69 protein-coding genes and 1 pseudogene (1 of these 70 cut by a window edge) are annotated in these 54785 nt (G+C 45.9%); 45 read left to right on the top strand and 25 right to left on the bottom strand.

Annotation, left to right across the window (positions count from 1 at the left end):
- Nucleotides 1-29: 29 nt before the first annotated feature.
- On the bottom strand, nucleotides 30-617 hold the full coding sequence (locus HMPREF9065_RS03230; protein ID WP_021616432.1) for an aminotransferase class IV family protein: 588 nt from the start codon (nucleotides 615-617) through the stop codon (nucleotides 30-32).
- A gap of 2 nt (nucleotides 618-619) precedes the next feature.
- On the bottom strand, nucleotides 620-1597 hold the full coding sequence (locus HMPREF9065_RS03225) for an aminodeoxychorismate synthase component I (protein WP_021616433.1): 978 nt from the start codon (nucleotides 1595-1597) through the stop codon (nucleotides 620-622).
- 94 nt (nucleotides 1598-1691) lie between these two features.
- Between HMPREF9065_RS03225 and HMPREF9065_RS03220 the strand changes: the two genes are divergently transcribed.
- Both HMPREF9065_RS03220 and HMPREF9065_RS03215 read left to right on the top strand, forming a co-directional pair.
- Nucleotides 1692-2258 carry an anthranilate synthase component II gene (locus HMPREF9065_RS03220; RefSeq protein WP_021616434.1) on the top strand — a complete coding sequence of 189 codons (567 nt, stop codon included), beginning with the start codon at nucleotides 1692-1694 and terminating at the stop codon, nucleotides 2256-2258.
- 151 nt (nucleotides 2259-2409) lie between these two features.
- On the top strand, nucleotides 2410-3354 hold the full coding sequence (locus HMPREF9065_RS03215) for a 2-hydroxyacid dehydrogenase (RefSeq protein ID WP_021616436.1): 945 nt from the start codon (nucleotides 2410-2412) through the stop codon (nucleotides 3352-3354).
- Nucleotides 3355-3618: 264 nt separating this feature from the next.
- Here HMPREF9065_RS03215 and HMPREF9065_RS09725 read toward each other — a convergent pair.
- The 16 genes and pseudogenes from HMPREF9065_RS09725 to HMPREF9065_RS03145 form a co-directional block, all read right to left on the bottom strand.
- Nucleotides 3619-3968: pseudogene (locus HMPREF9065_RS09725) on the bottom strand (Mor transcription activator family protein).
- A gap of 3 nt (nucleotides 3969-3971) precedes the next feature.
- Nucleotides 3972-4442 carry a gp16 family protein gene (locus tag HMPREF9065_RS03210; protein ID WP_021616438.1) on the bottom strand — a complete coding sequence of 157 codons (471 nt, stop codon included), beginning with the start codon at nucleotides 4440-4442 and terminating at the stop codon, nucleotides 3972-3974.
- Nucleotides 4443-4518: 76 nt separating this feature from the next.
- Complete coding sequence (locus tag HMPREF9065_RS03205; RefSeq protein ID WP_021616439.1) at nucleotides 4519-4749, bottom strand: DUF551 domain-containing protein; 231 nt, start codon at nucleotides 4747-4749, stop codon at nucleotides 4519-4521.
- Complete coding sequence (locus HMPREF9065_RS03200) at nucleotides 4746-5450, bottom strand: DUF2786 domain-containing protein (RefSeq protein ID WP_033002615.1); 705 nt, start codon at nucleotides 5448-5450, stop codon at nucleotides 4746-4748. Before HMPREF9065_RS03200 ends, HMPREF9065_RS03205 begins: the two co-directional genes overlap by 4 nt.
- 4 nt (nucleotides 5451-5454) lie before the next feature.
- Nucleotides 5455-6003, bottom strand: coding sequence for a hypothetical protein (locus tag HMPREF9065_RS03195; RefSeq protein ID WP_021616441.1), 549 nt, complete (start codon nucleotides 6001-6003; stop codon nucleotides 5455-5457).
- Nucleotides 6004-6014: 11 nt separating this feature from the next.
- On the bottom strand, nucleotides 6015-6191 hold the full coding sequence (locus tag HMPREF9065_RS03190) for a hypothetical protein (protein ID WP_021616442.1): 177 nt from the start codon (nucleotides 6189-6191) through the stop codon (nucleotides 6015-6017).
- 2 nt (nucleotides 6192-6193) lie between these two features.
- Nucleotides 6194-6388 carry a hypothetical protein gene (locus HMPREF9065_RS03185; protein ID WP_021616443.1) on the bottom strand — a complete coding sequence of 65 codons (195 nt, stop codon included), beginning with the start codon at nucleotides 6386-6388 and terminating at the stop codon, nucleotides 6194-6196.
- A 1-nt stretch (nucleotide 6389) separates the two neighbouring features.
- The gene (locus HMPREF9065_RS10225) at nucleotides 6390-6554 is read right to left on the bottom strand and encodes a hypothetical protein (protein ID WP_021616444.1); all 165 of its coding nucleotides are present in this window, start codon (nucleotides 6552-6554) and stop codon (nucleotides 6390-6392) included.
- 9 nt (nucleotides 6555-6563) lie between these two features.
- On the bottom strand, nucleotides 6564-6752 hold the full coding sequence (locus tag HMPREF9065_RS03180; protein ID WP_021616445.1) for an ANR family transcriptional regulator: 189 nt from the start codon (nucleotides 6750-6752) through the stop codon (nucleotides 6564-6566).
- A 135-nt stretch (nucleotides 6753-6887) separates the two neighbouring features.
- Nucleotides 6888-7409, bottom strand: coding sequence for a host-nuclease inhibitor Gam family protein (locus tag HMPREF9065_RS03175; RefSeq protein WP_021616446.1), 522 nt, complete (start codon nucleotides 7407-7409; stop codon nucleotides 6888-6890).
- Between the two features lie 12 nt (nucleotides 7410-7421).
- Nucleotides 7422-7763 (bottom strand): hypothetical protein, encoded by a 342-nt coding sequence (locus HMPREF9065_RS03170; RefSeq protein ID WP_021616447.1) that lies wholly within the window; start codon nucleotides 7761-7763, stop codon nucleotides 7422-7424.
- Between the two features lie 2 nt (nucleotides 7764-7765).
- A complete protein-coding gene (locus tag HMPREF9065_RS03165; RefSeq protein WP_021616448.1) occupies nucleotides 7766-8944 on the bottom strand; it encodes an AAA family ATPase in 1179 nt (392 codons plus the stop codon).
- A gap of 12 nt (nucleotides 8945-8956) precedes the next feature.
- Nucleotides 8957-10729, bottom strand: a complete 1773-nt coding sequence (locus HMPREF9065_RS03160; protein ID WP_021616449.1) for a DDE-type integrase/transposase/recombinase — start codon at nucleotides 10727-10729, stop codon at nucleotides 8957-8959.
- A gap of 11 nt (nucleotides 10730-10740) precedes the next feature.
- Nucleotides 10741-11685, bottom strand: coding sequence for a hypothetical protein (locus tag HMPREF9065_RS03155; RefSeq protein ID WP_021616450.1), 945 nt, complete (start codon nucleotides 11683-11685; stop codon nucleotides 10741-10743).
- Nucleotides 11686-11694: 9 nt separating this feature from the next.
- Nucleotides 11695-11994 (bottom strand): helix-turn-helix domain-containing protein, encoded by a 300-nt coding sequence (locus HMPREF9065_RS03150; RefSeq protein ID WP_021616451.1) that lies wholly within the window; start codon nucleotides 11992-11994, stop codon nucleotides 11695-11697.
- Between the two features lie 158 nt (nucleotides 11995-12152).
- Nucleotides 12153-12392 carry a DNA-binding protein gene (locus HMPREF9065_RS03145; protein ID WP_021616453.1) on the bottom strand — a complete coding sequence of 80 codons (240 nt, stop codon included), beginning with the start codon at nucleotides 12390-12392 and terminating at the stop codon, nucleotides 12153-12155.
- A 256-nt stretch (nucleotides 12393-12648) separates the two neighbouring features.
- Between HMPREF9065_RS03145 and HMPREF9065_RS03140 the strand changes: the two genes are divergently transcribed.
- The 3 genes from HMPREF9065_RS03140 to HMPREF9065_RS03130 are packed head-to-tail and all read left to right on the top strand — an operon-like array spanning nucleotide 12649 to nucleotide 14010.
- Nucleotides 12649-13014 carry a helix-turn-helix transcriptional regulator gene (locus HMPREF9065_RS03140; protein ID WP_021616454.1) on the top strand — a complete coding sequence of 122 codons (366 nt, stop codon included), beginning with the start codon at nucleotides 12649-12651 and terminating at the stop codon, nucleotides 13012-13014.
- Nucleotides 13015-13040: 26 nt separating this feature from the next.
- Nucleotides 13041-13739, top strand: coding sequence for a hypothetical protein (locus HMPREF9065_RS03135; protein ID WP_021616455.1), 699 nt, complete (start codon nucleotides 13041-13043; stop codon nucleotides 13737-13739).
- Between the two features lie 22 nt (nucleotides 13740-13761).
- Entirely contained in the window at nucleotides 13762-14010 is a 249-nt protein-coding gene (locus HMPREF9065_RS03130) for a hypothetical protein (protein WP_021616456.1), read from the top strand.
- A gap of 1 nt (nucleotide 14011) precedes the next feature.
- Here HMPREF9065_RS03130 and HMPREF9065_RS03125 read toward each other — a convergent pair whose 3' ends face one another.
- Together HMPREF9065_RS03125 and HMPREF9065_RS0109505 are read right to left on the bottom strand one after the other, a co-directional pair.
- Nucleotides 14012-14389: a hypothetical protein gene (locus tag HMPREF9065_RS03125; protein WP_021616457.1), complete on the bottom strand. Its 378-nt coding sequence runs from the start codon at nucleotides 14387-14389 to the stop codon at nucleotides 14012-14014.
- A 1-nt stretch (nucleotide 14390) separates the two neighbouring features.
- Nucleotides 14391-14741 (bottom strand): Gp49 family protein, encoded by a 351-nt coding sequence (locus HMPREF9065_RS0109505; RefSeq protein ID WP_021616458.1) that lies wholly within the window; start codon nucleotides 14739-14741, stop codon nucleotides 14391-14393.
- 156 nt (nucleotides 14742-14897) lie between these two features.
- Between HMPREF9065_RS0109505 and HMPREF9065_RS03120 the strand changes: the two genes are divergently transcribed.
- The 19 genes from HMPREF9065_RS03120 to HMPREF9065_RS09940 all read left to right on the top strand — a co-directional run bounded on the left by HMPREF9065_RS03120 (nucleotide 14898) and on the right by HMPREF9065_RS09940 (nucleotide 27866).
- Complete coding sequence (locus HMPREF9065_RS03120; protein WP_021616459.1) at nucleotides 14898-15266, top strand: putative holin; 369 nt, start codon at nucleotides 14898-14900, stop codon at nucleotides 15264-15266.
- Nucleotides 15267-15268: 2 nt separating this feature from the next.
- Complete coding sequence (locus HMPREF9065_RS03115) at nucleotides 15269-15910, top strand: transglycosylase SLT domain-containing protein (RefSeq protein WP_051264484.1); 642 nt, start codon at nucleotides 15269-15271, stop codon at nucleotides 15908-15910.
- A complete protein-coding gene (locus HMPREF9065_RS03110; RefSeq protein ID WP_021616461.1) occupies nucleotides 15901-16347 on the top strand; it encodes a hypothetical protein in 447 nt (148 codons plus the stop codon). The genes HMPREF9065_RS03115 and HMPREF9065_RS03110 overlap by 10 nt, the downstream gene beginning before the upstream one ends.
- Before the next feature lie 99 nt (nucleotides 16348-16446).
- On the top strand, nucleotides 16447-16797 hold the full coding sequence (locus tag HMPREF9065_RS03105; RefSeq protein WP_021616462.1) for a hypothetical protein: 351 nt from the start codon (nucleotides 16447-16449) through the stop codon (nucleotides 16795-16797).
- 1 nt (nucleotide 16798) lies between these two features.
- Nucleotides 16799-17104 (top strand): hypothetical protein, encoded by a 306-nt coding sequence (locus HMPREF9065_RS03100; protein ID WP_033002616.1) that lies wholly within the window; start codon nucleotides 16799-16801, stop codon nucleotides 17102-17104.
- A gap of 8 nt (nucleotides 17105-17112) precedes the next feature.
- A complete protein-coding gene (locus HMPREF9065_RS03095) occupies nucleotides 17113-17652 on the top strand; it encodes a DUF3486 family protein (protein WP_021616464.1) in 540 nt (179 codons plus the stop codon).
- Nucleotides 17652-19262: a terminase large subunit domain-containing protein gene (locus tag HMPREF9065_RS03090; protein ID WP_033002617.1), complete on the top strand. Its 1611-nt coding sequence runs from the start codon at nucleotides 17652-17654 to the stop codon at nucleotides 19260-19262. Before HMPREF9065_RS03095 ends, HMPREF9065_RS03090 begins: the two co-directional genes overlap by 1 nt.
- A 2-nt stretch (nucleotides 19263-19264) precedes the next feature.
- Nucleotides 19265-20767, top strand: coding sequence for a DUF935 domain-containing protein (locus HMPREF9065_RS03085; protein WP_021616466.1), 1503 nt, complete (start codon nucleotides 19265-19267; stop codon nucleotides 20765-20767).
- Nucleotides 20760-22013 carry a PBECR2 nuclease fold domain-containing protein gene (locus HMPREF9065_RS03080; protein ID WP_021616467.1) on the top strand — a complete coding sequence of 418 codons (1254 nt, stop codon included), beginning with the start codon at nucleotides 20760-20762 and terminating at the stop codon, nucleotides 22011-22013. Before HMPREF9065_RS03085 ends, HMPREF9065_RS03080 begins: the two co-directional genes overlap by 8 nt.
- A 101-nt stretch (nucleotides 22014-22114) precedes the next feature.
- Nucleotides 22115-22606 (top strand): phage virion morphogenesis protein, encoded by a 492-nt coding sequence (locus tag HMPREF9065_RS03075; RefSeq protein WP_021616468.1) that lies wholly within the window; start codon nucleotides 22115-22117, stop codon nucleotides 22604-22606.
- Between the two features lie 226 nt (nucleotides 22607-22832).
- Nucleotides 22833-23861, top strand: coding sequence for a peptidase (locus HMPREF9065_RS03070; protein WP_033002619.1), 1029 nt, complete (start codon nucleotides 22833-22835; stop codon nucleotides 23859-23861).
- A complete protein-coding gene (locus HMPREF9065_RS03065) occupies nucleotides 23858-24223 on the top strand; it encodes a capsid cement protein (RefSeq protein ID WP_021616470.1) in 366 nt (121 codons plus the stop codon). The genes HMPREF9065_RS03070 and HMPREF9065_RS03065 overlap by 4 nt, the downstream gene beginning before the upstream one ends.
- A 62-nt stretch (nucleotides 24224-24285) precedes the next feature.
- Nucleotides 24286-25212 (top strand): major capsid protein, encoded by a 927-nt coding sequence (locus HMPREF9065_RS03060; protein ID WP_021616471.1) that lies wholly within the window; start codon nucleotides 24286-24288, stop codon nucleotides 25210-25212.
- 9 nt (nucleotides 25213-25221) lie between these two features.
- Nucleotides 25222-25734 (top strand): gp436 family protein, encoded by a 513-nt coding sequence (locus HMPREF9065_RS03055; RefSeq protein ID WP_021616472.1) that lies wholly within the window; start codon nucleotides 25222-25224, stop codon nucleotides 25732-25734.
- Nucleotides 25734-26180 carry a phage tail terminator protein gene (locus HMPREF9065_RS03050; RefSeq protein ID WP_021616473.1) on the top strand — a complete coding sequence of 149 codons (447 nt, stop codon included), beginning with the start codon at nucleotides 25734-25736 and terminating at the stop codon, nucleotides 26178-26180. Before HMPREF9065_RS03055 ends, HMPREF9065_RS03050 begins: the two co-directional genes overlap by 1 nt.
- The gene (locus tag HMPREF9065_RS03045; protein WP_021616474.1) at nucleotides 26177-26455 is read left to right on the top strand and encodes a DUF7210 family protein; all 279 of its coding nucleotides are present in this window, start codon (nucleotides 26177-26179) and stop codon (nucleotides 26453-26455) included. Before HMPREF9065_RS03050 ends, HMPREF9065_RS03045 begins: the two co-directional genes overlap by 4 nt.
- A gap of 2 nt (nucleotides 26456-26457) precedes the next feature.
- On the top strand, nucleotides 26458-27204 hold the full coding sequence (locus tag HMPREF9065_RS03040; protein WP_021616475.1) for a phage tail tube protein: 747 nt from the start codon (nucleotides 26458-26460) through the stop codon (nucleotides 27202-27204).
- 51 nt (nucleotides 27205-27255) lie between these two features.
- On the top strand, nucleotides 27256-27672 hold the full coding sequence (locus HMPREF9065_RS03035; RefSeq protein ID WP_021616476.1) for a DUF6631 family protein: 417 nt from the start codon (nucleotides 27256-27258) through the stop codon (nucleotides 27670-27672).
- Nucleotides 27651-27866 carry a hypothetical protein gene (locus tag HMPREF9065_RS09940; protein ID WP_021616477.1) on the top strand — a complete coding sequence of 72 codons (216 nt, stop codon included), beginning with the start codon at nucleotides 27651-27653 and terminating at the stop codon, nucleotides 27864-27866. Before HMPREF9065_RS03035 ends, HMPREF9065_RS09940 begins: the two co-directional genes overlap by 22 nt.
- A 17-nt stretch (nucleotides 27867-27883) precedes the next feature.
- Here the strand turns inward: HMPREF9065_RS09940 and HMPREF9065_RS03030 are convergent, their stop codons facing one another.
- Nucleotides 27884-28099: a hypothetical protein gene (locus tag HMPREF9065_RS03030; protein ID WP_021616478.1), complete on the bottom strand. Its 216-nt coding sequence runs from the start codon at nucleotides 28097-28099 to the stop codon at nucleotides 27884-27886.
- 14 nt (nucleotides 28100-28113) lie between these two features.
- Between HMPREF9065_RS03030 and HMPREF9065_RS03025 the strand changes: the two genes are divergently transcribed.
- The 18 genes from HMPREF9065_RS03025 to HMPREF9065_RS02950 all read left to right on the top strand — a co-directional run bounded on the left by HMPREF9065_RS03025 (nucleotide 28114) and on the right by HMPREF9065_RS02950 (nucleotide 48050).
- Entirely contained in the window at nucleotides 28114-31431 is a 3318-nt protein-coding gene (locus tag HMPREF9065_RS03025) for a tape measure protein (protein ID WP_021616479.1), read from the top strand.
- Between the two features lie 11 nt (nucleotides 31432-31442).
- Complete coding sequence (locus HMPREF9065_RS03020; RefSeq protein ID WP_021616480.1) at nucleotides 31443-32441, top strand: hypothetical protein; 999 nt, start codon at nucleotides 31443-31445, stop codon at nucleotides 32439-32441.
- 1 nt (nucleotide 32442) lies between these two features.
- Entirely contained in the window at nucleotides 32443-33393 is a 951-nt protein-coding gene (locus tag HMPREF9065_RS03015) for a hypothetical protein (RefSeq protein WP_021616481.1), read from the top strand.
- Nucleotides 33394-33398: 5 nt separating this feature from the next.
- Nucleotides 33399-35087, top strand: coding sequence for a hypothetical protein (locus HMPREF9065_RS03010; RefSeq protein WP_021616482.1), 1689 nt, complete (start codon nucleotides 33399-33401; stop codon nucleotides 35085-35087).
- Between the two features lie 54 nt (nucleotides 35088-35141).
- A complete protein-coding gene (locus HMPREF9065_RS03005) occupies nucleotides 35142-35951 on the top strand; it encodes a phage BR0599 family protein (protein WP_021616483.1) in 810 nt (269 codons plus the stop codon).
- Nucleotides 35952-35963: 12 nt separating this feature from the next.
- Nucleotides 35964-36212 (top strand): hypothetical protein, encoded by a 249-nt coding sequence (locus tag HMPREF9065_RS03000; protein ID WP_021616484.1) that lies wholly within the window; start codon nucleotides 35964-35966, stop codon nucleotides 36210-36212.
- Nucleotides 36213-36215: 3 nt separating this feature from the next.
- A complete protein-coding gene (locus HMPREF9065_RS02995; protein WP_021616485.1) occupies nucleotides 36216-36422 on the top strand; it encodes a hypothetical protein in 207 nt (68 codons plus the stop codon).
- Complete coding sequence (locus HMPREF9065_RS02990) at nucleotides 36422-39208, top strand: phage tail protein (protein WP_021616486.1); 2787 nt, start codon at nucleotides 36422-36424, stop codon at nucleotides 39206-39208. The genes HMPREF9065_RS02995 and HMPREF9065_RS02990 overlap by 1 nt, the downstream gene beginning before the upstream one ends.
- Nucleotides 39209-39281: 73 nt before the next feature.
- Nucleotides 39282-39422, top strand: a complete 141-nt coding sequence (locus HMPREF9065_RS10230) for a hypothetical protein (RefSeq protein ID WP_021616487.1) — start codon at nucleotides 39282-39284, stop codon at nucleotides 39420-39422.
- Between the two features lie 90 nt (nucleotides 39423-39512).
- Nucleotides 39513-40343: a hypothetical protein gene (locus HMPREF9065_RS02985; RefSeq protein WP_021616488.1), complete on the top strand. Its 831-nt coding sequence runs from the start codon at nucleotides 39513-39515 to the stop codon at nucleotides 40341-40343.
- 173 nt (nucleotides 40344-40516) lie between these two features.
- On the top strand, nucleotides 40517-42445 hold the full coding sequence (locus HMPREF9065_RS02980; RefSeq protein ID WP_021616489.1) for a TonB-dependent receptor plug domain-containing protein: 1929 nt from the start codon (nucleotides 40517-40519) through the stop codon (nucleotides 42443-42445).
- A gap of 66 nt (nucleotides 42446-42511) precedes the next feature.
- On the top strand, nucleotides 42512-43318 hold the full coding sequence (locus tag HMPREF9065_RS02975; protein WP_021616490.1) for a hypothetical protein: 807 nt from the start codon (nucleotides 42512-42514) through the stop codon (nucleotides 43316-43318).
- A gap of 475 nt (nucleotides 43319-43793) precedes the next feature.
- On the top strand, nucleotides 43794-44771 hold the full coding sequence (locus HMPREF9065_RS02970; protein WP_033002621.1) for a FecCD family ABC transporter permease: 978 nt from the start codon (nucleotides 43794-43796) through the stop codon (nucleotides 44769-44771).
- A gap of 4 nt (nucleotides 44772-44775) precedes the next feature.
- Nucleotides 44776-45510, top strand: a complete 735-nt coding sequence (locus HMPREF9065_RS02965; RefSeq protein ID WP_021616492.1) for an ABC transporter ATP-binding protein — start codon at nucleotides 44776-44778, stop codon at nucleotides 45508-45510.
- Nucleotides 45511-45537: 27 nt separating this feature from the next.
- Nucleotides 45538-46548: a hypothetical protein gene (locus tag HMPREF9065_RS02960; protein WP_021616493.1), complete on the top strand. Its 1011-nt coding sequence runs from the start codon at nucleotides 45538-45540 to the stop codon at nucleotides 46546-46548.
- A 14-nt stretch (nucleotides 46549-46562) separates the two neighbouring features.
- Nucleotides 46563-46826 carry an NfeD family protein gene (locus HMPREF9065_RS0109510; RefSeq protein WP_021616494.1) on the top strand — a complete coding sequence of 88 codons (264 nt, stop codon included), beginning with the start codon at nucleotides 46563-46565 and terminating at the stop codon, nucleotides 46824-46826.
- A gap of 49 nt (nucleotides 46827-46875) precedes the next feature.
- Entirely contained in the window at nucleotides 46876-47508 is a 633-nt protein-coding gene (locus HMPREF9065_RS02955; protein WP_021616495.1) for an NAD(P)H-dependent oxidoreductase, read from the top strand.
- Nucleotides 47487-48050, top strand: coding sequence for a TorD/DmsD family molecular chaperone (locus HMPREF9065_RS02950; protein WP_021616496.1), 564 nt, complete (start codon nucleotides 47487-47489; stop codon nucleotides 48048-48050). The genes HMPREF9065_RS02955 and HMPREF9065_RS02950 overlap by 22 nt, the downstream gene beginning before the upstream one ends.
- On the opposite strand, the gene minC is transcribed toward HMPREF9065_RS02950, so the two are convergent.
- Nucleotides 48051-48713 (bottom strand): septum site-determining protein MinC, encoded by a 663-nt coding sequence (gene minC, locus HMPREF9065_RS02945; RefSeq protein ID WP_021616497.1) that lies wholly within the window; start codon nucleotides 48711-48713, stop codon nucleotides 48051-48053.
- An 86-nt stretch (nucleotides 48714-48799) separates the two neighbouring features.
- On the opposite strand from minC, the gene HMPREF9065_RS02940 reads away from it, so the two are divergent.
- Nucleotides 48800-49051, top strand: coding sequence for a YcgL domain-containing protein (locus HMPREF9065_RS02940; protein ID WP_021616498.1), 252 nt, complete (start codon nucleotides 48800-48802; stop codon nucleotides 49049-49051).
- 131 nt (nucleotides 49052-49182) lie between these two features.
- Here the strand turns inward: HMPREF9065_RS02940 and mrcB are convergent, their stop codons facing one another.
- From mrcB to erpA, 3 genes are read right to left on the bottom strand one after another with little or no spacing between them, the layout of a single operon-like run.
- The gene (mrcB, locus tag HMPREF9065_RS02935; protein ID WP_021616499.1) at nucleotides 49183-51540 is read right to left on the bottom strand and encodes a penicillin-binding protein 1B; all 2358 of its coding nucleotides are present in this window, start codon (nucleotides 51538-51540) and stop codon (nucleotides 49183-49185) included.
- Nucleotides 51541-51570: 30 nt separating this feature from the next.
- Nucleotides 51571-51933: a YacL family protein gene (locus tag HMPREF9065_RS02930; RefSeq protein ID WP_021616500.1), complete on the bottom strand. Its 363-nt coding sequence runs from the start codon at nucleotides 51931-51933 to the stop codon at nucleotides 51571-51573.
- 1 nt (nucleotide 51934) lies between these two features.
- Nucleotides 51935-52276, bottom strand: coding sequence for an iron-sulfur cluster insertion protein ErpA (gene erpA, locus HMPREF9065_RS02925; RefSeq protein ID WP_021616501.1), 342 nt, complete (start codon nucleotides 52274-52276; stop codon nucleotides 51935-51937).
- A gap of 135 nt (nucleotides 52277-52411) precedes the next feature.
- Between erpA and map the strand changes: the two genes are divergently transcribed.
- Both map and glnD read left to right on the top strand, forming a co-directional pair.
- Nucleotides 52412-53215 (top strand): type I methionyl aminopeptidase, encoded by an 804-nt coding sequence (gene map / locus HMPREF9065_RS02920; RefSeq protein WP_021616502.1) that lies wholly within the window; start codon nucleotides 52412-52414, stop codon nucleotides 53213-53215.
- A 66-nt stretch (nucleotides 53216-53281) separates the two neighbouring features.
- Nucleotides 53282-54785: the 5' portion of a bifunctional uridylyltransferase/uridylyl-removing protein GlnD gene (glnD, locus tag HMPREF9065_RS02915; protein WP_021616503.1), read on the top strand. It continues 1088 nt past the right edge of the window; 1504 of the gene's 2592 nt are visible here — the first part of the coding sequence; its start codon is at nucleotides 53282-53284; its stop codon lies beyond the right edge, outside the window.

Below are 54785 nucleotides of genomic sequence, written 5' to 3' on the forward strand. Positions count from 1 at the left end.
TAAAAACCGCACGTTTTACGTGCGGATTGTTATTCCAATCCATTCAACGCATTGATCAACCTGATTTCTTCAAACAAACTCAAATCCGTGGCTAAAATCGACCGCACTTTTATACGACCTTGGGCTAATAATGTCGCCCGTTGGGTGCCCTCAAGGAGTGGCGTGTCGGGCGTGAACCATTGTGTGCCCTGGCGGAAAATAAGGTTGCCGATAGTGCAATCGGTGACATATCCGTTTTTGATGATCATGATTTCATCGCAATCGCTTTTTTGCGCGAGTAATTCGTTTAATAAAGTGCGGTCAGTGAATTTCAAGCCGTAGTCAATGTGGTCGCAGACAATCGGTTTAAAGGTGCGGTAATGTTTACGCTGGTAAGGAAAATAACGGCATTGAATTTGCTCCGCATTGTAATCGATTCGGCAACGAATCAGCGGTTCGGCAGTCAGTTCGAGCGGTACACGAATATGTTCGGCAAGCTGAAAAATGCGAGGAAAAACGACCGCACTTTGTTTGCCATAAAACGCCTGTAAACTGCGTTCGTAGCGTTGTTGATGACGTTCGATATTGCGGATCCTGCCTTGTTCGATGGCAAGGGTTTCAAATAAAGGAAATTCCATGGTTAAACCTTCTGTAACGGCACATACACTTTCTGAATCAATTCTTGATATTCTTCCTGTGCGTCACTTTGAATGGTAATGCCACCGCCACTGCGGAAAACAAAGCCTTTTTCTGTGTTTTCAATAAAACGAATTGCCACCGCACTTTGTAATTTTTCACCGTCAAAAATACCGAATATACCTGTGTAATAGCCACGAGGTTGTTGTTCGGCCTGTTGAATAATTTGTACTGTTTTTTCTTTTGGGGCGCCACTGATGGATCCGGCGGGTAGCAATTTGGCAAGAAGAGAGCCGATTTCTTTCTGCCAGTTTTCCGCCAATTCACCACGAATTTCAGAACTGGTTTGCAAAATGGCGCCGCGTTCGGTTTGGATTTCTTCCACATAACGAAAGCGAGTCACTTGAATGTTTTCAGCAACGGTGGCTAAATCATTGCGCATTAAATCCACGATGGTGTAATGTTCTCGCTGTTCTTTCTGATTGTTGAGCAAGGTGGCTTGAGCATAGGGTAGTGTTGCATCAATCGTGCCTTTCATCGGATAAGTGAAAATATGGTTGTCGTATAAATTGACAAAACATTCCGGTGAAAAACACACAAATTGATCTTTGAACAACAATTTATACTTCGCTTGGCTCTGTTGGAACAGTTGGCGCAGTGAATAATTGGTTTCAATCGGTGTCGGGTAGGTCAGATTCAGCAAATAGGAATTGCCGAAGTGCTGTTCTTGTTGTACTAAATCAAACCCCTTTTGATATGTGGCAAAATCCATTGGCTGTTTATGTAAATAAAAAGGCACTATCGGTAAATCTTCCCGCCAATTCACGTTGGTATAGTCGGGAAATTGGACGAAAATCCCTTGTTCTGCCATTTCATTTAACGGACAGAATATCGGTTTTTGTTGCTCAAAATCGATTAAAAAGAAGAAGGGCGTTTTCGCTTTGCCAAATTGGTTCACTTGTTGAATAAAATCTTGCCACATAACATTATCTCGTGAAAAATCGGCGAAAATTTTAGCTTAAATCGCCATAAAATTATATACTTCACCGCCTATTTAGCCCTTTGAGAAAGATGTTATGTCACTACTGATCATCAATAATCACGATTCTTTTACGTTCAACTTAGTGGATCTCATCCGTCGTTTGGATGTGCCATTTCAAGTGGTTAATGTGGAAGAACTGGATTTAGATGCCGTAGGCGATTTTTCTCACTTATTGATTTCTCCCGGCCCTGATGTGCCGCGCGCTTATCCGCAATTATTTGAGCTGCTGGCGCGTTATCAGCATAGTAAATCCATTTTGGGCGTGTGTTTAGGGCATCAAATGTTATGCGAATTTTTTGGTGCAGAATTACATAATCTTCCGTCCCCTCGTCATGGGCAAGCCAAGCGGTTGCAGTGTGTGGCGGAATCCCTTCTCTTTAAAGATATGCCGCAGGCTTTTCAAATTGGCTTATATCATTCTTGGGCGGTAAGTGAGCAGAATTTCCCAAGCGCATTACAAATTACCGCCCGTTGTGATGACAACATCATTATGGCCATGCAGCATAAAACGTTGCCTATTTACGGGGTACAATTTCATCCGGAATCCTATATTTCGGAATATGGTGAGCAAATTTTGCGAAATTGGTTGCAGGAATCTTAAGAAGAGCCATCAAAGTGCGGTGCTTTTTCGCTGCGTTTTTAGATCGAGATCACACAAATCATAAAAATCCTTTCTCTCCCTTGTTTTTGCGCAAAGGCTTCTTTAAGGTTAGACGCTATATTCAAACGTTGTCAAACTAAAGGAGTTTTTGATGAACATTGTTTTTCTCGATCGTACCAGTATTCCCGCAAGCCATGATATTCCACGCCCAAGCTTTCCACACACTTGGACGGAATATGACCGCACTTTGCCGGAGGAAACCTTTGAACGCACCAAAGACGCCGATATTGTGGTGACCAACAAAGTGGTGTTTGACCGAGAATTATTAAGCCGATTACCGAAATTAAAACTCATCGCCATTACTGCCACCGGTACCAACAACATTGATTTAGATGCCGCGAAAGACTTGGGTATTGCCGTAAAAAATGTGCCCGGTTATTCCAGTGTGGCCGTGCCGGAGCATGTATTGGGCATGATTTTCTCATTAAAACATAGCTTTATTGGGTATCATCGCGATCAAGTGACCTCTGATCGTTGGGCCACCTGCGGACAGTTCTGCTACACCGATTACCCGATAACAGATGTGCGCGGCGCGACGTTAGGTGTATTTGGTAAAGGTTGCTTAGGCACAGAGGTGGGTCGCTTGGCGCAATTATTGGGTATGAACGTGTTGTATGCGGAACACAAAGGTGCAAGCCATATTCGTGAAGGCTACACTGAATTTGAAACCGTATTGAAACAAGCGGATATTGTTACGCTGCATTGCCCGTTAACCGACACCACCAAAAATTTAATCAATGCGGAAACGTTGGCATTAATGAAACAGACCGCTTATCTCATCAATACCGGGCGAGGCCCATTGGTGGATGAAGCTGCATTATTAGATGCGCTAGAAAACGGCAAAATTGCCGGTGCTGCCTTGGATGTGTTGATCAAAGAACCACCGGAAAAGGACAACCCGTTAATTCAAGCAGCAAAACGTTTGCCAAATTTATTAATCACGCCGCATATTGCGTGGGCGAGTGATTCAGCCGTCACCACCTTAGTGAATAAAGTCGCGCAAAATATTGAAGATTTTGTGATGCACGGTAAGTAATTCTTATTTCCTGTGGTATTATGTGGCGCCTAAAAAGGGCGCCATTTTTTATGGCAAATCGTATTTTTTAACTTAAAGAAACCTCTAAAATGATCCACAGTGATATAAATAATATAGTCTAAGCGACATAAATGGGACTTATGGGGATAATCCTTGAAGAAGTGGGATAAAGAAATGAAAAGCCATTACAGTATGTGAAAAAGAATAATCATAAAAATAAACAATAAAAAGGCTCTACAAAATTAGATCGGTAGAGCCGTTATTTTATATGAACATGTCAGGTTGTTTCTCTTTAATTATTCTATCCTGCACACGCTTAACAATCTTCCTTAAAGCATTCTCAGTCAGATTATAACGACGCCCAAGTTCGCCCCAATTTCGACCGTTAAAACTGTTATAAATATCCAAGTCCGCTGGGCAATCTTATATCTGTAATCTTTAGGAAAGCATATAACTTGCCCGGCATATTCTTCGGATAAACAGTTGGCAACGCTGACGCCAATCTGCTCACAAATGTCCTGCCCTAAGTTGTAATTTTTACATAGCGCAATCACCAACAATTCGATTTCTTCCAGCAATTCGTGCCGGCGGATTTGCATTAGCGACTCTTTCATAAATTACTCCTTAATCATTCGTTTTTGCCACTGTTTAAGGCGTTCCAATACAATTGATGCCTGCTCATTGTTGAGCCAACTTACGAATGGAATCGGCTCACCTTGCGCATTTTTAGCAATATTTTTAACGAACGCATTCAGGCCATCTTCGCTACGGTCACGAATAATGCCCGCTTCTGCCATCTCAATCCATTTCGCGCGGATCTTTTTAACGATATTGCTACTCACCGGGGCATAACTTGGCGGAGATTTGCGTCTGCCGTCTTTAAAACGCCCTGCAACGACCTGAAAACCGCGTTTTTTCATGGCATCCACGACCTTGTTTAACTCAATCAAATTCATCTGCGTGCAGCTATCTTTGCCCACTGTATTAACAAGAAAAAGGCGATACACCTCTTTATCCATCTGTAACTTACTTTTTCCGATATGAATAAGTTGAATTAACTGCTTTCTTCTTACTTCTTTTTGTTCCATTTTGTCCTCTCCGTCATATGACTAAGCCTTCTCTCGCGAGAAGGCTGAATAATATGTTAGATTTTAAGAATGAAGCCTATTCTAATGGCGGTTGAGGTAATGGTTGCCAATGTGTAACCTGTTCACATGCTCCATTAAAGCCATAAAAACGATTCCCATGCACTCGATACGCCAAAAAGTAAGTTTTTGGGTCATCTTGTTCTTCAACACCAAAACACATTACTACATCACTTCGCGCGAATCCATTATGGTCAAATATTTCAGGCAATCTCTCACTGCACTTAATCCATCCATTGTTTTCACTCATTTTTTCACCCCCAACTTAACCGTTTCTTTACCATTTACACCGTGATTCAGCGTAACTTCTTTCCCTTGTTTATAGCCTGCACTTTGCGCCAAACCGTAGTCTTTAGAGTTTCCTTTCTCACGTATTTTGGTTTCGCTCCATTTCTCTTCTTTAAATGTTTCGGCTTTGTAGCTTTCCATTTTTTGCTTTTCTTCCGGTGTCATTGCAAATCGTTTAACGTTCTGATTCACGCCGACAACCCAGCCTTCGCAAAATGAATCGCCCCGTGCAATCAACGTACTACGTTTTAGACGTTTGCTTTGGGTATCTAAAAACGCTTTGCGCGCCGCTTGTAATCGGCGATATAGCACGTCAAAACAGTAAGATGCGATTTCAGGGCGTTCTTCCGCGCCATAAAACACAACGTGCATTTTGTTTTCGCCGTATTCATTCCCGGGATACATGTTAGATAGATAAGCCTCAACGCCAAATGCCTTTGTAATCACAGAGGTCAGCATGTGCACATATCTAGCGGATTTCATAGCAGTTTTCTGCTTAGCGTGGACTTGGCTAAATTCAATTTGTGATTGATTAAGCTGATTCTCCGCCATTAGTTTTTGTGCCATTGCCAGTGCGCTTGCCGCTTCGTGCGGGTTGGTTGACTTACTCAATGCCAACAATTTTTTGATTTTTCTGAGCAGTTTGTCTTGTTCCATACTCATTGTTTTACTCCTCAACCAATTCAACATCTTCAAATTTCAAAATCCAGCCACCTTGTCGCTCTGACTTGCCCAAACTTTCCATTTCTTTGTTGTATTGATTCTGTTTTTCCGTTAATACACAGTATCTTGCGGGGTCGTATTCGTAGATTCGGTTTATAATACCGACTGCCTCGTTATAATGAGCCGGTAGGCGTACTTTAGCTCCCACCGGAAAAGGTGGTTTAATGTCATTATCCTTAACCCATTGCTGCTCTTTTTCTTTTAGTCTGTTTGTGACAAAAAAGTCAAAATGTTGGATTTTATCCCAATCATCAGCTGTAAACTCCCAATCATAATCCCGGATTAAGGTGTTCATTAAAACTTGTGGATCCTGATATAAATAGAGCTCGTCAATTAATGCTTCATAGATTCCATCTCTAAATTCTTCTGCAACTAAAGCGTCCTCATGGTAAGAATCTGGGTAATGCTGTTTAATAAAATCATGCACGGTTTGTTCGGCAAAACCTTCGTCGTTATAAGTCGGTCTTGGTACCGGCGGAGTATATCTTTTCATGTTGTTTTTCCTTATTGCTCAAGTATCGGCGTAATTTTCCAAGCTACCTGTTTCATTTCTCGGCTTGCCGCTTGTAACAGCTTCAAGCACGCTTTATCGTCATCTTCAAGCCACATATCTTTCGCCATTTCCACCTGTTCGAGAATGTGCGCCAGTTGTTCGGTGACTCTGATTTTTTTTTCGCTCATTTTCAAAGCTCCGCAAGTTGCCCTTTGTATTTTTCCTCAAGCGCCATCAATACTGCACGGTCTAACCAGTCTCTGGTTTGTTGGGTTTTGTGTGCATGAATAATGGCTGACATTGATTTCTTTTCTTGCGGGGATAATTTGCCGGTTAGAATCAATTTTTCAGCGCGTTCCGCTTCATGTTTTTCCGGGTGCCACATATCAGATCTCCTCCGTTTCAATCACATCATCAATCTCAGTAATCGTGTGTGGCATGGCGTTGATATCCATCTCGTTTAAATCAAGTTTGTTTAACGCTTCGCTTGGGGTTTCCGCCTCTACGGTTACTTCAACCATACAATAAAGGCGTGCTACATATTTCGGCATGTTGTCCTCCTAGTGTTGTTTTTTTGCCATTTTGTTGCAGTGTTCTGCGCGTGCGCAGCACCAGTTGTGTTCGTCTGAATTTTCAGTGGTAAGGCTGGCTTTTAACCAACCGTTGTAAGCGCGGGCATATTCGCCTGCCCGTTCCCATAGGGCAGCATCGTTGCTTAACTTGCGATACATTTCTCGTCTTTCTTCCATATTTTCTTCCTGAGTATTCAGCCCATTTATACAATGGGCTGTATCTACCTATTTAATAGCCGGCTTTATCTAACAATCCCACAATCACGGTTAATACGATTCCGATGATAAGATACGTCAATGGGTCTGTAAGCATTACGCCGCTTCCTGTTCAAATGGGGTGATCACAAAGTCTTCTACGCCGCTAATCACTTTAATGCCCGCAATGCCGGCGACCGCGCTTTTCTCGTTGAGAATAGCTTCCTTGTTGATTTCTTCTTTCACCCGGATAAAGCGTTCAAGCCCGTGAATACGTAAGTTTTGCAATACAGACTCCACCCCGGTGACTTTCACGCTCGGGTTGCGCACCCGCCAGGACACTTCGCCCGTCACCAAATTGGCGGTTTTGGTTTTGCCACCGTTGGTGATTTGGTCACGATTTGCTTCGCTCCAATATTGCACCCCGTTAGAAAGGGTTTTAATGCGTTCCTGCAACGGGGCGAACTTGTCTTTGTATTCTTCGGTGATTGTCGCGATTTTGTCGTTCATTTCCGCCTCCAGGCGTGCCACCTCGCGGTTTAAATCGCCGATGGTTTTAATATCGCCGGCGGCATCTTCGCGGGTTTGCGGGACATAAATTTGCGCGGTTGCTTTAACTCGGGTAGCTGATTTAGCCATTTAATAAACTCCTTAGTGAATAGTGATGTCAGGTTGATTTTTAGGGAAAGAAAACATAATGCGACAACCGGCAATCATGGTTTCTGCGGTGCAAATAATGTGATCGTCTCCCTCGTTGCTTTGCAAAAACACCTCCGCTTTGCCACGGGCGACCCAGCGGCGGGTTAATGCGTTGTGTCGTACGGTGACAATCGGCACCGGTGCCAGAAAAACATGGCGTACGACTAAGCCGATTCGGTTGCACTCCATCACGGCTTTCTCGGCTAAATTAAGCTGGCTCAAGGCGTGCATGGTCGCCAGGCTTAACGGTTTCTGCGGTTTGGCTTGCGCCTGCTTCGCTTTTTTAGGTTTCATTTTTAAACCCCTTTAATCACATCGGCGGTAACTAACGGTGCGCCAAGTTCTGCGGCAAGATTCATCGCCCCGGTAATCAAATTGCCCACTGCGAGTGGGTATAGCAGGCTGTGTTGGGTTTTTGCCCGGCTATTAGTCATCACTAAGCGGTTGCGTAATGCGTCCAACGCATCACGGTCAAAAATGTCGGCAGTTTTGCGACCCACCGCTTTCAACCGCCACGCCACGTATTCTTCGAGGCAGTTATCTAACGGCGCCAGCTCGACAATTTCGCAACGTTGCACTACTTCGCGCACCTCAAAGTTGCGTTCTGAGAGTTTCTGTTTCAGCTCTGGTTGGCCGATTAACACGATAGAAAGCAGTTTTTTAAACCCGTCTTCCAGCTCAAAAAAGCGTTTCAGGTGTTTTAATGTCGGCACCGGCAGACTGTGCGCTTCCTCAATGATTAAAATATGCTGATTGCCGGCACGTGCGCTCTCTTTTAATACGCGGTGTAGCTGGCGGAAACGCGCTTCCGGTGAGCGTTTTACACTTTCCAATGGTGCCAGCGTGTTGATAATGCTTTCCGCAATATGTGCCGCTTTTAAGGTTTTGCCTTTGAGGTCGTTGTCCTCCATGGCGATGATGTAAGGCTCAATCACAATCACCGGCAAACCGTCGTGGTTAATGCGCTCAATCAAATCACGGCGTAGTGTGGATTTGCCGGCACCGCTTTCGCCGACCACCGCCATAAACCCGCCGAAACGTGCGGTTTGGAATAACGCTTCACGTACATAACGCACATCCGGCGAGGAAAATACTTCTTCCGCCGACCGCACTTCGTCCGTAAACGGGTTATTGAATAATGAAAAATGTTTTTTAGTGGCTGGAAATAGCGCCTGTTTTGCGAGTAACATAGTATCTTCCTCTGTTGTTATTGACTGCTCGTCAAGGTTAGGGGAATCCTCCGCAGGCGTTGCCGCGCCTGCGGAATCTTCCATTAAAAGTTCAGAAAGTGCGGTAGAAATCCCCAGTGTTTTTAACACCTCGGTCAACCGCGTTTTAAATTGCTCGGTACCGGTTTTAATCAGCAAACCGTGATTCACTAAATTAGTGATCACCGCCGGGGAAACTAGCAACAGCCTTGCCAGTTTGCGTTGAGAAATGCCTTTCTCTTCTAAAATTGCTTTAAGTTTCAACATAGTGCTGTCCTTTTAGCTGTTCACAACGCGTAACGGTTGCGCCGTTGCCGGTAAGTGCTCAAGGGCAAGTAATGCCTCAAGTTCCGGCTCCGTCATGCCGTTCGGGTAGCGTTGATTCAGCCATTTCATGGTGTCGGCGCTGTATTCATTGCCGAAACGGGCTTTAAGCCGTTTTGCCACCTCAATCGTGTTGAGAGGAGCAAGCTCAACCCGTTTGGCGTTGGCGGTCAATTCGTGCTCTTGTCCGCGTTTCGGCATGAAATCCACATAATCGTGTTCTTTCACCACTTTGAATGGGTCAATACGACCACCAAATAAAGGCGCTTTGGCTTTCTTGGCGGCTTTCACGTCGTCTTCCGTCTCGGCATCATATGCGATGCGCTCTACGGTCTCTTTGTTGTACTCAAACACGCTCTTATTGTGAGGTTTGTACTCTTCTCCGATAACCGCCGCGTCCATGCGGAACCCATGGTCGTCGTATGCCACCGGCTCAACCACCGTCCAGTATTGTTGCCCCTCATCGTCCACTCGTTGTACCTGAATGCAGTCGGGACGGTAAGGGTTTTTGCCAATAGTGATTTCCGTGCCCACCATGGCTTCGGTGATGTGGCGTACATCATAGGTTTTGGCGTCAAAGCTCACTGTTAATTCTGAGCTCACTTTGCGGGTGGTGAGTTTGGTCACCATCAATTCGCGGCAAATAGCAAGACTTGGCGCCATCACTAATTGCTCGGCGGTAATCCCAATCCAAGCTTGATAGCGTGTTTTGTTGTGGCGTGTATGTACGGCAGTACCGTTAAAATAGGTCATCCAACGTCCCGCCAGTTGATTCAGTTCGTCCAACCCGCTCACCCGGGTGAAACGCAAGCCGCTCTCAAACTGACGCTCCACAATATCGTTGCCTTTTTCCACCTGCCCCTTGGCACGTGGTTTACCCGGTGCGTTGACTTGTAATTTAATGCCGAGCTGATTGCACAAATGGGCGAACATAGCGGAGGTATTCGCCGAGCCTGGGTCAAGCATCACCATTTTCGGCACACCACAAAACGGATCTTTTGTATCGCGTTTTTGCATGGCATTAATAAAGCAGTTACATAGATTTTCTGCGCTTTCCCCGCCATACACATACTGCACAAAGATTACCCCGGAGGCATGGTCGGTAATCACATAACGCCACACCCGTTGGTTTTCCACTTTTTTAATGTTGGCCGGCTTGTTTTTATAGAATTCTTTTTCTTCCATAATGTTTAAGCCGTTGCCGCCGTCCGCTTGCTCTTTGAGGTAATACAACACACACAAAGACGGGTCGATTTGCCAACAATGATTCGGGTGTAAACTCTTCATGGCATTCACCGGCGCAGGACGGGACAATTGTTCCGGGTGTAGGTTGTAGGCGCGTAATGCGCGGCTAACCGCACTTTCTGAAAGCAACCGAACTTCCCCAGTGCTTTCGTCGATGTATTCCGCCTTAATCTCACCGTTGGCGCGTAGCACCTCTAACACGCTTGTTAAGCTCGACATCACTTTATTGTGGACCCCGCGCCGACAAGCCAGCCAATAAGCGGAAATGGTTTGTGCTTCGGGGAGTGAAAGTGACACCGCACCTTTATCACTGCGTTGTTTACGCACTTTGGGTGCGCATAGACTTTTAAGCTCGCGCATTAACGTAGCATGGCTGACATTGAGTAACTCACAGGCTTGCGCATACACATCGCCTTTTTTGCCATGTGGCGCATTGGCGGCTTGTTGCGCAATTTCAAGGAGTTTTTCAGGTAAAATCGCCATAACGTAAATCCTTATTGGTTGTCACCTTTTAAAATCGCGTTAAATTCGGCAGAGTAGTCTTTGCCCTCAAAATCTTCGCGCAACCATTCAGGGCGATTGTCACCGTCCGCCAAGCGTGGCAAATTAAAGGCGGTGCGCAACTCGTTAAGTACTAACTCAATCTCCGCAAGCGTCCCCACCATAAATTGTTTATGATCAATGCCGCTTTCTTGTGTATGACTATCCAACGTTTCAAAGGCTTTCCATACTTGTCCGCGCAAAATGGCTTCCGCGTTATATGCCAGTTGCGAGGTTTCCTTGCGTAACAAGCCCCCTTTTTCGTCCGGGCTTAACGTGTTGATGTGGTTTTTCTTTTTCTCGAGCTCAATGTCGAGCTGGTTAATGCGGTCATTTTTGTTTTTTAACACCTTGCTTTGCGCTTCATAGTTGGCGTGGCTTTGTTTTAATTGCCCCTCTAAGATTTGTTTTTCTTGCGCGTGTTTTGCGGTCAATTCTTCGATTTTTTCCAACAATTCTTCTTTGTCGGCGGTTTCGGAAAATTCGGCGTCCACGATTTCGGCGCGGGCATCTTCCGGTAATTTGCGAAGTTTGCGCAGGTCGCGGTAGCCCAAGCCTAGGCGTTGGGAAGTTTCTAAAAAGGTTTCACCAAAATCACTTAAATTTAGTAAATCTGTATCGATTTTTTGACGACTAAAACCGAGCAAATTACAAAACTCATCCCAAGTGCTAACGTGTTGGCAGTTTCCAGAAGCATCATAAATATCTAAGTCTTTGTATTGTTTAGTTTCTTTGATGTTTGCTAGCAACTTTAAAGTGCTAACGGTTAGCAGTTTTTGTGTGAAATCGAATGCTTTAACCATCCCGAATATTTCATGGGCTTGAGTTTTTGCTTGAGTCATTTGTTTAGCTACTAATGAGACCGCACTTTGCTGTTGTTCCATTGTTAACTCTGTCATGCTGTGTCCTTAATAGGCGGCGGTGCCTAAGCGTTGTTTCATTTCGTTAATTTGTGCGCTTGCCTTGTCCATATTGGCGGCGTGGCGCATGGCGATTTGAGCAAAGAGGGAGCTGAAGGCAAACTTGCCGCTCTCCAACTTGATCACAAAGCCTTCATTCTTCAACACATCGAGTGTACGGCTGATGTTTGTCGGGCTTTCGTTAAGTGCTTGCGCAATATCCTTGTTGCTTAAGCCCACAAAAGAATTGTTTTGCAAAACCTTAATGACTCTAAGCGCCCGCTGTGCCGAGTTGATTTTTTCGTTCATTTTGCCCCCGATGTGTGAGGTTCACCGTGCGGTCGGTTTGGGCGGTTTTTTCTTTCCGAATGTGCCTGTTCGGCTTTGTACGCTTTACTGTTCCAGTATTTTTTTAAATACCATAAGCAGACTTTTTCTAAGATTTTCATGATGTTTTCTCTCCTATGTTAAGCCGCGGTTTTATGCGGGGTGTCCGGATTGGGTTTTAGCCCTAACAGCACGGCGGTTTTGTGGGCTTCACCCCATGTGCCTTTGAGTTGTCCGCGCAACAAATCGGAAATCGCTTGTTGATCTACCCCGAAGTATCGCGCCCATTCGCTACGGTTAATGCCGTGGCGCAAAAAATACGCGCGAGCACTCTCCAAGGTTTGCGGATAAGGCAAGGGTTTAAAATGTGTTTTTGGCATTTCGTCCTCTTGTTAAGTTATGGTAAATTATGGAAGTTCATTCAATGTTCTCGCCGGAACAGGCAGAGAAATATTTGGCGGTATTACGCTCTACAAAGCTTGATAAATAAACCATAAGCCTCTCCTGTTTTCTGTGTGTTTATGGTTGGTTTGTTTTTGATGTGGTAAATTATGTCGGAATATTTCCGAAATAACAAGTGAAATTTCCGAAATTTATAAAAATATTTCGGATTATTTCCTAATAAAGGCTAAAAACATGACTATTGGGGCAAGAATTAAGCAATTACAGAAAGAGCTAGGCTATTCAAGTGCGGAGAAATTTGCAGAAGTTTTAGAAAAAACGACTGCTTCACGACTAAGTGATGTGATTCGAGGTAAGCAAAAACTGCCTGATGACTTAATGTATGAATTAATTACTAAGTTTGATGTAAATGCGAATTGGATTATTGCAGGGGTTGGGGATATTTTTATCGGAAAAATTCCGGAAAAAATACTAACAGTCCAAGAACAAACCTTGCTAGAAGACTACCGCGAAAGCAATGAACAGGGCAAAGAGGCGATTGAAAAAACCGCAAAAGCTTTATCGGCAATCGCGACACTTACGAATAATAAAGTAGCTTAATAATTAAAATGGCCTAAGGAGATAATATGATTGACGCAGGGCTACTATATGATGCCAGATTAGCTCATAAGACAGGTGATTACCATTTAGCAAGAGATTTATATCAAAGAATTGCTTACGACTATAATGATTTCAGTGAATGGGAGAAAGAAGCCTTTACTAAAGAAGTCGCAAATTTTGCCGGTGATGACCCGATGTATAGAGAGCTCTTACTTCTCGTTATTTCTCAAATCCAACAAGCTCAAGAACCTATCCTGCAAAGCAAACTAACCAATATCATAAAACAACAATACGGCGAACGCGGAGCGGAATTATTGCGCTATGTACTTTATTATGCTGACTATCGTGATGAATTAAAACGCATTAAAAAAGGGCGTAGTTATTTACTGCTATTGCCGACCATGAAAGTTGAAGATTTCGTTGTAAAAACGCCGAAAGCCCTTAAAAAAGCAAAGGTAAAAGCAATCGAAACACCCGAAGAAACCGAAAGAAACGCAGAAACCGAAAGAAACGAAGAAATCGAAAGAAAAGAAGCGTTAGCTCGATTAAAGCGGTTGCGAGCAAGAGATGCTGAAAATTTGAAAAAATTTAAAGAAGATCAAAAAGTAGAAAATCTTATACGGAAAAAGGAATTGGAAGAAAAGGAATTGGAAGAAAAGGAACAACATATTGCATGCGGTATCATGCTGTTATTTTTAATCATATTTTTGGTGATGATAAGGTAAGTAAAAAGTCTCCGGAGGGAACATGAAAAATCTAGAAAATATCATCATTGAAGAAATGGAAAAACACCATCCAAATCCTGTATCGGACGCCGAATTTTGGCAAAAACTTGAAGAAACCTACAGCGAGTTTGAATTAAATAATGTGGTGATGGGCTTGTATAAGCGTGGCGTAATTGGGTTTATGCCGTACCATAAAAAAGGCTCACCGACAGAACCACCGGCAAGCCCTTATAAAATCGTTTATCGCGCGATGACGCTTCGGAAACGCTAAATCATTCCTCTTCTTGCCCGGTAATTTGCGCAAAAAGTTCTTCTTGCTGGGCAAACACACCTTGCAGCATCACATCAACGCCAACCAATCTGCCGGCATTCCAAAAATGAAGAAATGAGGCAGAATCCCAATAAACGCTTTCAGGTGTGGCGACGATCCATTCCGCTTCAATTTCGCATTCTGCGATTTCCTCGGCGCTGGTCACATAAATAAACTCGCCATCAATAGGCTGTTCTTTGGCTTTTGCAGCGTAACCATAACGGTTACTGCTTTGATGCAAAGGAATCAGAAAAGCGTCGCCATAGTCTTCGGTGGTCACCAAACAATAGCCCGTCGGCGTAATGACAACCTTGGCGATGTTAATTGATTTAAGTTTCATTTTAAGTCTCGCTACGTTGTGTGGCTTCATACATCCGCTGTTTAGCTAAATAGCCTTCCAGTTGCCAAATCTTATCTACCGCATTATCAAATGCAATTTTTCTGCCGATTTCTGCATCATACGTTGCAAGGCTTAAGCACGCACTTTCACCGGTTACAGTAAAGCCGTTTCGCAACGTCAATACGCACACTGTCAGCACGCCATGTTGTAAGTAATCCGCTGTTTTAATCACGGATTGGATGTGTTCATAGGTTAATTTTTCCATTGTTTTTCCTCGTTTTTCGTTATTCGGTAAGGGCGGCAGGTCATAAGGCTTGCCGCGCGGGGTTAAATGCGCAAACGGTTGATACATTACATTGTGAGATCCTTTTCTTGCTGTTTTTCGGTATGCCTAGTTTGCCTGTCCGTGCATCAAAAATATTCTAAACGCGTCCAAAATACGCACACCTCATAAATAGCTAAGCTAAAAACTCCAAACCACCCATTCCATCAAAATCAAGGAGTTTTTATGAAAGGTTTTTTAAACGCATTAAAGCACGGTCGCCTGTTGTCGTGGGTTATTTCCGCCCTGTGTTTGCTGCCCCTCATCGGTTTTATCTCACCCGCACAGCTGCCGGTGGTGTTGTATAAATTGGCTTTAGTATCTATTGCGGCCATTATCGGGTATCACCTAGACCGAGCTCTATTTCCATATTCCAGCCCCGGCAGTTATTTACGTCAGCGTTGGAATAAACGTAAATCAGAAATCGCCCTCCGTCCCGAAAATCAGCCGGAATATCCGATTTGCGATGGCTATTTGACCGTCTTTGCTATAGTGGTATTGCGCCGTGCGCTCATTGTTGGTGCGGTTATTTTGGGTGTGACGTTAGGACTGTAACTATGCGCGTCGTCCATCGCACCAATAAGTGCTTCAAATTTTGCGCCTATGCCTTTGTGGCGCTGTTGCTATCGTCCGTGTTATGCGTGCCGTTAGCCTTCAGCGCGCCGAATCAGGCAGCGCAATACCAACGCACCTTAACCCGCGAAAGCTATGCCGTTTGGGGCTTAAATGCCCCAATCCCTGTATTTGCCGCGCAAATCCACCAAGAATCGCAGTGGAAAACGACCGCACTTTCCCCCGTCGGCGCGCAGGGTTTGGCGCAATTTATGCCGAAAACCGCCGACTGGATTTCGGCGTTGTATCCCGAACTTGTCGATAATCAGCCCTACAACCCCGACTGGGCGTTGCGCGCGTTAGTGCGTTATAACCGCTTTAATTATGAGCGCATCACCGCCCGCACCGAGTGCGACCGTATGGCATTTATGCTGTCCGCGTATAACGGGGGCTTGGGTTGGGTGCAACGTGATAAACGCAAAGCCCAAGCACAAGGGCTTGACCCGCTGACCTACTGGCAAAACGTGGAACTTGTCAACAGCGGGCGCAGCCGTGCCAATTTTGCCGAAAATCGGGGCTATCCAAAGCGTATTATCTACCGCTGGCAACCGCTTTATATCAACTGGGGGATCCCACAATGCTTATGAAAGGCTTAACCGCACTTTTTAAAACCGACATCGGCAGACTCATTTTAAACGTCGTGCTGATTACGCTATTTATCATTTGGAGTTGCTACCAAGCCTATCAGCGCGGTGTCGCCGACACCAAAGCCGCCTACGAGCAGACAGAAAAAATGGCAGTTAAGGGGCAGTTAGAGCGTCTTGGGCGTGACATTATGGCCGCAACTATCGTCAGCCAAGCCACTATTGCCAAACTTGCCGATTACCAAACCGAAGGAGACCGAACTACCTATGAACTACAGCAAACCCTTACGAAAAACGGGCATAGCCGTCGCGATTGCCGCTATCCTGCTGACAGCCTGCACAAACTCGCCGAAGCCCGCGCCCGCGCAGCCAAAACCGCTACCACCGGCATTAGCGGTGCCGTGCCAAGCCCTGCCACCGCTCCCGCAAAACCACAGTGATGCGGTTTTGGTAGCTCTAAAGCAAATGTATGACCTTTACGGCATTTGTGCCGGGTTGCACGTGGATTTAATTAATTATGTGCAAAAGGGGGAGGAAAAATGACGGAAGTCAGCACATGGCAGGTGATCACCTTTTTTGTGAGCCTGGTTATTACCATCATCGGTATGTTGATTGGGTTTGGGAAAATTCTACTTGCGCAGTTTGAGTCCAAACTGAACGAAAAATTTAAGTTTACCGAAACCCAATATCAGCAGCTCCATCAAGACATCAAAGAGGCGCGCAGATTATCGGAAGCCGCCAATAATATCGTTATGGAACTAAAGATAAAAATGCCGGAAGACTACCAAAAACGCGACGACGCAATTCGTAGCGAGACCGTTAATTCGGCGCGGTTTGATGCCATCAATGAAAAGTTAGATAGAGTTATTTTGATGTATGGAAGAAACTAGCATGATTGAATTTGAAAAAAACAAACGCGAACACGTGCGCTGGTTGATTTTATTAACGCTCGACCACGCTCGCCCTATTGGTGCGGCGGAAAGCCTGATTTTAACCACGATTCAAAGCGTGCCAATGCAACTAACTGCCCTTGAGTTACGCCGCGAAATGGACTATCTGGCGGGGCGTGATCTGGTCGAATTGCGTGGACGCGACACCGCCCGTTGGCACGCTAAATTAACCAGTGAAGGTGTTGATTTTGTGGAGTACACCAGTGAGTCTATCCCAGGCATTGCTCGCCCTGAAAAATATTGGTAGGAGGGATTATGCCGAAACGCTCAACCGTCAAACAACTCCCCAAAGCCGTCAAAGACTGGCTGGATGCCGCGTTGGTCGAGAATAACTTTAGCGGCTACAGCGCGCTGGAAGAAGCGCTTAAAGAACGCGGTTACGACATTTCCCGCAGTGCGGTGCACCGTTACGGACAGGCACTGGAGCGCCGTTTAGCGTCTGTGAAAGCCAGTACCGAAGCGGCGAAAATCATCTCTGATAACATCAGCAACGACAAAGGCACACAAAGCGACGCCATTTTGGAAATGATCCAAAGTGAAGTTTTTCATGCTTTGATGAATCTCGAAGAAATCAAGGAAGAAGACGACCCGATGAAACGCCTTGCCGCCTTGTCGTTTGTAGGGAAAAACATCAGCCCGCTGATTGGCGCCAGTATCAATCTGAAAAAATACCAAGCCGAAATCAAAGCCCGCGCCGAAGCCGCCGCACGGGAAGTGGATGAAGTAGTGAAGAAAAACGGATTAACCGAAGAAACTGCCGACCAAATCCGTAAACAAATTTTAGGAATTGTATGATGACCGAGCCTAACTTAGATGCAATCGGTGTTTTACCGTTTGAGCAATCTGCGGTGTCGTTGCAAGTGCAACAACACTATAAAACACCAATGTTGTTGCTGGGTTATCAGCAACGTTGGTGCGCGGATTTGACTCCCGTTAAAGTCTGTGAGAAGTCACGGCGTATCGGTTTGTCGTGGGGGGAAGCGGCAGATTCCGCGTTGCTTGCCGCCTCGCAAAAAGGCATGGACGTTTGGTACATCGGTTACAACAAAGACATGGCGCAGGAATTCATCCGCGATTGTGGTGACTGGGCAAAGGCTTACGGACTCGCTGCCGGCGAAATTGAAGAAACCGAAGAGATCTTCAAGGAAGGCGACGAAGAAAAAGCCATTCTGGCTTATGTTATCCGCTTTGCCAGCGGCTGGCGTATTACCGCACTGTCTTCCCGCCCCTCTAACTTACGGGGTAAACAAGGACGTGTGATTTTAGACGAAGCCTCATTCCACGAGGATTTGGCTGAGTTAATGAAGGCGGCAATGGCGCTTTTGATGTGGGGCGGTCAGGTGCATATCATCAGCACCCACAATGGTGTGGATAATCCGTTTAATGAGCTAATAAGCGATGTTAAAGCGGGCAAAAAGCCATACAGCCTGCACACGATTACCTTTGATGACGCCATTAAAGACGGGCTTTATAAGCGCATTTGTTTACGCTTGGGGCGTAAATGGACACAAGAAGCGGAAGACGCTTGGGTGGCTGAAATCCGCGCGTCTTACGGTGATGCCGCTTCCGAAGAATTGGATTGTATCCCGCGCAACTCGGGCGGTGCATGGCTTACCCGCGCACTCATTGAAAGCCGCATGAGCAAAGACACGCCACTCATTCGCTTAATCAAAAAAGATGAATTTAGTCTTCTTGTCGAGACTGTGCGCTATGCGGAAATTGAGGAATGGTGCGAAGAAAACCTGCTCCCGGTGTTGCAAGCCTTACCGAACGGACAACGCAGTTACATTGGCGAAGACTTTGCACGGAGCGGTGACTTGTCGGTGATTTGCGTGGGACAAGAACAGCCTGATTTAACGCTAAAAGAAGTGCTGGTGCTGGAAATGTCAAAAGTGCCATTTAAGCAACAGGAACAAATTTACTATTACATCGGCGACCGCCTACCGCGCTTATCCAAAGCGGCCAATGATGGACGCGGAAACGGGCAGTTTTTATCTGAGGCGGCATTTGACCGTTACGGACAAGTGGTCGAATCGGTGATGTTAAGCGAATCCTGGTACGCCCAGCATGCGCCACCGTTTAAAGCCGCACTTGAGGACGGTACCTTTCACGGTATTCCGCGCCACGCGGATATGCTTGACGATTTACGCGCATTCCAGGTCGTTAAAGGCACACCGCGAATCCCCGACAAACGTACCACGGGCACCAGTGGCACGCAACGCCACGGTGACGCAGGCATAGCTAAACTCTTGCTCTATTACGCCTATCGCACTGACGAAGGCTTTGAAATTGACTTTAAAGCCGGCAAACGGCGCGATACAGCGGATTTATTCGGCACAAGTGCGGGATTTTCCGCGCATGGATTTGGTACGGTGCGCGGACATAATAATTTTAGAGGATATTAATTATGGGCATTAAAGATTGGTTTAAAAGTAAAAACAAAAAACTGGAAACCAACCGCACTATCGCCGGCACCGGTGACGGGCAGGACATCACCAAAGCCTACATGGGCGAGCTGGCACAGCCGGAAGATGGTGTACTGCGCGGACGCGGCAACGGCGATCTATCACTTTATGAAAAAGTATTAAGCGACGAAGAAGTCAAACGCACCTTTACCCAACGCCAAGATGCCCTCGTTTCCCGCGAGTGGACGGTAGAGCCTGCAAGTGACGAACCGCAGGATATTGAAGCGGCGGATTTTATCCGGAACTGGGTCGCCGAAATCGGCTTTGACCGCATTACCAAACTGATGCACTACGGCATTTTTTACGGCTACGCCGTAGCGGAGCTGGTGTATCGCGTCAATGATGACGGCAAATATGTGGCGGACGTCAAAGTGCGCAATCGTCGCCGCTTCCGTTTTACGCCAAAAGGCGAATTACGCCTACTCACCCGCGCCAATCAAACCACGGGTATCGAGTGCCCGGCACCGTATTTTTGGAGTTTTTGTACTGGCGCCGACCACGACGACGAGCCGTACGGCATCGGCTTGGCGCACTGGCTTTACTGGTTGAGCTTGTTTAAACGTAACGGCGTCAAATTTTGGCTGATTTTTTTGGAAAAATTCGGCATGCCGACGGTGCTTGGGCGTTATGGTAAAAATGCCAGCGAAGCCGACCAGAAAAGACTATTAGAAGCGATAGAATCTATCCAGTCCGACAGTGGCATTGCGTTGCCGTTAGATATGCCTATTGAGCTGTTAAGCCAAGGGCGCACCGGTAATGGATCTTACAAAGAGCTATTTGATACCATGAACGAAGGGATCCAACGTGTCGTCTTGGGACAAACCTCCTCATCAGGTGGCACGGCAGGACGTCTCGGTAATGACGATTTACAGGAAAAAGTACTGGAATCCATCATCAAAGCAGACTCTGATGTCATCTGCGAATCCTTTAACCGTGGCCCGGTGACCTGGCTAACTGAAATGAATTTTGCCAATGCTCGCCCGCCGCGTGTGTTTAGGGTGTTTGATGAGGCGGAAGATTTAAAAGAAAAAGCTAATCGTGACAAGATTATATTTGAAACTACCGGCTACCGTCCGACTTTGGGGCAAATCCAAGCGTCCTATGGCGGCGAGTGGGAAAAGGCAGAATCCCCGAATAATGATGCCCCGGCACCAAAAGAACCTGCTAAGAAAACGGCGGACTTTGCGGGCGAAACGGAAAAAGACATCCCGGGTTACATGGTTAACCAGCTCGACAATAATCTGGCACCGGTGATTGATAACTGGGTGAGCCAAGTGCGGGCGTTAGCCGAGCGCGCGGAATCTTTAGAGCAATTGCGCGATGAGCTGTTAACCTTGATGCCGGATATGAGCCTGGAGCAATACACAGCCGCTATGGCACTAGCACTCAACGCGGCGAATTTAAGCGGGCGCGAAGCGGCGGCAAGCGAGGCAAGTAATGAATAAAGCAACTTACGGGAGCGTGCCGTTTAACGAGCAAATTGAGTTCTATAAGCGCAAAATCCCGACACCTACCGCCACATGGACGGACATTTACAACGCCGAGCATGATTACGCGGCGGTGGTTGCGGGAGCAAACCGCCGTGAAATCATTGAAGACTTTGCCGCCGCCATTAACGACTTTATTGCTAACGGCAAAACGTTAGAGGATTTTCGCAAGGATTTTGACAATATCGTCGCTAAATATGGCTGGGACTATCACGGCGGGCGAAATTGGCGCAGTCGCGTAATTTATGAAACCAACCTACGCTCCAGCTATCAGGCGGGCAGGTACGCCCAACTGCAAGAGCTTAAAGATGTGATGCCCTATTGGGAGTACGTCCACAGTGACGCCGTCAGCCACCCGCGCATTGAGCATATGCACTGGGATGGGTTGATTTTGCGCCACGATGATCCGTGGTGGCAAACCCACTTCCCGATTAACGCGTGGGGCTGTCAATGCACCGTGATTGGGCGTAGTCAAGCCTACATGGACCGCAACGGACTCAAAGTGGATAAGGCACCCAAAATTGAGTGGGAGGAGCGCATTGTCGGCGTACGCGGCTTGAATCCGCGCATTGTCAACGTGCCGAAAGGTATCGACCCCGGTTTTGAACATATCCCCGGCGCGTCACGACTGAAAAGTCAAACTCCACCGCCGTTAGATGATGACGGACAACCGCGCCGCGTGGCGTTTTACCCGCACCGCAAAGATGCCCCAATCCCAATGCCGACCCCGCGTAAGGTATCCAGCAGTTTATTATTGCCGGAAGGCAAGGAAGACGGATTTTACATTAACGAGTTTTTATCTGAGTTTGGCGCGACGCAGGAAAAACCCGCGGTGTTTAAAGACGTACTTGGCGAAAGTTTAGTGATTAGTGATGCCTTGTTTACCTCGCGCAGCGGTCACTCCAAACTCAAAAAGCGCGGGCGTGAGGTATATCTGAAGATTTTGGCGTTAGCATTGAAAACGCCTGACGAAATCTGGACGCGTGCTGAGTATCATCACCACTTGAATTTAACCACCGTACGCCGTCGCTATATTGCTCGTTTTGAGTTAGACGACAGCGGACACAATGTGCCGGCATTGGCGGTGTTTGATGTGGGCAGTGACGGTTGGGATGGTGTAACGATATTTGCGCCGGAAAAGGACGAGTATTTAGAGCAGGTGCGCACCGGTGTGATGTTGTATTACCGGGACGATGAAGACTAAAAAACTCACCCGCCGCCACAAGTGAGTCTCGCCGGGTGTGGGATTGGAGGTCCTGGCGGGGACTGCCCACCCGATGCGTTGAAATCAATATAGGAAAAAATATGACCGGAGTCAACATTGAATTGGATATTTCGGAGCTTAGCCAAGTGATTGATAAGGCCTTGGCGACATTAAATCGTCCGAAGCTGATGTTTGCCGAGATGGGGGAAGAGTTGCTGGCAATCCATTTCGCTCGGTTTGTTGCGCAGAAAGCTCCGGACGGCACGCCTTGGGCGCCTTTGCAGGATTGGTATCGCGACACTAAAAAGAAAAACGCCGACAAAATTTTAACCCTTGACGGACATTTGCGTGGTACACTGCGCTACCAGGCAAGCGATACTGGCGTGGTGTTTGGCTCTGACCGCCCTTATGCCGCAATCCACCAATTCGGCGGAACGATCACCGCAAAAAATGCCAAAGCGTTAAATATGCACGGACGCCCGGTGAAAAGCGTAACGATTCCTGCCCGCCCATGGCTCGGCTTGTCAGCAGACGATGAGCAACGATTAATTGAAATTGCCCGGAAACACCTAAAAAACGAATTTAACGTATAAAACGCGCGTATTAGCGTTTTAATCGTCACTTCGATAAGTTATAGCTCAAGTTCGTTTTAGCGTGTTTATAAACGTTTATAAACACGCTAGAAACGATAATCCCCCTCTAAATAATCTTGCCTTTGCAAAATTACCCCATTTAATAATTCCAAACGCGGAAAAAATACAAAATTTCGCCCCCTCGGCATACTGTGTCCATAAAACACACATCCGAGGTTATTTGCCAGTGAAACTCACCAAAATGGAAATTATGCGCGTCGGCACCCATACCGCAATGGACGGGCGCGAAATTAGCTTTTCTCAAGCTGATTTAAATGATTTAAGTGCACAATACGATCCAAAACTTTTCGAATCGCCGATTGTTATCGGTCACCCCAATCTCACCGCCCCGGCTTACGGCTGGGTGAAACAGACCAGTGTGGAGGACGGCATACTTTACGCCCACGTGGGACAAGTTGACGCAGCCTTCGCCGAGGCGGTGAATGCAGGACGTTATAAAAAACGTAGTGCATCCATTTTTCTGCCGGAGACCCCCGGCAACCCTAAACCCGGTCATCATTATTTACGTCATGTGGGCTTTTTGGGCGCAGTGCCGCCCGCTGTTAAAGGCTTGGCAGACGTGAACTTTGCGCAAAGCGATGGCGGCGACAATGCGTTTGCCGACTTTGCCTTTGACGAATCCGACTCTGCTAACCCATCAACACAGGAGAAAACCATGACAGAAGCAGAACAAAAAGCCGCGATTGAAGCCGCCGCCGCAAAATTGGCAGCCGATGAAATGGCGAAAAAAGAAGCCGACTTTGCCGCCCGTGAAGCCGCTATTGCGGAACGCGAAGATAAAGTCAAAGCCGCTGAGAACGAAAAGGCCAAAGCGGAAGCGGAAAAACAGAAAAAAGAAGCCACTGATTTTGCCGATAGCTTAGTGAAAGCGGGCAAAGTTTTGCCGGCACATAAAGCGGGCTTGGTTGAAGTGATGGTGCAATTAGGCAACGCGCCGGTGTCGTTTTCTGACGGCAATCAAACCGTCTCTAAGTCGTCGATTGACGTATTAAAAGACGTGCTCAACGCTAAACCGGTGGACTTTTCGGAAAAATCCGGCGAGCCGGGCGAAAAAGACAAAGACGCGGTGGACTTTGCCGACGGTGCGTCTATCGCCAAAGCGGCCACCGCGTATCAAGCGGAACAAGCGAAAGCGGGCGTTGAAATCTCAATGACCGATGCCGTTAATCACATCATGAAAGGAGCACAAAAATGAGCAATACCCCTGAATTAATCACCGCCTACGTTACTGAAGGCAAAATCGAAGGTTATCGCATTGTTGCCTTTGGTGAAGACAAAGACGGTGCAAAACAAGCGACCGCCGCCACCGATAAGTTAATCGGTATTTCCACCCGCGTGCCGAAAGACCCGGGCGAACATGTGGATGTAGTGCGTAGCGGTTTGTATCCGGTAATGTACGGCGCCGACATCAAACGTGGAGACCCATTAACAACCGACGAGCAAGGTCGAGCCGTGAAAGCCACCGCCAAACAAGCCTATATTGGCTTTGCCGAAGAAGACGGCGAGGAAGGTGATTTTGGCTCCTTGTACATCACACCGGGTTTTGCCGCCGAATAACCCGGTCATCAAAATTAAGCAAAAACTGTAATTAATTTTCACCTATTGAAAAAGGATTAAAAATGAGTAAAGCAAATTTTCCGGTTAATCCGGTTTTAACCGCCATTGCGATTGCTTACCGCAACCGCCGCATGATTGCCGATGATGTGTTACCCCGCACTGATGTAGGCAAGCAAGAGTTTAAATATTTGCAACATGATTTGGGCGAAGGTTTTACCGTACCTAAAACCATTGTCGGTCGTACCTCACGCCCAAACCAAGTGGAATTTAGCGCTACCGAATTAACCGCCTCCACCGAAGACCACGCATTAGATGCGCCGGTGCCTGTCGTTGACGCGAAAAACGCGCCGGCAAATTACGATCCGGACGGTCGTGCCGTGGAGCAAACCATTAACTTGATTGAGCTGGCGCGCGAAATCCGCACCGCAGGCTTGGTGTTTAACGAAAAATCGTATGTCAACGGAAATGTCAAAACCTTGTCCGGTAACGACCAGTGGACACATGATGATTCCGATCCAATCCGTCAACTGTTGGAAGCATTGGATGCGCCAATTATGCGACCAAATATCATGGTTCTAGGGCAAAAAGCGGCGACTGCGTTACGCACCAACAAGAAAATCATCAAAGCGTATAACGGTACGTTGGGTGATTCCGGCTTAGTGCCGTTGGAGTTTTTGCGAGAGTTGTTTGAGCTCGACCAAATCTTAGTTGGTCAGACGTTGGTTAATACCGTGAATCAGGCTAAAAAGCCGGTATTGGCGAACGCTTGGGGTGGTCACTGCTCATTGATTTATCGTGATGTATTAGCCGACACCCAACACGGCACTACCTTTGGCTTGACCGCCCAATTTGGTACCCGCGAAGTGCGCACCATCTTTGACAACGACATCGGCTACCGTGGCGGCAATCGTCACCGCGTCGGCGAGTCCGTTAAGGAGTTGATCACCGCGAAAGATTTAGGCTTCTTCTTGAAAGACGTTATCGCGTAAGGTCGCCACATGTATATCACACTGCAACAATTAGCTGAGAAGCCGGGCGTGATGGAACTGGCGCAAGTTACCGCGCAGGTGGGGCAACCCCCTGCCGACTGGCGCATTATCGGCAAAATCATTGACGGTGAGGATGTCGCCGGCGAACCACCGGTAGCGGTTGAAAAAGCGCAGCAGTCAATAGCACGCATTGAAGAAGTGATTGCCGATTCAAGCGCGTTAATTGACGGTTACTTGCGTCAACGCGGCTATAAGCTGCCGTTTAAGCAAACACCGCGCATTTTAACCACCTGGGCGCGCAGTCTGGTCCGTTACTACCTGCATCAGCATTTGCCGGCAAAAGAAGCGGATAACCCGATTGTGCGTGACTACCGCGATACGCTCAAATTGTTGCAGTTGGTTGCGGAGGGTAAGTTTTCGCTTGGTCTGGAAGATGAGCTTACACCCATCAGCGGGCTGCCGAAATTTAGCAAAAAAGCCAGCGACCGAGTGTTTACTGCTGAAACCTTGAAGGATTACTAATGCAATACGGACCGTTTGACATTAAGCATGTAATTGAGCAGCTCAAACCCCTACAGCCGGACCACATCCACACGTTGGGATCTACCGCTGAATATCGCTCTATCAGTGATGTGAGTTTGGCAGGTTTGGCAACGCCTGCGGTGTTTGTTGTGCCAAACGGCGAGGTGGGAACGCTCAATGATGTGGCGATACGTCAAATGGTCACCGTGAGCTTTTCGGTCATCGTTATTGTGCAGTCGTATCAGTACAACATTGAGACGCCGCATTTGAGCGTAAGTAATCCGGTTATCGGCAAAATCCGTGAGCAGTTAATGGGTTGGCGCCCACCGGTGCCGGGTGCAAAAGAAACCTTTTTTGTCCGTGGCGACATTGTGGACTATACCAACTCTTATCTCGTTTGGATGGAGACCTACCAAACCAAAATCATCATAGGGAAAAACCGATGAAGCAAATTAAATTAAACCAACCGCATGTCCATTCCGGTATTAGCTATGCCGCAGGTGATGTGATTGAGGTAACAGACGCTGACGCGGCGTATCTCATCCGTCATCAAATTGGCGTGAACGGAAAAAGTGCGGTGAAAAAATCGGATGAATCCGATAAGCCGACTGAGCAAGTGGCCTCAGAACAGTCCGCGGAATCCGAACAACAGCCAGGCGACAACGCCGAAAATTCGCCGTCTGCTGACGGCGAAACCGAAAATCAAAATCAAGGAGAATAATAATGGCACACATTGAAACGTATTCTTATGGACAGGGAAAACTCTATCTTGCCGTGCGTGACGCGATGGGCAATATCGGCGCACAACGCTGGGTAGGTGATGTGTCCGAACTATCTATTTCATTAACGGTGGAAAGTTTTGAGCATACCGAATCTTATTCCGGCTCCCGCCAAAAAGTCCGCAAAATTATCACCGGCAAATCGGGCGAAGTATCGGCTAAATTCCATGAGTTTAGCGCGGCGAATCTGGCGTTGTTGTTACTCGGTGAATCTGTAACAGTTTCTGCCGGTAGCGTCACGGACGAAAAATTGCCGGCAGTGATTAAAGCGGGTGATCGCATTACATTAGCGCATCAAGATGTGAGCGAAGTACAAATTGGCTCATTAGTTGAAGGTACGGATTACTCCGTAGAGCCAATTTTTGGTGCGGTGGAATTTTTGAAAGACATTGCCACCAATACCGATACTGTGGCGTATAAATACGGGCAGGTTGAAATCATTGCTATGCTCACCACTAATCCGAAAGATCTGTTTTTACGCTATGAGGGCATTAACTTAGCCGAAAACAACGAATGGACGGTGGTTGAGTTATACAAAATCAACTTCACGCCGACCGAAGCGCTGAGTCTCATCAACAATGAAAACTCGTTAGATGCGCTAAATACCAAAGCCACCGTGCTCGCCGACACCGCCAAAGTAGGCGACGTCACACTAGGTCGTTTTGGCCGCGTGATTAAAATCCGCAAATAACCTTCCCCGGGTAATACCCGGGGAACTTAATTCAAGAATCAAGGCTCTGTCATGACCGATAAAAACAAAGAACTCGAAATTCTATTTCCGACAGCTGAAATTGAGGTTGCCGGCGAGAAACTGGAAGTCAAGGAATACACGTTAAAGCAACAGTTGCAATATAACGCCAAATTTATGCCGTTTATAAACGCATTGCGCGCCAGTCTTGGTAACAATCAAGAGGATTTTTCGCTTGACGATTTAATGGTGTGTTTAAGTGCAAATTATCAAAATGTGATGGAGTTGGTAGCAATTTCAATCAATAAATCGGTTGAATTCGTAGAGAGTCTGGGTAACCAAGACGGCGAAGCCCTTTTGATTATCTGGTGGGGTGTGAATTCCGATTTTTTTACCCGCAAGGCGGTGCAACCTCTCGTCGAGAAGTCGGCGAAGGCAAATCTCGCCAAGTGGACTGGGGTGAAATTATAGAGTTTTTAATCGCTAACGGTCATCAATATCGCGAACTCGCTGATTATACCACTCGCCAGTTGCTGTTGTTTTATGAAAAAGCCCTAATTCGTTATCGTCGCGCGCGAGCTGACCGAACAATGGATGTATGTTATGGGGTAAACAGTGGTAAAGAAGGATTGGAAAGCTATATAAACACATTGACCGCCGATTAGCGGTCAAGTTTTAAAGGTTAGCGGTGCGGATGAAACAGCACGGCGATAACGGCGGCAGGAAACGGAAATTTGAAAACCAGTTTTAAAATGCCGAAGGTGGCACCGATTAACAATACGATCGCAATAAGACTACGAAACTCAATCACACCAAATAACACCATCAATAACGGGACGGTTATCGGCAATGTCGCGATAACCCATGCAACATAAGTCAATAATTTATCGTTTTTCATTATTTGGGACTCCCATGGCTGATAATTTAACGCTGGCACTGACAGTTAAAGCAGATTTGGATCGTGCTGTTAAAAATTTTAAATTACTACAGGCGGAAATGCAACGTACTGCCACTGCCGGCAATACTGTTGGGCGTGATGGGCGTAGCGGTGCACAAGGGTTAAATGAGCTTGGCAAAAGCGCTGACCAAGCGGCAAACAAACTGGGTAAAACCCGTGCAGGCGTTGAATCTATCAGTAAACAACTAGCTTTACTTAAAAAGCAAGTTGTGGGACTTGCCGCGCTATCAAAAATTTCGCTCGGTCTTGCCGGTATTGCCAACACCGCCGACGAATATAAAAACTATCAAGCCCGCATTAATCTTGTGTCGCGTTCCAACCGCGAAGCAAAAGGCACTTTTAAAGAGTTAATGCAAATTGCCGATGACACAGGGCAATTATTTAATGCTTCTGCCGAGCTTTACACCCGCACTTATCGTGCATTGGGTGATAAAGCAAATAGCGCCGAATTACTCCAATTTACAAAAACCATCCAACAAGCGACGGTGGTTTCCGGCGCAAATGCGACAGAAGCTGGTGCCGCGATTATTCAGTTGTCGCAAGGTTTGGCGTCCAGCACTTTACGTGGTGAGGAATTTAATTCCGTCGCCGAGCAAATGCCGATTATCCTTGAAATCTTACAAAAGAGCCTTGGTAAAACGCGTGGCGAATTGCGCAAGATGGCAGAAGCAGGAGAACTTACTCCGCAACTGATTATCGGTGCAATGAAAGAGGCACGAGATGAAGTACAGCGTCAATATGACGCCATGCCACACACTATCGGACGCGCAATCAATGAATTAAGTAACGCCTGGCTACAATTTATCGGACAAACCGACAAAGCTGTTCCGGTGATATCCCTTGTCGCCGGTGCGATTAGCGCATTAGCAAAAAATCTCGATGAACTCGGCACTGTGATGTTGATTGTTGCCGGTGCAGCTGCAGGTCGTTATCTCAGCAATATGACAAAGCTCGCCATTGAAACCGTTAAGAGCAATACGGCGACTGCGGTGAGTACCCGTAGTTTAATTGCTAGAGCGCAAATTGAAGCTAATGCCGCAAAAGCCGCTTATGCCATGGCGGTGGCGACTGAGCGAGAAGCCATTGCCACAGAACGCCTTGCCCTTGCCAATCGTAATCTTGCGACGGCAAAAGCAAGCGCCACCGCCTCCGGAATTGGGCAAAGTTTGCTGACATTAGCAGGTGGCAAGCTTGGGCTGGCAATTACTGCCATTACTGGGCTTTATCTTGCATACGAATATTTAAAAAACAAAGAAGAAGAACTAGAGGCACAGTATCAACAAACGTCCAACGCCATCCAATCAAATATTGATAAAACGCAAGGATTGATTGAGGCTCGCACTAAATTAGGTGAGCTTGGCGGGTTTACAGACCGTGTTATGCAGGTTGATGCCAATAAAAAGATCATTGAAGATGCGAAAAAAGACCTTGATGAACTTATTGCCCGTCGCGACGAATTATTGCATCAAAACATGATGAGCGACCTCGGTGGATTTATTAACACCGATGAAATCAACAAGATCAACGAGCAAATCAGCAATCTTGAGAAACATTTAAAAGAGCTCGGTGACAGCAATGTGGATTTGGCGAACCTTGTTAAAGAGCAATACAAAGCGGCATTCGATGAAGCCATTGCCGCCGGTGGCGAGCTTGCCGAAAAATTGAAAGCCTTGGGCGGTCCAGACGTGCAGGAAGCGCAGGATTTATTGCGTGATGTCATCAAGAAAAACGAAGGTGTATTGCAGGAAATGCAGGGCGAGCTCACTAAGCTCGAAAGCAAGTTAAACGGCGAGTTGGTTGACGCCACATTAACTGCTGCCCAAAAACTCGAACAGTTTAGAGATCGCGCTATTGAAGCGGCTAGACGCGCGGGAGACTCAGGAAAACTGTTACAACCTTTAATCGACGGCTTAAATCGTGTCATTGATCTGCAAAATAAAGTGGATGATGCAAAAGCCTCAAAAGATAACGCTACCCGACTTAAACAACTCCAAGCGGAAGCCGAAAAATCCAAACTTGATGCGCGCGGCAAGCGTGATTATGACATTAATCATCATCAGTGGGATAACGACGAACAGCGCAATCAGGCACTGGCTTACTCAGCGCAAATTGCCGCAGGTGAAAGCTATCGTAAAGCCCAATCTAAAACAAAAAAAACGAAGACCAAGGAATACGATGCCGCCGAGAAAAACCAAGCCCTCAACATCCAGTATTTGCGCCTGACGGGGCAGGAAGTGAAAGCCAACCTCACGGACATTGAGGGGCGTTATAACAAGCTCATCGCCGAGTTTACCAAGCACAGCAATGTGGACGGCATCAACTTGATTAAAAAAATCCTACCGCTAGAGCAAGCAAAAGCCCAAGTGGATGGCGTACAAAATGAAATCAACCGCTTGTATCAAAACCAAAGCACCCAAGAGCAACGTATCCAAGCGCAGGTGCAAGTGGGCTTAATTAGCCATTTTGAGGGGCAACAGCAATTAAAAGCTTTATACGCCGAAACTGTCGCAGAACTGGAAAAACAAATCCCCGTCCTTGAAAAACTGGCACAAATGCCAGGGGCACAAGGCGAGGCGGCGAGAAACTCACTCGAAAACATGAAGCTCAAAATTGCCGAACTTAAAACGGCAGGAAATGAGCTAGAAAAGGCGTTTAAAGAGGGGTTAACACAGGGCATCCAGTCATCTTTGATGGGGCTTGCGAATGGCACGATGACGTTAAAAGACGCAGTTAAAAACTTAGCAATAACGATTTTAAATGCCATGACGCAAATCGCCGCGCAACAGTTAGCAATGCAAGCTAGTAGTGCAATTGGCGGTTGGTTGGGCTTTGCCGGCTCTGCAGCAAGTGCAGCTGGGGGGACAGTGGCAGCAGCAACGGGCGGACATATTCGCGGTCCCGGCACAAGCACGTCAGACTCTATCCCGGCACGATTGTCTGACGGTGAGTTTGTTGTTAGAGCTGCGATGGTATCGCGCTACGGCGTTGACTTTTTGCACGCGATCAACCGGGGGCAACTCGGCAAATATGCTTCCGGCGGCTTAGTATCAAGCCCCGATATGCCGAGCTACCGCGAACCGAGTTTAAGCGATTCTTTGCGCGATGGTCGTGCGGGCTCGCAAGTTATAGCATCACCGGTCAATATACAACAAACGCTTGCGGTCGATAGTGCTGAGTTATTTACCGCGGGGCTCAAGACTAACGAGGGCATCAAAGCAGTCATCACTATGCTGCGCGCCAACAAACAAACCGTAAAAGATGCTTTAAATTAAGGAGTTACGATATGTCATACAAAACCGGCACCGCAAAAAATGAACGCGACTTGCTTGACATACTCAATAAGTTTTTAACCACCGACCCGACGCTTGTCGCTAACGGGCAGGCGTGGACGGTGCTACTTGACAAAACCGTAGCAAAAACTGCAACAGAAGAAGCTAAACGCAAAATTGTGTGGAAATCTACCGGAACCGGAGTTGAGCAAGATATTTATGTGATGTGTGAATCCGTCAATAGCATCTCGCAAGACATTTACAACCTTAACTTTTTCGGCGGTACATTTTTTAATGAGACATTAGTTGCCGGCGATGATGTGCAAGCGGGAATGATTAACCGTTCGCCTGGCGTTGTGCTATTTGCTGACGCTCGCCCGATTGACTATTACATGGTCGCCGATGGACGTTGCTTTAAGGTGGTGACACGTATCTCTAATGTGTGCTCAAGTGCCTATTGTGGCTTTATTCTGCCGACCGTACCGCCGACAGAATATCCCTATCCGCTTTGCATTGCCGGCACGGCGCCGACAAAGACACCGATTAGCAGTAGTAATAGTCCGATTTTGTTGCGTTACTCCAATACCGAGTCTTACAACTCCTCTATTGTAGATCCACTTAGCGGCAACTGCTGGCTGTTTACACCAGACCAAAGCTGGCGCGATTTTAGCGGATCGAATTACAGTAGATATAGCAATGATTCACAATTTCAAGCGCTTTATCCTATGGCAATTTCGCAAAAACACTCATCCCGCGCGTGGAATGTACTTAAAGCGGTGACTGCGTCACCCGGCGGACATTACCCACTTTATCCCGTAGAGTTTATGGGGCTGGCTGATGGCAGTCAGGGCATTAACCGTTGGGGCTCGTATGATGGCGTTTATTGGGTCCCGGGCGTGCAACGCGCGGTGGGAGATGAGGTAACATTGCCAAATGGCAACAAAGGCGTGGTGTGTAACGGCGCGTTTCGCACCACAACAACCGATTATTTTGTTTTAGAGCTTGGAGCGTAATATGGCGTATCAAACAGGCACCGCGACTAACGTCGCAGATTTACTAAGTAAGCTCGCCGAGTTTGCGGTTAACCTTAACTGGACTATCCAAAAAAATAGCACAAACGTGCTTTATTTAAGTAACGCAGATGGCTATTGGGCACTTGAGTTTAAAAACGATATGTTGTTTGTAATTGCCAGCGCCGGCGTTGATAAAAATCGCGACTGCTTCAATCAGCCTGGAGCCTCATGTAATAACTCTTACCTCAAAACAAAAACCCGCACGTCCCATTTACAAAACGGTAAATTTGTCAGTTATGACTTTTTCGGCACGGCGCAATACTTGCATGTGTGTGTGCAGTATCAAGCGGAGCGATTCCGCCATTTTGGGTTCGGCACGCTCAACAAAGAGGGGCAATATACCGGCGGACAATACGTTTTTGGGACAACAGTTGATAATAGTGCTTATAACCGTCCTCGCTTAAATAACTACCATACTTTCGGCATGTCTTCGGGGGATAATTCCTATGGGCCGGCTGTTCGCGCCGACCAAATTGGTGGGGATACTCGGGCGCCTTGGTATTTTTGTGCAGATACACGTTATGAGTACGCTTTGCCATCATCTGAGACCGGCTGTTATATGCTTACAAATGGACGTGCTGATGATCGCGAGCATAATCCGGACCGGATGTTATTAACCCATAGTCAAAGCAAATTCGGACAGCTAGCAATGCCGGTGCCTAATGCGGTGATCGCACAATGTAAAGATAACTTATTTCGCCGTCTCGGTACCGTCCCGGATCGCTATGAGTGCAAAATTGTCGGCATCGTGCCGCGCCAGAAATTACAAATTAACGGCGAGACTTGGATGTTTGTGCCGAGTGCGCAATATCAAACCGCCGCCACATCGATTGCGGCGGAAGGAAGCGAAAACTCCGGCGAATACGGCGTGGCATACCGTATTATTGAGTAATCCATATGGCTAAGATTAACGGATATAAGATTTCTAGCGGCGCCACCGTACAAATTAAAGATACCGGTTATCTTGACGGATTAGTTACGTATCGCGGCGCAAATTCCCGACTTGTTGCACAAAATGCAATAACCAACGGGCAGATTCACGCACGCAATATCAAAAATCAGACGTTGGGTGCGCAGGCGTATGTTATCCCTAACTATTACTCTGATCTTTACAAACGCATCATTGTTATCCCGCACACCGTCAATCTTGGCTCTATATCAACCGACCAGACTTTTAAAGTGCAAGTCTGGAATGCTAACAAAAGTGCAGTAAAACTGTTATCTGTTTCCGTGGTCGGCGGTGAGGGTATAGAGCTTGTCGGCCCTACATCCGGTACGTTTAACGCGCTCGCCCTTAAAAAATGGACGGTTAAAGTCGGCATGCAGGGCACCCCGGTGATTGATTGCGTCGTGACGTTTAACTTTTTAGGCAAAAGTCCCGTCACCTTACGCATTACCGGCTCGCGTTCTACCGACTGGTCGTTTATGCCCGACTGGTCGGAAGATGTCACCGAAAATCTCGAGTGGCTCACCCGCGTGCATCAATCCGTGACAGCCGCCGAACAGCGCATTGCGCGTCGTTTAAGTCCGCGCCGTACCTTTGAGTTTAAAGTGAGTTTTAGTGAGGTGGAGCGCCAGCTATTTGAGTCCGCCCTTTACGGCTACGGCTCGCGCGTATGGTCACTGCCGATTTTTACCGACTGTGCAAGACTGTTACAGCCTGTGCAACAGGGTGCGGTGGAGTTACCTATTAACACGGTGGGCTATGATTTTGCCGTCGGTGGGCGCGCACTTTTGATGACCGGAAGCAACAAAGAGATGGTTGAGATCACTACGTTGGAGCCAAGCAAAATCACGGTTAAACGCCCTATTGTTGGCAATTACGATCAGTCATTTACATCCATTTATCCGCTCCGCTCGGCGGTGCTCACAGATATGCCGCAAGTGCGCCGTTTAAGCGATAACGTATCAACCGCACAAATCCGTCTGCAACTGCACGAGCACAATGGCTGGAGCGATGATGTGAGCCATTTGCCGACATATCGCAATCACCCGGTGCTGGAGCCGACATCGGAGTGGTCGGAAGACATTACGGCGCAATATGCGCGGCTGATTAAGACATTGGATAACGAGACGGGCTTGCCGTACTACTTAGACACAGCCAATAAAGCTATGCAAATCACCGCCCACCGCTTCGTGGCAAGCGGGCGGGAAGAACAACGCAAGCTTCGCAACCTGTTTTATTACCTGCACGGGCGTCAGCGTGCAATTTGGGTTGCAACATCAAGCACCGATGTAACGCCCGTGGGCGATATTGTCGGCAAAGCTTTAGATATTGCTTACATCAACTATACCGGCGCACTGCAAAAACAGGCAGGACGGCAAGATGTGCGCATTGAGTGCACAGGCGGGCGGGTGTTTTATCGCCGTATTGTGTCATCCAATGTGATTGACTCAAGCACCGAGCGGCTGGCATTTGATGGTGACACGCTCAACATCAAACAGTCGGAGATTCTCAAGATTTCGTACTTGACGCTTTCCCGGCTTGAGAGTGACACAGTGAGCTGGGTGCATCACACCGACGCAGACGGTGCGGCAACCATCACGGTGAGTTTCCGCGGGCTCCGCGATGAGCTTGAGCCGTAAAAATATTTTTAAAAACGACCGCACTTTTAAAGAAGGTTTAAAGGATATTTAAAGATGAGTTATTTAAGCAAAACACATTCCATTTCCGAGGGGCAGCCGGTTAATCTGTATCAGTTTACCCGAGGGGACGGTGAGAAAATTTGGCGATTTTGCGACGCCGATATGGATTTAGAGATTAACGGCCAGAAATGGCTTGCAACGGCAATTAAAGATGAGCGAGGAGATGGCGGCGAAGGCAAAATTACAATTAAATTGCCTAGCAATAACCCGGTGGCGCGACTGTATCGAGGGCTTCCGCCGAGTCAAACGGTGACGCTTACAGTTATGCGCTTAAACTGGATGGATACTGAGATTCGGGTTGTGTGGATTGGTACGATTGTGGAGGCAAAACGCCCGGACATCGCGACCACACAACTGATTTCTGCCGCACTATCCGAAACGATGGAGAGCGCCGGTTTGCGTTTAACGTGGGGGCGTAACTGCCCTTATACACTGTATGACGTGGATTGCAAAGTTAAGCCCGGCAACTTTGTTGTTGCGGGGCTCACCATAAGCGCGATGGACGGTGTATCTATCACTGTTGATTTACCGCAAAATCTCCCTCAAGGCTGGTTTAATGCGGGGCTTATTGAGTGGACGGACGACGGCGTACGCGAGGTGCGTGCAGTGACTGTTCATCAAAATAATAAGCTCACGCTCATGGGCGGCACCCAAAAACTGTCTGTCGGCACGGTTATCAAAGTCTATCCAGGCTGTGACGGCCGCGCCGAGACGTGCCTTAAAAAGTTTAACAATATACTCAATTTCGGCGGCGCACCGCACATGCCTAATAAGTCGCCGTATGATGGTTCACGGGTATTTTAAGGAGGATTAATTATGTGGGCTGCAATCGGATGGGCAATCGTACGGATGGTAGTCGTGATGGCTATCAGTTATTTAGTCAGTCAAGCTACGGCGCGCAAGCAATCAAACAACAGCCCCGAAGCGGTCGGAGCCAAAGATTGGAACTTTCCACAAGTCGACGAGGGCACGCCGCAGTGCGTGTTTTTCGGCGATTGTTGGACTGAGGATTGGCAGGTGTTGGCATATGGCAATTACCGCACGACCGAGATTAAAAAAGGTTAAGTTATGGACAAGATGACTATCACAATGCAAGACATGCGCCGGGTAGATTTCTGCGCGGCGGGCGTGGAGGCGTTTTTTGTGCGCGAGGGCTTGGACTATGCCGATTTTTTAGCACACGGGATTGATTCTGAGGTGCTTTTAAACACGGGCAGTGTGTTTGCCCGTAAATGTATTAATGCCGCCATTGCGGCGCGTCAAGGAGATAAATAATGGGCGGTAAACGTGGTGGCGGGTCGGTAACGGTTGGTTATCGCTATTATTGGGATATCCAAAGTGGGCTTGGGCGTGGACCCGTGGACGAGATTGTCGAGCTCCGTGTTGATGACAAGACGGCCTATGTTGGCAAGCCCGGTGAGATTACGCACTCACAGGCGATTTATGTTGACAAGCCGGATCTCTTCGGCGGGGATAGCACCGGCGGCGAGGGTGGGATTCAAGGGCGCATGGAGATACTCATGGGTGAGCCCGACCAAAAGCCGACACAAATGCTGATTAATTTACTCAAAGGAGTTTATAACCCGGCCAGACTTGAGTGGTGGCAACGTAAACTAAAAGAGAGGCGAGGACGCAATACGCCCGAGATGGAGTTTCACTCTCCGGGCCCCGTAAAACCTGGCAAGTTAGAGGATGATGACAAAATCCCCGGTTTCCGCGGTGTCGTCACGACAGTGTTTAGCGGGTTGATTAGTTGCTATAACGCCTATCCCAAAAAGCATAGTTACCGCGTACGCAGAACGAATAAAGGCTGGCACGGCGGCGTGGTGTGGTACCCCGAAAAAGCTAAAATCTTGCTACGCAACGACAATCTCAAAATCAAGGGGTTGACTCCGGAGCAGGAGCAGAATGTACGCCAAATCCACGCGATGAATCCGGCACATATTTTGGTTGAGTGCGCCACGAATAAGAGTTGGGGAGGTAAAAAAGACCTCGCCGATTTGGATTTAGATAGCTATAAAAAAGCCGCTGATACGCTTTATGCCGAGGGCTTTGGCTTGTGTATCCGCTACAACCGACAAACCTCCATCAAGGAGTTCATCCAGCAAATTGTGGATCACATCGGCGCGGCACAATATGACAACATTGAGACAGGTAAACAGGCAATTAAATTAATTCGCCATGATTACAAGGTCGAGGATTTACCGCTGTTTACATACGATAACGGGATTCTTTCCGTACTCGATGACGACAGCGCGGCAACCGATAAGCAAGCCAATCAAATCATCGTCAAATACCGTGAGCCGGTGACTAACCGCGACGACCAAGCCATTGCTAACAATATCGCGGCAGTGCAAATGCATGGCGTAATTAGCAAAACGGTTGAGTACAAAGGGATTCCAACCTTTGATTTGGCTGCACGTGTGGCACAACGTGATTTAGAGATGATTGCCAGCGGCTTAACACGGCTCAAAATTACGTTTGATATGCGTGGTAGTGAGTTACGCCCGGGCGATGTTATCCGGGTCAATCTGCCTGAGCGTGATATTGTGGACGTGGTCTTTCGGGTGGGTGAGCTTAAAAACGGCAACGAGGGCGAGATTGTCGCTACTTGCTTACAAGATGTGTTCGGGCTTCCCGCCGCTAACTACTCTACGCAAAAAGGCGAGTCGCTTTATATCCCGCCTGATTACACCGCCAAACCGATTGAGCGTGCGCGGTTGTTTGAGGTGCCGTATCACGTGCTCCCCCTTGTGTTAACGGACGCAGAGCGCGCTTATATCAAGCCGACGGATTGTTTTGTTTGGAGCCTGGGCGCGCAACCTACCCCGCTTTCCGTTGGCTATGACATGTTAGTCAACGTAGGCGCGGGCTATGCGCAGACTGCGACAGGCTCATTCACGCCATGTATTGAGCTGGTCGGCGAGGTGAGCCCTTATCAGACTAGCATTAAGTTTAAGTTAGAGGGCGAGTATTCCGCCCTTGCGAGCGCCGAGGCACTCATTGTGGATGATGAGATTATCAAGATTGATTCCGTCGATTTTAAAGTTGGCACAATGACTGTGGGTCGCGGTTGTGCGGATACTATCCCGCAGGCGCACAAAGCGGGTTCATTGGCGTGGTGTTATCTACTTGCCGCCGGCACGGATGAGACAAAATACACCGTGGGCGAGCAAATCAAGGCTAAATTGCTCACCCGCACGGCACAGCAAACGCTTGATGAGAGCAAGGCCCAGGTGCTTACACTTACCACCCGTCAACGTCAAGCCCGCCCTTATCCGCCGGGTAAAGTGCAAATTGATGGCGGCTACGGCAACACCATTAATGACAAATTCGCATTTAAACTCACTTGGGCACACCGTGACCGTGATGTGCAAGCGGATAAGTTGATTCCGCATACGGATGACAGCACCGTTTTGGGCAAGGATGTCAGCTACAAAGTAGATTTACTGGACGGCGACAGCGTGGTGCGCTCAATCAGCACAACGGCAACCGAATTTACATACCCGGACGCCAAAAAAGTGGACGGCGAGCAATTTAGCCAAATAGCACTATATAGCACTCAAAACGGCTTACAGAGCCTTCGTCGTTATGTGTTCAAAGTCGGCGGCGCGCTGATGTTGCTCTATAAGTATGATTATCGTGAGACTTGGACCGAGGGCGATGACTTAATCAATAAGTATGATGACAATGATATCCCCGGCGGTAAATACCTTATGTTGTCAAGTAACGCTAATCCAAAATCCAACATTTACAAAGACTATGCAATACCCGCCAGTAAATATGCTCGTTTTGTGCTTGATTACAAAATTATGACGTATAACCAACGTCGCGGCAAATGCCGGGTGATTGTGCAACTGCTTAACGGCAAAAACGTGGTGCAATCATACGAGTCAGAGTTGATGGGCGACTGGCAAACTAATGACTGGCACCCGCAACAAGTTAGCGGCGCACTGCCGCCGGAAGTGACTACTATCCGCTTTAAGATTGTGCCGGAGGCGAATATCCGCAATAACGCACTGACATTTAGAGATATCACAATTAGAGTTGGGGAGGAGTAGCTTTCAAACGCTTTAAAAACTGACCGCACTTTAAAATGAAAAACAATTAACAACCCAAAATAAGGATTAAACAATGCAAGATAAAACAGCCACCCTCCGCAACGGCAATACAGGCACCGTCGTCTATGAGAGCCAATTTGGCAAGCTATTAATCGTTGAGCATAACGGCGATGAGCTACCGCCGACGCACTGGCACAACGCTAACGGCTCATAAAGCCCGCTTGATGTGGTTGACATTAACCAAGGATAGATACAATGCCAAACAAACAAACAAACAAACAAACAAACAAACAAGGAAGTAGTTATGTTTAAGCAAGCCCCATTACCGTTTGTCGGTCAAAAACGCATGTTTTTAAATCATTTTAAGGCGATTTTAAACGAGCAGATTCCGGGTGATGGTGAGGGCTGGACGATTATTGACACATTCGGTGGCTCCGGCTTGCTTAGTCATACTGCAAAACAACTTAAACCCCGCGCCCGTGTGATTTATAACGACTTTGACGGATACGCCGAGCGCATTAAGCATATCGACGACATTAACCGCTTGCGTGCGCAAATTGCCGCGTTATTAGCGGGTGTTCCGCGCCAAAAACGCGTCACCGATAAAGCGCTAAAAGCGCAAATTATCGACACAATCAAAGCGTTTGACGGCTACGTGGATTTAGCAAGTCTCACAAGCTGGCTGTTGTTTTCAGGTCAACAAGTTGGATCTTTTGATGAGTTGTGTAAAAAGGATTTCTGGCATTGCGTGCGCGCGTCTGATTACCCGTCCGCCGATGGTTATTTAGACGGCGTTGAGGTGGTTTCGGAGTCGTTTCACACATTACTGCCGCGCTTCACAGCCGACCCGCAGGCAGTATTTGTACTAGACCCGCCTTACTTATGCACTAAGCAAGAGAGTTACAAGCAGGCGCATTACTTTGATTTAATCGACTTCTTACGACTAATCAACATCACCCGCCCGCCGTATATCTTCTTTTCGTCCACCAAGAGCGAGTTTGTGCGGTTTATCGAGTATATGCTGCAAGATAAGGTGGATAACTGGCAGGCGTTCGACGGCGCGCAACGGATAGCAATTAAGACAAGCCTCAACTATCAAGGCGAGTACGAGGATAATTTGGTTTATAAATTCTGATGAATAATAGCAAGACCAAACCACTAAATTTTACGTAGCGTTATCTATAAAAAAAGAGAGGATGATTTAAACCCCTCTCTTTTTTTTGCAACTTCGTTTCACTATATGTAATAAGTTTAAATTTTATTTATTGCACAAAATGATGCAGATTTATTGCGCGCGGCATCACTAAAATGAAAAAAAATCTCATCACAACTGCAATGTTATTTGCCCTTCCAACGATAGCATTCGCCAATGAAAACACAAAAACCGAATTAGCTCCGATTGTCGTTTATTCTGCGTATGCCACACCGGTAAACCAAGACCAAACCGCGTCATCAGTCACCGTTCTCACAGAAAAAGATTTTGCCGAGCGCAATGCGACTTATGTGAGTGATGTGTTGAAAACCGTGCCAAGCCTTGCCGTAAGCACTTCAGGCGGTCGTGGTACATTGACCAACGTCTTTTTACGTGGTGCGGATGCAAACCACACTGCCGTGATTATTGATGGTGTAAAAGCCAATCCGGTTTCCGGCTACGGTTTTGATTTCGGTGGATTAGCTTTAAGCAACATCGAACACATCGAAGTCTTACGCGGTGAGCAATCTGCGCTTTGGGGAAGTGATGCAATGGGCGGTGTGATTTATATCACCACCAAAAAGGGCCTAGAAAAAGGCAAAACTTTCAATGTTGACTATGATTTTGGCACAGGATCTCACCGCACTGTTGATGGTTCATTAACCCTTTCAGGCTCAAACAACAATTTCTATTATGCTTTACATGGTGACAGCCACCACACCAAAGGCATTTCAGCACTCAGCAAAGACCGTTTTAACTACACGGCACAAGATGGCACAGCGGTCAGTACCGGTGGAGCAAGTGAGCGCGATAAATTCCACCGTGATAATACCTCTCTTCGTTTTGGCTATGACGATAACCAAAAAGGCTTTGATTTCTTAACTTCTCATAGCAGTCAAACAGCTAACTTTGATAACAGTGCAACAGATGAAAAAGGTCATTACACTCGCACACGTGATACCTTATTTAAATTAAGTGGTTTCTTAGGTAATGGCGATGAATTGCTTAAACATAAAGTTGGCGTAAGCCATATCAAAACCGACAGCGATACGGTTGGCTATGCCTCAGCTTACGATGCGAAAAAACTCAATGCGAACTATCAATTAGATGTGAATTTCGATCGTGAAGGCACCATCACGCAAGGTTTAAGTTTCTTAACAGACTATCAAAAAACAGATTTTAACTCGTCTTATTTCAATAATGCGGGTAATAAAAAGCTTATTGAGAAAAGCGTCGCGGCAGAATATCGCCTATTACACGATGCGGATCATAGTTTGAATGTGAGTGGTCGTTACACTGATAGCTCTGAATACGAAAATTCATGGACAGGTCGTATTGCCGGGGCTTATCGCTTACATAACAATGTGAAAGCACATGCAAGCATTGGTTCAGCAATTCAAAATCCGACAATTACGGAATATTACGGCTATAACGCACGCTATATCGGCAACCCAAATTTACAACCGGAAAAAAGCGTAGGGGGCGATGTTGGTTTCTTATTTGAAACAGATGATCACCGCCATAGTGTTGATATCACTTATTTCACGCGTAACGTGAAAAATGCGATTAGTAGCGAAGTGATTAATTCCGTCACCTATGCAAGCCGTGCCGTCAATCTTGATGGGAAGAGCAAGGTTAAAGGTCTTGAAGTGGCTTACAATGGTAAAATCACAGATGTATTAACCGCTTATGCGAACTATACATATACCCAAACCCGAGACAGCAAAGGGATTGAATTGGCACGCCGTCCGAAACATTTAGCCAACACAGGCTTAGCCTATCAGATTACTGAAAAATTGGGCGCAGATGTGAATTTGTCTTACACCGGCAAACGTATGGATACCTACTATTCACCAAGCTACAGTACACATAAAGTGAAATTGCCATCTTATACCTTGGCAAACGTAGGCGTGAATTACAAAGTGGCGGAGAGTTTGACGGTTTACGCAAACCTCAACAACGTATTCAATAAAAAATACGAAAACGTTCTTGGTTACGGCCAAGAAGGGCGTAATGTTTACGTTGGCTTGAAAGGATCGTTCTAATCATAAGGCGGGCTTTGGTCCGCCGAATTTTTTTATTGTGGCGGGCTGAAAACCCGCCTTCGTTATATGAAAAAAACATCCTTTATTTTCACCGCACTTTTTCTTTCCCTTTCTGCACACGCTGAGCAATTTGTTTCGCTCACCTTGTGCAGCGACCGACTGCTTGCGGAAATTGCCCGTCCGGAACAAATCGCGGCGATGTCGCCTTACTCTCAAAATCCGCGCATGATGCTGGATAAAATTAATCGAGACAAGCCGATCCTTGAACCGCAACTGACCGCATTGTTGCCTTATTTGGATAAAACCCTGTTGATTGATGAAACCTTTTATCCGCAATTGGTCGCCGATTTAAAACGCCTTGGCGTAAAAATTGTGCCGATTAATGACAGCCCACAAAGCGCTGAAGAATTATTTGAACTGCTGTTGCAACTCGGGAAAATCACTGCTAATGAAGCTCATGCGGAACAGTTGGTAGCAAAATTAACATCACAAAAGACCAAACTGAATGTGTCCTTGACCGATACGCTAATGTTATCGGAAACCGGCGCAGTGGAACCCATTTTCCCGCAATATAACGTGCTGTTAGCATTGCTTGGTTTAACACCGTTAAAATACCCATTGACCCCGCAAAATTTTTCATTGGAAAAAGTGTTGCTCGCCCAACCTAACGGGTTAATCGAAATCACTGACCAGCAAAGCTATAACGAACAGGCGGAATTGCTTGACCATCCGCTGTTAAAAAAATACTTTGAAAATCGACCGCACTTTCGCATTCCGATGAAATATACTTATTGCCTTGATCATGGCGTGTGGCAGGGGGCAGAGATGATTTATCAACAATCTAAGTCATGGAATTCGACAAATCTCCCTTGAATGAGACAAATCTCCCCTAACCCCTCTTTACTAAAGAGGGGGATTTTCTTTAGTAAATTAACCCCAGATGGCATATTTACCTTTTTTGTGTATGAATGACTAAAATGAAAGGCATCAGAATGATAAATTATCGATACAATAGCCCTCTTCAGTAAAGAGGGGAATTTCGTTATTAAATTAACCCAAGATGGTGAGTTTATAACTTTTATGTATGCATGATTAAAATGAAAGACATCAGAATGATAAATTATCGATACAATAGTCCCTTTTAGTAAAGAGGGGAATTTCATTATTGAATGAACCCTAGATGGCATATTTACTGTTTTTATGTATGAATGATTAAAATAAAACATCAGACTGATAAGTTATCGATACAACAGTCCCCCTCTTTAGTAAAGAGGGGTTAGGGGAGATTTAACAAAGTGAAAACGAAAAACATACCAAATGATCTTTGGATTGCATAGGAAATAGCGCCTTGACAAAAACACAAAAATTAAACGCCGCACTTTTCTCATTCTTGCTGTTGATAACAGGCATTGCCCTTTATCATCAACTTGGCGATTTTGCGCATCTCAAAAATGCGGATGGGGTGCTCACTGATATGCGTTCGCTTGTATTGTGGGATGTTCGTGTGCCGCGCATTGGTTTAGCGATTTTAACCGGTGCCAGTCTTGCCCTTGCGGGCAATGCCATGCAAGGGATCTTCCAAAATCCATTGGCAAGCCCCGGTTTGCTCGGCAGTAGTGCCGGAGCAACGGCGGCCAGTGTGCTCGTTCTTTATTATTTTTCTGTGCCGTTTACGGTATTGCTATTTGGCGGTGTTTCGGGGGCATTAGCGAGTTTTCTATTGGTTTATGCCATTGCCAAAAATCATGGCACGACCATGATGCTCCTCAGTGGTTTAGCGGTGAATATGTTACTTGGCGCCGCCATTGCGTTGTTGTTATCTAACGCTGAAAGCCCTTGGGCGCTAGCAGAGCTTTACCGTTGGTTACAAGGTTCATTAGTGTGGGCGAAGCTTGACACTTTGGTGATTTCACTGCTGATTGTTCTGTTTGGTTTAGTTTGTTTATACCGCGAACGTCGTTATGTGGATTTACTCAGTTTCGGTGAAGAGACCGCCGGCACCATGGGGATCGATCCGAAACGCAGTTTTTTTATCACCACCTTTGGCGTTGCGTTGCTCGTCGGCGCAACTATTCCACAAACGGGTGCCATCGGTTTTATCGGCTTAATCGCACCGCACTTTGCACGAATTTTATTGAAGCAACGCCCATCACAACTTTACATAACAAGTGCCTTATTTGGGGCCTTATTGTTGCTCATTGCGGATCTTTGTGTGCAATATGTGCCGTTTTTCTCTCACATTTACATCGGCACACTCACGGCAATGATTGGTGCGCCATGCTTGATTTGGATTTTATTGACGGAACAACGCAGATTGGCAAGGTAACTTTATGATCAAAATCGAGAATCTCTCCCAACCTTACGGGTTAAAAGGCATTCACTGCACTATCCCAACGGGCAAATTGGTCGGCATTATGGGTGCTAATGGTGCGGGTAAATCGACGTTGCTGAAAACCCTCGCCGGTATTTTGCCTATCGAAAGCGGTGAAATTTGGTTCGACAATTACAAATTAACCACAATGGCCGCGGAACAAAAAAGCCAACAGTTAGCTTACCTTGCACAAAACACGGAAATTCACTGGGATTTATCTGTGTATGATGTTATCGCGTTGGGGTTACCGAATCCGCTTAATCGAGCCAAAGAACAAGAAAAAGTGCGGTCGATTTCAGAAACATTTTCCGTTTCACATTTATTAGAAAAATCCTTTCGCCAACTTTCCGGCGGCGAAAAAGCCCGTGTACAACTTGCCCGTTGTTGTATCAAAAACGCCCCTTTATTGCTTGCTGACGAACCCATTGCCGCCCTCGATCCGTTTTATCAAATCGATATGATGGAACAACTGAAATCTCTTACGCCCAGCCACACCTGCGTGGTCGCAATCCATCACCTTTCTTTAGCCTATAAATTTTGCGACGAAGTGATTTTATTGAATCAAGGACAAATCATTGCGAGCGGAGAAACGACAAGCGTATTAACGGCTGAGCATTTGGCAAACGCATTTCATATTCATGCGGATATTAATCAAGAAAACAAAGTATTGGATAACATCACTAAATTAGTATAATAGCGTGCTTTTTAAGACAAGAGAGAGATGATGAAATTTTTATTTATTCTTTTATATTTTTCTTTTATTTCGACTTTCGTATCTGCTGAAGTTGGGAAAACCTATTCACTTCGTTCCAGTGAATTTACTTACCGAAATGAAGGCGAAAAAGAGAAAGCCGAAAGCCAAGCATTAAAAATGTTGCAAAAAAGCTATCAACGTTTTCCGGATGTGGATAACTGTTATGCCGGCAAGGTGACAGAATTAGAGAAAAGACGGGCGTTGAAAGAACTTAATTTAATTCGTCAAGCTCACGGTTTGGAAGCCGTAGGTTATGATGAGACAAAAGATCGTTTTACCACGGCCTCGGCATTAATTTCATCGGCGAATCGGTTGTTGGATCATTATCCTTCCTCTCGCTTGAAATGTTATTCGAAAGACGGATATGAAGGAAGTCGCCATAGCAATATGCATTTAACTTCTGATTATATTGTGTTTCTACCGGAGAATTTTGCCGAAAAAGTCATTGATGAATTAATTATTGACGATAATGTGTTTTCATTAGGCCACCGATTATGGTTTTTAGATCCTTTTTTAGGGGATATTTCCTATGGACGTGTTACTCATGTTGATAATCATCAGCGTGTGGCTGATGCGGTAAGTATTTATATTAGCAATACAAGACAAAATATTATAAATACCAAAGCCGATTATATTGCTTATCCGGATAAAAACTACCCTTCAAATTGGTTTACTTTAGATTGGTTTCTTCATTTTTCAGTCATTGCAGATAAATCTTCCAGAGAAAAGAATATTACTTCGGTAAATTATGCCAATGCGAGTATTTCTGTCAGCTCGGCAGATGGAAGAACGATGCGTGTGCATAGCATAAAATATACAGATCCTAATAAAGATAAAGACTATATGGGGTTAGGAAATCATATTCAATGGCGTGTTGATGGTCTTCAAAAAAATAAAAAATATTCTGTTAAAATTAAGAATGTGATGATCAATGGAACACCAAAAGATTATGAGTATTGGTTTAATATCACAGATTAATTGAGAGAATATTTATGATTGAATGGTTAATTAGTTTCAAGTTTTTTTCCTGGCTTATTCACTGGGATATTTTACGCTACCTGATTCATTGGAATGAGTGGCATTGGTTTATGTTAGGCAGTGTTTTACTTGTCGCAGAAATCGCCGTGCCCGGGATGTTTTTATTATGGTGGGGACTTGCGGTAGCGGTGATTGCCGGGGTGATGAAATTGATTTTACCGATTCCTCTTTTTGTTCTGGTATCAATTTATATTGCGATCATTCTTGTTTTAAAATAATGCATTATTCAGCCAGTTTGATTAAATGCGATAAAATTTAAGGAATAAAATGAAACATTTGATTATTTTTGCTCACCCAAATTCACAGAGTTTTAACCGCACTTTAGTGGAGGAAGTCATAAAAGCGACCCGGCAAATCGGTGTGGAAGCAGTGATTCGTGATCTATATACATTAGATTTTAATCCGGTGTTATCTTGGTCTGAATGGAGTGCAACAATGGATGGCATTGTGCCGGCTGAGATTAAGTTTGAGCAAAAATTGATTGCAGAAGCCGAATTAATTACCTTTATCTACCCACTTTGGTGGATGGGATTCCCGGCAATATTAAAAGGGTATTTAGATCGTGTGTTAAGTTACGGCTTTGCCTACAAAAATGAAAATGGTGCGTCTGTTGGTTTGCTGGGAAATAAAAAAGTACAGCATTTTATTACCATGGGAAATAGCATAGAAAAATATCAACAACTGGCTTTTGATAAAGCTTTGCAATCTTGTTTGGTAGAGGGATTATTTAGTTTTTGTGGAATAACGGATATTCAACATCATCTTTTTGGTAATATTCATTTATTAGATGATTCGGGTTATCGATCTGTGTTAACGGCGGCATTTGAAAAAACACAAGAAAATCTCACCGCACTTTTATCAGAGAAGGACAAAAATTCATGCAAGAAAAAATCCAATTAAATCATTTCTCTTTAATTAGCCGATTATTTGGAAATTTATTTTATCGCCAGCCAACAGACAATATTCTTTCTGGCGTATTTACATGGTTACAACAACAGCAATTATCTGAAGTGTGGCCATTAACGGAAGATGCAGAAAGTCAGCAAGCTTTAGACGCATTACAAATGCCGATAGATTTAACGCTTTTGGAGAAAGAATACCAAAAGTTATTGGGTGAGAAAGGCGCAGTGGCAACGCAAATTTCTGCTTATGATATTTCAGTGGCGGATTTTGAAAACTTTCGTCAAGAACGTAATTTACCGCCAAGTGATAACCTTGATCATTTTGCCATGTTGCTTTTAACGGCCTCATGGTTAGAAGACAATGCCGATTCATTATCCGCGCAACAAGACTTGTTTGAACAGTTTTTATTGCCTTGTGCAGCGAAGTTTTTAAACAAGGTGGAACAATCGGCAGGACTGCCATTTTATCGTGCGTTAGCGTATCTTACACGCGAGATATTATCCGCCATGGCAGATGAATTGGAGTCTGTTGACTTGTAATTAGAAAGGATGAAAACTCAACTGCTCCTTTTCGGCAAAAATCCTGACGGAACGATATAAAAATTCCGTTGGGATTTTTTCTTTATAGAGAAAACGGCTGTTGACGGCGATAAATTCCGCATCTAAATATTGTGTATAAATCGAACCGGAATGACTATTGACACCTGCCATGGCACGTCCTAATAATTCGCCATAAATATGGATATTGCCATCTGCAGCGACTTCAGCACCTTGTTCCACATCGCCATGAATAATCAAATCACTGTTTTTCGCATAAATAACCTGTTTGTCGATAACATTATGCGGCACAATTTTTGTGGGTAAATTGCGAGGCTCCGGAAGGATTTCAGAGAGGTTATTTACATTGCCAAGAATAGAGAGATTGGCGGCAAGAATAAGTTCTCTTTGCAGATGATTTTGCCAATCTGCCACGCCAATAAGACGAATTTGATATTCTGCCAATAAGTCTCTTAATGCGATAAGATTGACTTTTTCCAGCATCGGATTGAACTGCAAAATCACCTCAATATTTTTAAATAATGATGGCGAGGTTTTGCTTTTCTTTGCCAATGCGCGCTTAATGGCCGTCAAGCTTGAACTATTAATACTGATAAACAGCGCAGAAAATTGACCTGTTCGTAGTTCGATAATATCTTGAGCCATAAGCAAAATTCCAATGAAAAGAGTTGCTTAATGATAATGAATTATTGCAAAATCGGCAACTTCAACCTAATTAAGGAATCTGATTTATGCTCTGTGCCATTTATAAAAGCCCAAAAGAACCGGGCATGTATCTTTATATTGAAAAACGCGATCAATTTGATGCACTACCTGACGCATTGTTAACGGCTTTTGGCAAACCGATTTTTGTGATGTTGTTTAATCTTGCTGGCAGCAAACCGTTAGTCAATGCGGATAAAACGGAAGTGTTGCAGCAAATTAAAGAAAAAGGCTTTTACTTACAAACGCCGAAAAAAGACGATTGGTTGTTTCGTCTATAACGGTTTGAGTTTAGTGAGTTTTTCATTCTATTGATGAATAGTAAAAAACACCATAAAAAATGACCGCACTTATCTCCTCAAGTGCGGTCGTTTTGTTAGGTGTTTTTATTCTGCGTGTAGCCGTCCATTTTTTATTCACCTTCTTTTAGCACATCCCATACGCTTTCTTGTTTTACCGGTGTTGTCGGTGCTTGCGTTGCTGTATTACTGATCATGGAGCCGGTTTGTGCGAGTGGACTTTGTTGGCAGAATGATTGATTTCTGTCTGCCCAAACAGGGATCGTGCGTGAGCTGCTGCAATCCCAACCGCCGTAGGCATTAATTCCGATCCACTTGATGCTTTGTGGTTTGTTTAATTTTAATGGGCGAATAGCCGCACGTTGTAAATAGGCCTTATAGACTTGTAACGCACCGCTGGCACCGGTGAGTTTGGTTTCTCCATTGTCATCTCGTCCAAGCCAAATGGTGGTGACATTTTCGCCATCAATTCCGACAAACCAAGTATCGCGCGCATCGTTAGTCGTACCGGTTTTGCCGGCTAAGTGTAAATGGGCGTAATCCGGTTGCAAGCTGTGAGCGGTGCCACGATCAACCACTTGTTGCATGGCAAAGAGGGTTTGGAATGCGGCTTCAGGTGGCGCAACTTGTTTGGGTTCGAGATCATGCTCATAAATCACATTGCCTTGTCTATCCGCGATACTACTGATCGTGCTGAGCGGAATGCTGGTGCCTTCGTTGGCGATAGTTTGATAAAGCTTGGTTACGTCATAAGGTGAAATGGCATAGGAACCCAGCAACATGGAGGGCACTTTTGGAATCGTGACTTTATCCCAACCCATGGCTTGTTGCATGGAAATTACTTTTGTTAACCCCAGCTTCATGCCGATGTTGACCGTTGGGATATTCAACGAGCGTACTAATGCATCCATCAGCATGACGGAACCGCTGTATCGGCGGTCGTAATTGCGCGGTTGCCAAGGCGGACTGCCTTTCACATTGATGGTAATCGGTTGGTTGTTAATCGGTGTGTTTAATCGAAATTGGTCCGGATACATAAGTGCGGTCAAATAAATGGACGGTTTTACCAACGAGCCGATTTGGCGTTTGGCTGATAAAGCGCGGTTGAATCCGGCAAATTGCGTTTGCAGCCCACCCACAATGGCGCGCACTTCACCGGTTTGATAATCGGCAACGACCATAGCGGATTCCAAAAACGGATTCTTATGTTTGAGCTGTAAATCGGATACGGCACTGATTACCGCTTGTTCAGCCTGATCTTGTTGTTTGATGTCTAACGTAGAAAAAATGCGCGCACCCAGTAAATTTTCAGTTTTCCCTTCGCCAAGTTGGTGGCGTAATTCGGTTTGTAAGGTTTGAATAAACGCCGGGTATTTACGGCTGATTTTTCCTTTTTCCTGCACGCCAAGCGGGCGTTGGCTTAATAGTTGATAGAGTTCATCGCCGATGATTTTGTGTTCCAACATCAAATGCAGCACCACATTGCGGCGTTCAAGGGCGTAATTGGGATTTCGCCATGGGTTATAAAGGGAAGGACCTTTGACCATGCCCACTAATAAGGCAATTTGATCTAAACTGATTTCCCGCACGGAACGTCCGAAATAAAACTGGCTGGCCAATTCAAAACCATGAATTTGGTTGTCGCCGTTCTGCCCGAGGTAAATTTCATTTAAGTAGGTTTCTAAGATACGGTTTTTGTCATAACGCCAATCGAGAATTAACGCCATCAAGGCTTCGTTAATTTTACGGGTGAAGGTACGCTCGTTACTTAAAAATAAGTTTTTCACCAGTTGTTGGGTTAGCGTACTGCCGCCTTGTACCGTTTGCCCTGCTTGAATATTGGTGATCATGGCACGCAAGATGCCAAGCGGGCTGATGCCATCGTGTTGAAAGAAACGACGATCTTCCGTCAGTAATAAGGCATCAATGAGTAAGCGAGGGTATTGCTGCAAGGAAATTGCAAGACGTTCTTCTTTGTCTGATTGCAAAATGGCGATCAGCTTTGGTGCCAAGCGAAATTCATCAATGGCTTTAACATTAATCAGATCTTCAATGACTGCCAGTTTGTCGTTTTCAAAACGCAGGCGAAAAACCCGTTGCGCCTCCGGTGTGTCGGGGAAAGGGAACGCACGACGCAGTAAGACGATCGTGTTATTTTCAATTTTGAAATCCCCCGGTGCGGCAATCATGGTAGTTTGGCGATATTCGTTTTCTAAGAGAAGTTGCTTGATTTGCTCAAAACTGAGTTGATCACTCACCCGAATACTTTCAATTCGGCTATACACTTCCGCCGGCAAACGCCAAATTTGCCCGTCCATTTTGCTACGAATTTGCCAATCCAAATAAGCAGAATAAGAAAACAGCATACAAAAAAAAGTGAATGTAATTTTTAACAGCTGGATTGTCCAAGACCTTTTGGACTTTATCGGTGGCTGTTCAGTCGAAGTCTGTTGCTCTTTTGTTGTTGCCATGTGCGTTACCGTTTGGGCTGAATGTTGGGATTAGGCGCGGATAAAATCCAAGTAAGAATGTAAAAAACGGGCAAAATCTTCAATGCCACAAAAGGCGATACTTTCATCATCGTAATAATAAAAACCGTCTTCCAATGCGTCTTGATTCTCAATGGCGAGATTATTTGCCTTTGCCATCACCTCATCCGCATTAATGTATAAGCTGTATTCGGCACCGGTTAACACAATATCCGCCGCATGGGAGGCAGGCAAGTTTTGTAAATGAAAAAGTGCGGTAGATATTAGTTGTGGATTTGACCGCACTTCGATGTTGAACCAGTTGGCGAAGGCTTCGTGCTCCATAGAGCACTTCGCGACAGTGTTGCCTTGATGGGAGGTAAACTGAAAATCCATATTAGATGCTGAAAGAGGATCCGCAACCGCAAGTGGATGAGGCATTCGGGTTATTCACGACAAAACGTGAACCTTCCAAGCCTTCGGTATAGTCAATGGTGCCGCCGATTAAATATTGTAGGCTCATCGGATCGATAACTAATTGCACGCCGGCATTTTCTACGGTTAAGTCGCCTTCATTGACTTTTTCGTCAAAGGTAAAGCCGTATTGGAAGCCACTACAACCGCCGCCGGTAATATAGACGCGCAATTTAAGCGCCGGGTTTTCTTCCTCGGTAATTAAAGACTTCACTTTTTGTGCCGCAGCATCAGTAAAGGTTAACGGAACGGATATCTCTGTCATATTGTGTAATTCCCCACGATTTATTTGAGCGCGTATTATCCAATAACCGACTAGTCCATTCAAGAATTTATCAAGGATTTTTCTCTGTCACAGTGCTATAATTCCGCCCATTAATTTTTAAATAGGGAGATAAACATGAGTATTCCATTAAAAACGGAAGAGGAAATTGTTAAATTACGCGAAGCTTGCAAACTGGCATCTGACGTGTTGGTGATGATCGAACCGTATATTAAAGAAGGCGTGAGTACCGGAGAATTGGATCGCATTTGTCACGATTATATGGTGAACGTGCAAAAAGTTATTCCCGCTTGCTTGAATTATCATGGTTTCCCGAAAGCGACTTGCATTTCCATTAACGAAGTGGTTTGTCATGGCATCCCAAGTTTTGATAAGCATCTGAAAAATGGCGATATTGTGAATATTGATGTCACGGTGATAAAAGACGGTTATTTTGGTGATAACTCGAAAATGTATATCGTCGGAGAAACCAATTTACGCAGTAAAAAGTTGGTGGAAGCGGCGCAAGAAGCCCTTTATGTCGGTCTGCGTACGGTTAAACCGGGCATTCGTTTAAATGAAATCGGTAGAGCCGTACAAAAATATACGGAATCTCAAACTTTTAGTGTGGTGCGCGAATATTGCGGCCATGGCATTGGGACGGAATTCCACTGCGAACCACAGGTTTTGCATTATTACGCAGACGATGGCGGCGTAGTGTTAAAACCGGGCATGGTATTCACCATTGAGCCAATGATTAACGCCGGTAAAAAAGAAGTGCGTTTAATGGGCGATGGGTGGACGGTGAAAACCAAAGACCGTAGCCATTCCGCCCAATTTGAGCACCAAATTGTGGTGACGGAAAACGGCTGTGAAGTGATGACCATCCGTGACGAAGAGATTGCTGAAGGGCGTATCCAACGTGTTATGGTGAACGTTTAATTAACTGAAATCCGCTACGTTTCCCGTGGCGGATTTTTTCTATTTCCCGTTTTTGCAAGACAACCTATGCTTTTTCCTTACGATACCCAAGCCGAGCTCACGCCAAGTGCGGTCAAAATTCAAAGAGAAAATTTAAAACAGTTTGAGCTGGCGAATTTTGACAAAATAGCTATCGATCAACTGATTGCTAATCGTACCGCGTTTTATGATCAATTCCTTTTGCACTTGTGGCGCTATTTTCAATTTACCGACAATCCTACATTAAGTCTGATTGCCGTGGGCGGTTACGGACGGCAGGAAATGTTCCCTCTTTCCGATTTGGATATTTTGATTTTAACAGATCAAGTTCCAACTGAGGCGTTACAGGAAACACTCGGTCAATTCGTGCAATTTTTATGGGATTGCGGTTTTAACCTTGGGCAGAGCATCCGTACCCTTGCTGAATGTGAAGCGGAGGGCATGGCGGATATCACGGTGGCGACAAATTTGTTGGAAGCGCGTTATTTAATCGGCAATCAAACGTTATTCAAACAGCTGGTCGCATTGGTGCAACTACCGACTTTTTGGTCAAAAACCGATTTTTGCCAGGCAAAGATTCAAGAAAAAAATGAGCGTTATCAACGTTATAACAATACGTCTTACAATCTTGAACCCGACATTAAATACAGTCCCGGCGGCTTGCGGGATTTGCATTTGTTGTATTGGATTGCCCTTCGCCACAACGGGGCGAAAAATTTGCAGGAAATTTTGCAAGCGGGATTTATTCATCCGGCGGAGTATGCTTTGTTGCTGAAAAGCCAACAATTTCTGTTTAAAGTGCGGTATGCATTGCATTTAATCTTGAAACGTTATGACAATCGCCTCTTATTTGATCGTCAATTAAAAGTCAGCGAATTATTGGGGTTCCAAGGCGAGGGCAATCAAGGCGTGGAAGCCATGATGAAGCAATTTTTTCAGGCGTTACATTCCATTTCATTGCTGAGCGAATTGCTGGTCAAGCATTATCAGGAGCATTTTTTGATTCCCCATGAAATGGGGAACGAGCAAGTGCTTGATGTGAATTTCAGCTTGATAAATCAATCCATTTGTTTGCGTCATCGCCAATGCTTTGAACAACAGCCGGAAAGCATCCTCGATCTTTTCTATTATTTAACGCAATATCCGCAAGCGGAGATCCATTCCTCCGTATTACGTGAGCTGTATTTGGCGCTAGAGCAACGGCAAGGCTATTTATGCGATTTACCGACGGCACGAGAAAAATTTATTCGGTTGTTTAATCAGCCTAATGCCATCCAACGCGCATTTTTCCCCATGCACCAATATGGTGTGCTGACCGCTTATTTACCGCAATGGGGTAATATTGTCGGCTTAATGCAGTTTGATTTGTTCCATTGTTACACCGTGGATGAACATATTCTGCGCGTGATGTTAAAACTGGAAAGTTTTTTAGCGGAAGCGTCGGCGCAAACTCACCCGATTTGCCATCAAATAATGCATCAAATTTCTGACCGCTCTTTATTGTATATCGCCGCCTTATTTCATGACATCGCCAAAGGGCGTGGTGGCGCGC

Origin of the sequence: Aggregatibacter sp. oral taxon 458 str. W10330 (genome assembly GCF_000466335.1) — a bacterium.
Taxonomy (GTDB): domain Bacteria; phylum Pseudomonadota; class Gammaproteobacteria; order Enterobacterales; family Pasteurellaceae; genus Aggregatibacter.

Coding starts and splice junctions, on each gene's coding strand:
- HMPREF9065_RS03015 (WP_021616481.1), top strand. CDS start 32,443: ATGGCGTATCAAACAGGCACCGCGACTAACGTCGCAGATTTACTAAGT.
- HMPREF9065_RS03060 (WP_021616471.1), top strand. CDS start 24,286: ATGAGTAAAGCAAATTTTCCGGTTAATCCGGTTTTAACCGCCATTGCG.
- mrcB (WP_021616499.1), bottom strand. CDS start 51,540: ATGGCAACAACAAAAGAGCAACAGACTTCGACTGAACAGCCACCGATA.
- HMPREF9065_RS03075 (WP_021616468.1), top strand. CDS start 22,115: ATGACCGGAGTCAACATTGAATTGGATATTTCGGAGCTTAGCCAAGTG.
- HMPREF9065_RS03155 (WP_021616450.1), bottom strand. CDS start 11,685: ATGACAGAGTTAACAATGGAACAACAGCAAAGTGCGGTCTCATTAGTA.
- erpA (WP_021616501.1), bottom strand. CDS start 52,276: ATGACAGAGATATCCGTTCCGTTAACCTTTACTGATGCTGCGGCACAA.
- HMPREF9065_RS03020 (WP_021616480.1), top strand. CDS start 31,443: ATGTCATACAAAACCGGCACCGCAAAAAATGAACGCGACTTGCTTGAC.
- HMPREF9065_RS03230 (WP_021616432.1), bottom strand. CDS start 617: ATGGAATTTCCTTTATTTGAAACCCTTGCCATCGAACAAGGCAGGATC.
- HMPREF9065_RS0109510 (WP_021616494.1), top strand. CDS start 46,563: ATGATTGAATGGTTAATTAGTTTCAAGTTTTTTTCCTGGCTTATTCAC.
- HMPREF9065_RS03010 (WP_021616482.1), top strand. CDS start 33,399: ATGGCTAAGATTAACGGATATAAGATTTCTAGCGGCGCCACCGTACAA.
- HMPREF9065_RS03165 (WP_021616448.1), bottom strand. CDS start 8,944: ATGTTGAAACTTAAAGCAATTTTAGAAGAGAAAGGCATTTCTCAACGC.
- HMPREF9065_RS02980 (WP_021616489.1), top strand. CDS start 40,517: ATGAAAAAAAATCTCATCACAACTGCAATGTTATTTGCCCTTCCAACG.
- HMPREF9065_RS03205 (WP_021616439.1), bottom strand. CDS start 4,749: ATGAGTGAAAACAATGGATGGATTAAGTGCAGTGAGAGATTGCCTGAA.
- HMPREF9065_RS03005 (WP_021616483.1), top strand. CDS start 35,142: ATGAGTTATTTAAGCAAAACACATTCCATTTCCGAGGGGCAGCCGGTT.
- HMPREF9065_RS03160 (WP_021616449.1), bottom strand. CDS start 10,729: ATGGCGATTTTACCTGAAAAACTCCTTGAAATTGCGCAACAAGCCGCC.
- HMPREF9065_RS02995 (WP_021616485.1), top strand. CDS start 36,216: ATGGACAAGATGACTATCACAATGCAAGACATGCGCCGGGTAGATTTC.
- HMPREF9065_RS10230 (WP_021616487.1), top strand. CDS start 39,282: ATGCAAGATAAAACAGCCACCCTCCGCAACGGCAATACAGGCACCGTC.
- HMPREF9065_RS03040 (WP_021616475.1), top strand. CDS start 26,458: ATGGCACACATTGAAACGTATTCTTATGGACAGGGAAAACTCTATCTT.
- HMPREF9065_RS03050 (WP_021616473.1), top strand. CDS start 25,734: ATGCAATACGGACCGTTTGACATTAAGCATGTAATTGAGCAGCTCAAA.
- HMPREF9065_RS03090 (WP_033002617.1), top strand. CDS start 17,652: ATGACCGAGCCTAACTTAGATGCAATCGGTGTTTTACCGTTTGAGCAA.
- HMPREF9065_RS03095 (WP_021616464.1), top strand. CDS start 17,113: ATGCCGAAACGCTCAACCGTCAAACAACTCCCCAAAGCCGTCAAAGAC.
- HMPREF9065_RS03000 (WP_021616484.1), top strand. CDS start 35,964: ATGTGGGCTGCAATCGGATGGGCAATCGTACGGATGGTAGTCGTGATG.
- HMPREF9065_RS03220 (WP_021616434.1), top strand. CDS start 1,692: ATGTCACTACTGATCATCAATAATCACGATTCTTTTACGTTCAACTTA.
- HMPREF9065_RS02940 (WP_021616498.1), top strand. CDS start 48,800: ATGCTCTGTGCCATTTATAAAAGCCCAAAAGAACCGGGCATGTATCTT.
- HMPREF9065_RS02950 (WP_021616496.1), top strand. CDS start 47,487: ATGCAAGAAAAAATCCAATTAAATCATTTCTCTTTAATTAGCCGATTA.
- map (WP_021616502.1), top strand. CDS start 52,412: ATGAGTATTCCATTAAAAACGGAAGAGGAAATTGTTAAATTACGCGAA.
- HMPREF9065_RS02960 (WP_021616493.1), top strand. CDS start 45,538: ATGATGAAATTTTTATTTATTCTTTTATATTTTTCTTTTATTTCGACT.
- HMPREF9065_RS03105 (WP_021616462.1), top strand. CDS start 16,447: ATGACGGAAGTCAGCACATGGCAGGTGATCACCTTTTTTGTGAGCCTG.
- HMPREF9065_RS03215 (WP_021616436.1), top strand. CDS start 2,410: ATGAACATTGTTTTTCTCGATCGTACCAGTATTCCCGCAAGCCATGAT.
- HMPREF9065_RS03110 (WP_021616461.1), top strand. CDS start 15,901: ATGCTTATGAAAGGCTTAACCGCACTTTTTAAAACCGACATCGGCAGA.
- HMPREF9065_RS03045 (WP_021616474.1), top strand. CDS start 26,177: ATGAAGCAAATTAAATTAAACCAACCGCATGTCCATTCCGGTATTAGC.
- HMPREF9065_RS03030 (WP_021616478.1), bottom strand. CDS start 28,099: ATGAAAAACGATAAATTATTGACTTATGTTGCATGGGTTATCGCGACA.
- HMPREF9065_RS03210 (WP_021616438.1), bottom strand. CDS start 4,442: ATGGAACAAAAAGAAGTAAGAAGAAAGCAGTTAATTCAACTTATTCAT.
- HMPREF9065_RS10225 (WP_021616444.1), bottom strand. CDS start 6,554: ATGCCGAAATATGTAGCACGCCTTTATTGTATGGTTGAAGTAACCGTA.
- HMPREF9065_RS03170 (WP_021616447.1), bottom strand. CDS start 7,763: ATGAAACCTAAAAAAGCGAAGCAGGCGCAAGCCAAACCGCAGAAACCG.
- HMPREF9065_RS03150 (WP_021616451.1), bottom strand. CDS start 11,994: ATGAACGAAAAAATCAACTCGGCACAGCGGGCGCTTAGAGTCATTAAG.
- HMPREF9065_RS03120 (WP_021616459.1), top strand. CDS start 14,898: ATGAAAGGTTTTTTAAACGCATTAAAGCACGGTCGCCTGTTGTCGTGG.
- HMPREF9065_RS03185 (WP_021616443.1), bottom strand. CDS start 6,388: ATGTGGCACCCGGAAAAACATGAAGCGGAACGCGCTGAAAAATTGATT.
- HMPREF9065_RS03125 (WP_021616457.1), bottom strand. CDS start 14,389: ATGAAACTTAAATCAATTAACATCGCCAAGGTTGTCATTACGCCGACG.
- HMPREF9065_RS03200 (WP_033002615.1), bottom strand. CDS start 5,450: ATGAGTATGGAACAAGACAAACTGCTCAGAAAAATCAAAAAATTGTTG.
- HMPREF9065_RS03065 (WP_021616470.1), top strand. CDS start 23,858: ATGAGCAATACCCCTGAATTAATCACCGCCTACGTTACTGAAGGCAAA.
- HMPREF9065_RS02930 (WP_021616500.1), bottom strand. CDS start 51,933: ATGGATTTTCAGTTTACCTCCCATCAAGGCAACACTGTCGCGAAGTGC.
- HMPREF9065_RS03100 (WP_033002616.1), top strand. CDS start 16,799: ATGATTGAATTTGAAAAAAACAAACGCGAACACGTGCGCTGGTTGATT.
- HMPREF9065_RS03175 (WP_021616446.1), bottom strand. CDS start 7,409: ATGGCTAAATCAGCTACCCGAGTTAAAGCAACCGCGCAAATTTATGTC.
- HMPREF9065_RS03225 (WP_021616433.1), bottom strand. CDS start 1,597: ATGTGGCAAGATTTTATTCAACAAGTGAACCAATTTGGCAAAGCGAAA.
- HMPREF9065_RS03135 (WP_021616455.1), top strand. CDS start 13,041: ATGATTGACGCAGGGCTACTATATGATGCCAGATTAGCTCATAAGACA.
- HMPREF9065_RS03115 (WP_051264484.1), top strand. CDS start 15,269: ATGCGCGTCGTCCATCGCACCAATAAGTGCTTCAAATTTTGCGCCTAT.
- HMPREF9065_RS03195 (WP_021616441.1), bottom strand. CDS start 6,003: ATGAAAAGATATACTCCGCCGGTACCAAGACCGACTTATAACGACGAA.
- HMPREF9065_RS03035 (WP_021616476.1), top strand. CDS start 27,256: ATGACCGATAAAAACAAAGAACTCGAAATTCTATTTCCGACAGCTGAA.
- HMPREF9065_RS03130 (WP_021616456.1), top strand. CDS start 13,762: ATGAAAAATCTAGAAAATATCATCATTGAAGAAATGGAAAAACACCAT.
- HMPREF9065_RS03145 (WP_021616453.1), bottom strand. CDS start 12,392: ATGCCAAAAACACATTTTAAACCCTTGCCTTATCCGCAAACCTTGGAG.
- HMPREF9065_RS02955 (WP_021616495.1), top strand. CDS start 46,876: ATGAAACATTTGATTATTTTTGCTCACCCAAATTCACAGAGTTTTAAC.
- HMPREF9065_RS03180 (WP_021616445.1), bottom strand. CDS start 6,752: ATGGAAGAAAGACGAGAAATGTATCGCAAGTTAAGCAACGATGCTGCC.
- HMPREF9065_RS02990 (WP_021616486.1), top strand. CDS start 36,422: ATGGGCGGTAAACGTGGTGGCGGGTCGGTAACGGTTGGTTATCGCTAT.
- HMPREF9065_RS03140 (WP_021616454.1), top strand. CDS start 12,649: ATGACTATTGGGGCAAGAATTAAGCAATTACAGAAAGAGCTAGGCTAT.
- minC (WP_021616497.1), bottom strand. CDS start 48,713: ATGGCTCAAGATATTATCGAACTACGAACAGGTCAATTTTCTGCGCTG.
- HMPREF9065_RS03055 (WP_021616472.1), top strand. CDS start 25,222: ATGTATATCACACTGCAACAATTAGCTGAGAAGCCGGGCGTGATGGAA.
- HMPREF9065_RS02975 (WP_021616490.1), top strand. CDS start 42,512: ATGAAAAAAACATCCTTTATTTTCACCGCACTTTTTCTTTCCCTTTCT.
- HMPREF9065_RS03190 (WP_021616442.1), bottom strand. CDS start 6,191: ATGAGCGAAAAAAAAATCAGAGTCACCGAACAACTGGCGCACATTCTC.
- HMPREF9065_RS03080 (WP_021616467.1), top strand. CDS start 20,760: ATGAATAAAGCAACTTACGGGAGCGTGCCGTTTAACGAGCAAATTGAG.
- HMPREF9065_RS02985 (WP_021616488.1), top strand. CDS start 39,513: ATGTTTAAGCAAGCCCCATTACCGTTTGTCGGTCAAAAACGCATGTTT.
- HMPREF9065_RS02965 (WP_021616492.1), top strand. CDS start 44,776: ATGATCAAAATCGAGAATCTCTCCCAACCTTACGGGTTAAAAGGCATT.
- HMPREF9065_RS03025 (WP_021616479.1), top strand. CDS start 28,114: ATGGCTGATAATTTAACGCTGGCACTGACAGTTAAAGCAGATTTGGAT.
- HMPREF9065_RS0109505 (WP_021616458.1), bottom strand. CDS start 14,741: ATGTATCAACCGTTTGCGCATTTAACCCCGCGCGGCAAGCCTTATGAC.
- HMPREF9065_RS03085 (WP_021616466.1), top strand. CDS start 19,265: ATGGGCATTAAAGATTGGTTTAAAAGTAAAAACAAAAAACTGGAAACC.